General features: G+C 36.9%; 47 protein-coding genes, 1 tRNA gene and 1 pseudogene. 27 read left to right on the top strand and 22 right to left on the bottom strand.

Features of this window, described 5'->3' with window-relative positions; all coding sequences use genetic code 11:
- The first annotated feature begins 160 nt into the window (after window positions 1-160).
- Entirely contained in the window at window positions 161-310 is a 150-nt protein-coding gene (locus tag ACYPZI_RS08905; protein WP_459600726.1) for a hypothetical protein, read from the top strand.
- A 302-nt stretch (window positions 311-612) separates the two neighbouring features.
- Window positions 613-2196, top strand: coding sequence for a recombinase family protein (locus ACYPZI_RS08900; protein ID WP_459600728.1), 1584 nt, complete (start codon window positions 613-615; stop codon window positions 2194-2196).
- On the opposite strand, the gene ACYPZI_RS08895 is transcribed toward ACYPZI_RS08900, so the two are convergent.
- Together ACYPZI_RS08895 and ACYPZI_RS08890 are read right to left on the bottom strand one after the other, a co-directional pair.
- Window positions 2156-2227 (bottom strand) — tRNA-Met (locus tag ACYPZI_RS08895). The genes ACYPZI_RS08900 and ACYPZI_RS08895 overlap by 41 nt on opposite strands.
- A 116-nt stretch (window positions 2228-2343) precedes the next feature.
- Window positions 2344-3822 (bottom strand): DUF3078 domain-containing protein, encoded by a 1479-nt coding sequence (locus tag ACYPZI_RS08890; protein WP_459600724.1) that lies wholly within the window; start codon window positions 3820-3822, stop codon window positions 2344-2346.
- 223 nt (window positions 3823-4045) lie between these two features.
- On the opposite strand from ACYPZI_RS08890, the gene aroC reads away from it, so the two are divergent.
- From aroC to ACYPZI_RS08845, 9 genes are all read left to right on the top strand, one after another.
- Window positions 4046-5119, top strand: coding sequence for a chorismate synthase (gene aroC / locus ACYPZI_RS08885; RefSeq protein ID WP_459600722.1), 1074 nt, complete (start codon window positions 4046-4048; stop codon window positions 5117-5119).
- Between the two features lie 81 nt (window positions 5120-5200).
- Window positions 5201-5641: a YbaN family protein gene (locus ACYPZI_RS08880; protein ID WP_459600720.1), complete on the top strand. Its 441-nt coding sequence runs from the start codon at window positions 5201-5203 to the stop codon at window positions 5639-5641.
- A 110-nt stretch (window positions 5642-5751) separates the two neighbouring features.
- Window positions 5752-6069, top strand: a complete 318-nt coding sequence (locus tag ACYPZI_RS08875) for a DUF3467 domain-containing protein (RefSeq protein ID WP_459600718.1) — start codon at window positions 5752-5754, stop codon at window positions 6067-6069.
- 48 nt (window positions 6070-6117) lie between these two features.
- Entirely contained in the window at window positions 6118-7224 is a 1107-nt protein-coding gene (ald, locus tag ACYPZI_RS08870) for an alanine dehydrogenase (RefSeq protein ID WP_459600716.1), read from the top strand.
- Between the two features lie 333 nt (window positions 7225-7557).
- Entirely contained in the window at window positions 7558-9111 is a 1554-nt protein-coding gene (locus ACYPZI_RS08865; protein WP_459600714.1) for a cytochrome ubiquinol oxidase subunit I, read from the top strand.
- A gap of 72 nt (window positions 9112-9183) precedes the next feature.
- Entirely contained in the window at window positions 9184-10326 is a 1143-nt protein-coding gene (cydB, locus tag ACYPZI_RS08860) for a cytochrome d ubiquinol oxidase subunit II (RefSeq protein ID WP_459600712.1), read from the top strand.
- Between the two features lie 155 nt (window positions 10327-10481).
- Entirely contained in the window at window positions 10482-11129 is a 648-nt protein-coding gene (locus ACYPZI_RS08855; RefSeq protein WP_459600710.1) for a DUF2975 domain-containing protein, read from the top strand.
- Window positions 11130-11138: 9 nt separating this feature from the next.
- A complete protein-coding gene (locus ACYPZI_RS08850) occupies window positions 11139-11351 on the top strand; it encodes a hypothetical protein (RefSeq protein WP_459600708.1) in 213 nt (70 codons plus the stop codon).
- A gap of 8 nt (window positions 11352-11359) precedes the next feature.
- Window positions 11360-11566 carry a helix-turn-helix domain-containing protein gene (locus ACYPZI_RS08845; protein WP_459600706.1) on the top strand — a complete coding sequence of 69 codons (207 nt, stop codon included), beginning with the start codon at window positions 11360-11362 and terminating at the stop codon, window positions 11564-11566.
- Between the two features lie 58 nt (window positions 11567-11624).
- Here the strand turns inward: ACYPZI_RS08845 and ACYPZI_RS08840 are convergent, their stop codons facing one another.
- The 6 genes from ACYPZI_RS08840 to porT form a co-directional block, all read right to left on the bottom strand.
- Window positions 11625-13046 carry an efflux transporter outer membrane subunit gene (locus ACYPZI_RS08840; RefSeq protein ID WP_459600704.1) on the bottom strand — a complete coding sequence of 474 codons (1422 nt, stop codon included), beginning with the start codon at window positions 13044-13046 and terminating at the stop codon, window positions 11625-11627.
- A 5-nt stretch (window positions 13047-13051) separates the two neighbouring features.
- On the bottom strand, window positions 13052-16219 hold the full coding sequence (locus ACYPZI_RS08835) for an efflux RND transporter permease subunit (RefSeq protein WP_459600702.1): 3168 nt from the start codon (window positions 16217-16219) through the stop codon (window positions 13052-13054).
- 33 nt (window positions 16220-16252) lie between these two features.
- Window positions 16253-17362, bottom strand: coding sequence for an efflux RND transporter periplasmic adaptor subunit (locus ACYPZI_RS08830; RefSeq protein WP_459600700.1), 1110 nt, complete (start codon window positions 17360-17362; stop codon window positions 16253-16255).
- A gap of 15 nt (window positions 17363-17377) precedes the next feature.
- Window positions 17378-17845 (bottom strand): MarR family winged helix-turn-helix transcriptional regulator, encoded by a 468-nt coding sequence (locus ACYPZI_RS08825; RefSeq protein WP_459600698.1) that lies wholly within the window; start codon window positions 17843-17845, stop codon window positions 17378-17380.
- Between the two features lie 136 nt (window positions 17846-17981).
- Window positions 17982-18158, bottom strand: coding sequence for a nitrous oxide-stimulated promoter family protein (locus tag ACYPZI_RS08820; protein ID WP_459600696.1), 177 nt, complete (start codon window positions 18156-18158; stop codon window positions 17982-17984).
- A complete protein-coding gene (porT, locus tag ACYPZI_RS08815) occupies window positions 18151-18858 on the bottom strand; it encodes a type IX secretion/gliding motility protein PorT/SprT (protein ID WP_459600694.1) in 708 nt (235 codons plus the stop codon). The genes ACYPZI_RS08820 and porT overlap by 8 nt, the downstream gene beginning before the upstream one ends.
- Before the next feature lie 238 nt (window positions 18859-19096).
- Here porT and ACYPZI_RS08810 point away from each other — a divergent pair, with 238 nt between their 5' ends.
- The 8 genes from ACYPZI_RS08810 to trxA all read left to right on the top strand — a co-directional run bounded on the left by ACYPZI_RS08810 (window position 19097) and on the right by trxA (window position 29277).
- Window positions 19097-19264 carry a DUF362 domain-containing protein gene (locus tag ACYPZI_RS08810; RefSeq protein ID WP_459600692.1) on the top strand — a complete coding sequence of 56 codons (168 nt, stop codon included), beginning with the start codon at window positions 19097-19099 and terminating at the stop codon, window positions 19262-19264.
- Window positions 19265-19379: 115 nt separating this feature from the next.
- On the top strand, window positions 19380-20633 hold the full coding sequence (locus tag ACYPZI_RS08805; protein ID WP_459600690.1) for a type IX secretion system plug protein: 1254 nt from the start codon (window positions 19380-19382) through the stop codon (window positions 20631-20633).
- Window positions 20634-20717: 84 nt separating this feature from the next.
- Window positions 20718-21962, top strand: coding sequence for a carboxypeptidase-like regulatory domain-containing protein (locus ACYPZI_RS08800; protein WP_459600688.1), 1245 nt, complete (start codon window positions 20718-20720; stop codon window positions 21960-21962).
- A 56-nt stretch (window positions 21963-22018) separates the two neighbouring features.
- Window positions 22019-22579, top strand: coding sequence for an RNA polymerase sigma-70 factor (locus ACYPZI_RS08795; RefSeq protein ID WP_459600686.1), 561 nt, complete (start codon window positions 22019-22021; stop codon window positions 22577-22579).
- Window positions 22576-23430 carry a FecR family protein gene (locus ACYPZI_RS08790; protein ID WP_459600684.1) on the top strand — a complete coding sequence of 285 codons (855 nt, stop codon included), beginning with the start codon at window positions 22576-22578 and terminating at the stop codon, window positions 23428-23430. The genes ACYPZI_RS08795 and ACYPZI_RS08790 overlap by 4 nt, the downstream gene beginning before the upstream one ends.
- Before the next feature lie 6 nt (window positions 23431-23436).
- Entirely contained in the window at window positions 23437-25014 is a 1578-nt protein-coding gene (locus ACYPZI_RS08785) for a carboxypeptidase-like regulatory domain-containing protein (protein ID WP_459600682.1), read from the top strand.
- 107 nt (window positions 25015-25121) lie between these two features.
- On the top strand, window positions 25122-28865 hold the full coding sequence (gene dnaE / locus ACYPZI_RS08780; protein ID WP_459600680.1) for a DNA polymerase III subunit alpha: 3744 nt from the start codon (window positions 25122-25124) through the stop codon (window positions 28863-28865).
- 94 nt (window positions 28866-28959) lie between these two features.
- Window positions 28960-29277 carry a thioredoxin gene (gene trxA, locus ACYPZI_RS08775; RefSeq protein WP_459600678.1) on the top strand — a complete coding sequence of 106 codons (318 nt, stop codon included), beginning with the start codon at window positions 28960-28962 and terminating at the stop codon, window positions 29275-29277.
- A 137-nt stretch (window positions 29278-29414) separates the two neighbouring features.
- Here trxA and ACYPZI_RS08770 read toward each other — a convergent pair whose 3' ends face one another.
- The gene (locus ACYPZI_RS08770; RefSeq protein WP_459600676.1) at window positions 29415-29762 is read right to left on the bottom strand and encodes a hypothetical protein; all 348 of its coding nucleotides are present in this window, start codon (window positions 29760-29762) and stop codon (window positions 29415-29417) included.
- 177 nt (window positions 29763-29939) lie between these two features.
- Here ACYPZI_RS08770 and ACYPZI_RS08765 point away from each other — a divergent pair, with 177 nt between their 5' ends.
- From ACYPZI_RS08765 to prmA, 5 genes are all read left to right on the top strand, one after another.
- Window positions 29940-30329, top strand: coding sequence for a diacylglycerol kinase family protein (locus ACYPZI_RS08765; RefSeq protein ID WP_459600674.1), 390 nt, complete (start codon window positions 29940-29942; stop codon window positions 30327-30329).
- A 30-nt stretch (window positions 30330-30359) separates the two neighbouring features.
- On the top strand, window positions 30360-31211 hold the full coding sequence (locus ACYPZI_RS08760; RefSeq protein ID WP_459600672.1) for an endonuclease/exonuclease/phosphatase family protein: 852 nt from the start codon (window positions 30360-30362) through the stop codon (window positions 31209-31211).
- Window positions 31212-31231: 20 nt separating this feature from the next.
- Window positions 31232-34033, top strand: a complete 2802-nt coding sequence (locus ACYPZI_RS08755) for a M16 family metallopeptidase (RefSeq protein ID WP_459600670.1) — start codon at window positions 31232-31234, stop codon at window positions 34031-34033.
- 149 nt (window positions 34034-34182) lie between these two features.
- The gene (locus ACYPZI_RS08750) at window positions 34183-35208 is read left to right on the top strand and encodes a hypothetical protein (protein WP_459600668.1); all 1026 of its coding nucleotides are present in this window, start codon (window positions 34183-34185) and stop codon (window positions 35206-35208) included.
- A 189-nt stretch (window positions 35209-35397) separates the two neighbouring features.
- Window positions 35398-36237 carry a 50S ribosomal protein L11 methyltransferase gene (gene prmA, locus ACYPZI_RS08745; protein ID WP_459600666.1) on the top strand — a complete coding sequence of 280 codons (840 nt, stop codon included), beginning with the start codon at window positions 35398-35400 and terminating at the stop codon, window positions 36235-36237.
- A gap of 237 nt (window positions 36238-36474) precedes the next feature.
- On the opposite strand, the gene ACYPZI_RS08740 is transcribed toward prmA, so the two are convergent.
- A complete protein-coding gene (locus ACYPZI_RS08740; RefSeq protein WP_459600664.1) occupies window positions 36475-37101 on the bottom strand; it encodes a hypothetical protein in 627 nt (208 codons plus the stop codon).
- Between the two features lie 57 nt (window positions 37102-37158).
- Here ACYPZI_RS08740 and ACYPZI_RS08735 point away from each other — a divergent pair.
- Both ACYPZI_RS08735 and ACYPZI_RS08730 read left to right on the top strand, forming a co-directional pair.
- Window positions 37159-37806, top strand: a pseudogene (locus ACYPZI_RS08735) (ketol-acid reductoisomerase); the annotation flags it as partial.
- A gap of 130 nt (window positions 37807-37936) precedes the next feature.
- Window positions 37937-38998, top strand: a complete 1062-nt coding sequence (locus tag ACYPZI_RS08730) for a glycosyltransferase family 4 protein (RefSeq protein WP_459600662.1) — start codon at window positions 37937-37939, stop codon at window positions 38996-38998.
- Between the two features lie 3 nt (window positions 38999-39001).
- Here ACYPZI_RS08730 and ACYPZI_RS08725 read toward each other — a convergent pair whose 3' ends face one another.
- The 11 genes from ACYPZI_RS08725 to ACYPZI_RS08675 form a co-directional block, all read right to left on the bottom strand.
- Window positions 39002-40048: a glycosyltransferase family 9 protein gene (locus ACYPZI_RS08725; RefSeq protein ID WP_459600660.1), complete on the bottom strand. Its 1047-nt coding sequence runs from the start codon at window positions 40046-40048 to the stop codon at window positions 39002-39004.
- Window positions 40049-40137: 89 nt separating this feature from the next.
- A complete protein-coding gene (locus tag ACYPZI_RS08720) occupies window positions 40138-40905 on the bottom strand; it encodes a porin family protein (protein WP_459600658.1) in 768 nt (255 codons plus the stop codon).
- A 19-nt stretch (window positions 40906-40924) separates the two neighbouring features.
- Window positions 40925-42049, bottom strand: coding sequence for a PCMD domain-containing protein (locus ACYPZI_RS08715; RefSeq protein ID WP_459600656.1), 1125 nt, complete (start codon window positions 42047-42049; stop codon window positions 40925-40927).
- A gap of 132 nt (window positions 42050-42181) precedes the next feature.
- Complete coding sequence (locus ACYPZI_RS08710; protein WP_459600654.1) at window positions 42182-43231, bottom strand: winged helix DNA-binding domain-containing protein; 1050 nt, start codon at window positions 43229-43231, stop codon at window positions 42182-42184.
- Between the two features lie 16 nt (window positions 43232-43247).
- The gene (gene nadC / locus ACYPZI_RS08705) at window positions 43248-44114 is read right to left on the bottom strand and encodes a carboxylating nicotinate-nucleotide diphosphorylase (protein WP_459600652.1); all 867 of its coding nucleotides are present in this window, start codon (window positions 44112-44114) and stop codon (window positions 43248-43250) included.
- Window positions 44101-45684: an L-aspartate oxidase gene (gene nadB / locus ACYPZI_RS08700; protein WP_459600650.1), complete on the bottom strand. Its 1584-nt coding sequence runs from the start codon at window positions 45682-45684 to the stop codon at window positions 44101-44103. Before nadB ends, nadC begins: the two co-directional genes overlap by 14 nt.
- Before the next feature lie 9 nt (window positions 45685-45693).
- Window positions 45694-46698 (bottom strand): quinolinate synthase NadA, encoded by a 1005-nt coding sequence (gene nadA, locus ACYPZI_RS08695; protein WP_459600648.1) that lies wholly within the window; start codon window positions 46696-46698, stop codon window positions 45694-45696.
- 74 nt (window positions 46699-46772) lie between these two features.
- Window positions 46773-47399, bottom strand: coding sequence for a ribonuclease H1 domain-containing protein (locus ACYPZI_RS08690; RefSeq protein WP_459600646.1), 627 nt, complete (start codon window positions 47397-47399; stop codon window positions 46773-46775).
- 119 nt (window positions 47400-47518) lie between these two features.
- Window positions 47519-48433, bottom strand: coding sequence for a cation diffusion facilitator family transporter (locus ACYPZI_RS08685; protein WP_459600644.1), 915 nt, complete (start codon window positions 48431-48433; stop codon window positions 47519-47521).
- A gap of 92 nt (window positions 48434-48525) precedes the next feature.
- The gene (rho, locus tag ACYPZI_RS08680; protein WP_459600643.1) at window positions 48526-50364 is read right to left on the bottom strand and encodes a transcription termination factor Rho; all 1839 of its coding nucleotides are present in this window, start codon (window positions 50362-50364) and stop codon (window positions 48526-48528) included.
- 800 nt (window positions 50365-51164) lie between these two features.
- Window positions 51165-55037: a TIM-barrel domain-containing protein gene (locus ACYPZI_RS08675; protein WP_459600641.1), complete on the bottom strand. Its 3873-nt coding sequence runs from the start codon at window positions 55035-55037 to the stop codon at window positions 51165-51167.
- Between the two features lie 398 nt (window positions 55038-55435).
- Between ACYPZI_RS08675 and ACYPZI_RS08670 the strand changes: the two genes are divergently transcribed.
- Window positions 55436-55786 carry a cupin domain-containing protein gene (locus ACYPZI_RS08670; protein WP_459600639.1) on the top strand — a complete coding sequence of 117 codons (351 nt, stop codon included), beginning with the start codon at window positions 55436-55438 and terminating at the stop codon, window positions 55784-55786.
- 42 nt (window positions 55787-55828) lie between these two features.
- Here the strand turns inward: ACYPZI_RS08670 and dapA are convergent, their stop codons facing one another.
- Entirely contained in the window at window positions 55829-56722 is an 894-nt protein-coding gene (gene dapA, locus ACYPZI_RS08665; protein WP_459600638.1) for a 4-hydroxy-tetrahydrodipicolinate synthase, read from the bottom strand.
- Window positions 56723-57087: the final 365 nt, after the last annotated feature.

The following is a 57087-nucleotide window of genomic DNA, read 5'->3' as shown; positions in this document are numbered from 1 at the left end:
GTTATCCAAACCAAATGTACTTGCAACCTATTGACATTATGTGTACTGCTGCGATTTTCCATTAACGTTGTACTTATGTAAGAATTTTAAACATTTATAGAAGCTAAAGCCTTGTACTAAAGTACATGGTTTTAACTAGCGAACCTGAAAAATAAATATAATGAGCATTGAAGAATGTAAGAAGATTTTAAATAAAGGAAAAAGAAGATATACAGATGAAGAAGTAAAAATGATTAGAGAATATCTATATCAATTTGCTGAAATAGAATTAAAAATAAGAGAAGAAAATGATGTAAGTAAATTGAAATAATATATAAATGATTTATCCTTGAGTGTAGATCGTGCAAAAACGTACTTTGAGACATTGATCCATGATAAATCATAACGCCAGCTTATAGCGAATATAAGCAAACAATAAGGTAGTACATCTACCATTGCAAAATTTCTAAGTAATGTTCACAGATAAAGAATTATTAGAATATGACAAAGAATTTAATAAATTTAAAATAGAAGTAAGTCAAGAACAAAGAAAAGAAATACTTGACTTTATGTATTCAGTTAGCATTATCGCTTACGAATACTACAATAATAATAAGATAAATAATACGAGTTATGAGTAAAAAGAAAAAAAGTATAGTTGAATATGGGAACTTAAAAGAAAAGATAGCAGTAGTATGGACACGTGTTAGCACGAAAGAACAAGCTGAAAATAATTACAGTTTAGATGTCCAAAAGAAGGAATGCGAAGCATATGCCCAGAAGCATAATATTAAGATTGTAAAATATTATGGTGGAACTAATGAGAGTGCAAAGACTGAAGGTAAACTATATCGCCAGATGATTACCGAAGTTGCAAAAAGTAGAGACGTGAATATTATATTGGTATATAGTTTCGATCGTTTTTCACGGGCAGGGGATGAAGGTATATTGACGAAGCGATATTTAAAATCGAAAGGTATATATGTTGTTTCTGTTACACAACCAACCGATCCAGATTCAGCAGCAGGGGAATTTATGGAGAATATACTATTTCTATTCAATCAGTTTGAAAATAACCTTAGAAAAGGTAAATGTGAGGCAGGAATGAAAGAGTGTATTGAAAGAGGTGATTGGTATTCAAAACCACCTATGGGCTTTACTAAATCTAAAAAAGAAGGTAAACACATAATTGAAGTAAATGCAGTAGGGGAAATAATAAAAGAAGCTTTTATGTGGAAAGTTCAAGAAGAGCTACCAAACACAGAAATTGTAAAAAGGTTAAAGGCGAAAGGATTAAAAATATCTCCTCAAAAATTAAGCGAGATTTTTCACAATCCGTTTTATTGTGGAAAGATTAAACACGCATATCTTGATAGAGAAATAATATATGGAAATCAAGAAGTTTTAATTAGTGAAGATATATTCAATAAAGTAAATGGACTTAATAGGGATGTAGATTATACTCATACAGATGAAACACCAGAATGTCCATTAAAACGCCATGTATATTGTTCCAAATGTAACGGACTAATGACGGGCTATCCAAAGAAGAAAAAAACAGGTAAGATTTACTATTATTATAAATGTAATACTAAAGGATGTAAATGTAATGTTGGTGCTGAAACTATGCACCAACAATATATTGATCATTTATCATATTACACTATCCCTTCTGATCTAATACCAATATTAAAACCGATGTTGGCAAAAGCATTTAAAGAAAGGAACGAAGGTCAAGAACAATTACATAAAGAGCTTTCAAAGCAATTGACTGAATGTAATAATAAAATTAACGACATTAATGTAAAGTGTGGTTTAGGAGAAATCAATACAGAAGTATCTGACGCTACAATACAAGCTTTGAAAGATAAAAGAGCATCTATTGAATTGGGATTAGAAAAAGCAAAAGAAAATTTATCGAACCTTGATAAATTTACAGAAGATGTACTATCAACATGCTCTAAACTAAATGCTTGGTGGTGTAATGGTACATTTCAAATACGTCAGAAAATACAAGATTTGATCTTTCCAAAGGGTATAAATTACGACAAGGAAGATGGGATTTATCGAACTCCTGTTATCAATAATGTATTGTCTGTATTTGGTGGAATATCAGAAGATTACAAAAAATATATAAACAAAAAAGAATTGCAAAATAGCAATCCTTTCAGTTTAGTTGCGGAGACCGGATTCGAACCGATGACCTCCAGGTTATGAGCCTGGCGAGCTACCACTGCTCCACCCCGCGATATTGTGAGTGCAAAAGTATGCAATTTACCCCAACGCTCCAAATAAAAATAAACTTATTATACAAATATTTTCACCGGCAAACCCCTATCTGCTGCTAAATAGACACTTAACCGACTACCACGAATAACTAAGTCCAAATCCTACAGTCTCGTTATATTGGAAATATCCCCATTTTCCTTTCTTATCAGGGGATACGCCATCATCATATCGCAAATAAAAATAAACGGATGCAGATAAAAATCGATTCAAATTCATTGTAAATTTATTCTCCGCCTCGAAAATAGCTTTTTCATAATTGGTAAAATACATTATACGACTGGTAAATTTACTAAATCGATTAAAGCCATATGATATATTAGCATTTACAGTAGAACCAAAATCAAGCAACGCTTTCTTTCCTTTCTCCACACCATATCTAGTTTCATCTACAAGCGAGTCTGCAACCAATGTATAATTTATAGAAATAGGTGAAAGCTCTAATGATAGATCAAAGCGCTTATATTTGTCTTTTTTAGAGATTTTTTCAAGACTGTATTTCATACCTATACCAGAATTCACCTTTAACGGAGAGAATAAAGCTCTTACTCTGGATTCACTATTTACAGGATAACCATGAAATAAAGGCGTCTCAATTTTGAGATTTACATTATATGACCATTTTTTGAAAGCCGTCAGGCTAAATGTACTGCTATTACGCACGTAATCATCAATGATACTTAATTTATGAAACTCATCGGCAGGAGTACGCTGCACATTCAATTTCCACTCAAAAGTGTTTTCGAATATTATTTTATTTTTCTTATACTTTTGATATAACTTATGATAATTTATCACACTGAAATTACTATTACCTCCTTTGTGCCAATTGTCCGATATATCATTCTGATTTATTTGCAACGAATGCTCTCCATTCTTCAGCCAATACACAGGCTTTATCTGTATTTTTTCCACCTCCGGCTTAGAAATAGAAATAGCATCATCTGTAGTAAGCAGTTCTTTAAATACATTCTTTTTTTCTACCACAGCAGTCTCTTTTAACTTTTCGGAATCCACAAAATTAGAAGTGCTTATCCGAATCCGCTGAGGATTATTTGTTATATAATATTTCCTCATATCCCGTATATGCTGCATTCTATCTAATTCCAGAGCGAATGTACTTTCTCTTGGTATCAAACGAAACTCTTCTGTCGAATCTGATTTCTCAGATAGAAAGTCCAAATTATCCGGCAATATTTTGCCATCAAATATTACAGGAAGAAATACAGGATCCAGAATAACCGTATCCCTGAAAGTTACATTTTCTGCAAACGGTATCCAATTAGGTTCTAAAACAAGCAATCCATATTTATTTCTTTGAGGCAGGAAACTCTCATCATTCAATTGATTAGCATACACTGTATCTATCTTTAGCGGTGCAGAAAAGCCCTCTGAAATATTTTTGGAAGACGCGTCTTTAAGCCGTTTATTTAAATCTGTTATATTATTTAACAGACTATCTTTTTTCAGGTTCGTACTGCCCCTATTCTGGGCATTCGCAGAACCAAATACAAATAATAACATAATAAGACCAAGAAAGAACTTATTTACATTCATTACACTTATCTCTTTTAAGAAAAGTAATTATTACTTATTATTTATGCCGAGCTACAAATTTAATAATATAATCTTTAAATTAAATTTTAAATTTCATTAATAAGCTTAACTTAGTCCGAAAATGAACGAATAAAGAGCTATAATAAAATGTTTTGGTAAAATTTAAACAGGCTCTTAATATTTTCGTATAATTTTGTATTTCATTAAGATCAAAAAATAACCGATGAATACATTTGGAAATATTTTCAGGCTAACCTCATACGGAGAATCTCACGGGGCTGCTATAGGTGGTATCATAGATGGTTGTCCTGCCGGAATAACAATAGATATAGACTTTATACAAAGTGAATTAAATAGAAGAAAGCCGGGACAATCTAAAATAACGACCCCCCGCAAAGAAGCCGACGAAGTAGAGTTCCTATCGGGGATATATGAAGGAGAAACCACCGGAACGCCAATCGGATTTATCATCCGCAACAACAATCAGCATTCTTCGGATTACGATAATCTAAAGAACGTTTATCGTCCATCTCACGCTGATTATACATACTCTCAAAAATATGGCATACGAGATCATAGAGGAGGAGGCCGGTCGTCTGCACGCGAAACAATAGCCCGGTGCGTTGGCGGGGCAATAGCTAAACTAGCCCTTAAACAATTAGGCATAGAGATAACAGCATATACTTCGCAAGTCGGGCATATCAAATTAGAAAATGATTATACAGAATACGATTTATCATTGATTGAATCTACACCCGTACGTTGCCCCGATCTTGAAAAATCTGCTGAGATGATAAGCCTTATCGAAGAGGTCAAATCTAAAGGGGACACAATAGGCGGGGTTATCGCATGTGTAATTAAAAATACTCCGGTAGGACTGGGAGAACCGGTTTTCGGTAAATTACACGCAGCCTTAGGCAATGCCATGTTAGGTATAAACGCAGTAAAAGGATTCGAATACGGAGACGGCTTTGATGTCAACCATAGAGGCTCTGAGGTGAACGATGTATTCTATAATGATAATGGAACTACTAAAACCCGCACAAATCACTCGGGAGGAATACAAGGTGGCATCTCCAACGGACAAGATATTTATTTTCGTGTGGCATTTAAGCCTGTTGCGACAATCTTAATGCGCCAAGATACCGTCACCGACCATGGTGAACAAACAGACCTAAAAGCCCGTGGACGCCACGATGCCTGTGTATTGCCCCGTGCAGTGCCAATAGTAGAAGCAATGGCTGCAATGACAATACTGGATTATTATCTATTGAGCAGGATAAACAAAGCATTTTAGATTGTAAAAGAAGATTCTTCCGGTATTAGTACGTTGTCTCGCATTTTTTTTATTTCTTTGTTATAACGCAATAATAGAAAAATGATTAAATATTTATATATAGCCTTGGGGTTTATTACTTTAACCTTAGGATTGATAGGTATAGTTACACCTGGCCTGCCTACAACTCCATTTATTTTACTTACAGGTGTCTTATTTGCCAAAGGCTCACCCCGTCTCCATCAAAAATTGTTAGACAACAAACTAACAGGAAAATACATTCACCGTGTAAATGAAGGATTTAGCCTTAAAGGAATCGCCATATCTATTGGTATCATGTGGTGTCTGATATGCCTCACTACATTTATCGTGTTCAAAAACAATCCGACGATGCAATATGTAATGATCAGTCTGGGGGCAGTTGGTACCATTGCGCAAATTATAGTCTTACGCAAAAAGAAGAAAAAACAACGAGTAATGATAGTGGAAAATGCTTTAGTAGAAAAGGTTGACAAGAAATTAAAAATATCGCAACAATTATAAAAAAATATAGATTTGTGTTATAAAATATAGATATTATATTTTGTTATCTAGTTATATTTATTTTCCTTTGTGGATAAAGGTTAAGGAAATCAGAAAACAAAAAAACAGGTATGGAAAACAACAACGAACCGAATAATCAAATACAAATAGAACTACCGGAAGACGTTGCTCAAGGAATATACTCCAATCTAGCTATCATAGCTCATTCTTCATCAGAATTCGTCATCGATTTCGTACGTATATTACCCGGACTGCCAAAAGCAAAAGTTCAGTCCCGGATAATATTAACGCCCGAACACGCGAAACGTCTGTTATATGCCCTAAATGAAAACATTAACAGATTTGAATCGCAAAACGGGCCAATTAGTGCCGACAATTCATCCGGATTCTTCCCTCCTATAGGCGACGGACCTATCGGGGAAGCGTAATGCGCAGAAAAACTTAATTGTTTTAACATATTAAATTAAAGAAATATTATGAAAATTGGAATCCCTAAAGAACTCAAAGCTTTTGAAAACCGGGTGGCTGTAACACCTGCAGGCGTACTTGAATTAGTAGCTAACGGACATAATGTGTATGTGCAGACGACAGCCGGTGTAGGCAGCGGATTTGCCGATACGGACTACACGAATGCCGGGGCTAAAATATTGCCGACTATAGAAGATACATATGCTATCGCCGACATGATCGTAAAAGTAAAAGAGCCAATACAGCAGGAATACAACCTTATACGCGAAAATCAGATAATATTTACGTACTTTCATTTTGCATCCAGCCTGGAGCTTACAGAAGCCATGATAAAAAGCAAGGCGATTTGTATAGCTTACGAAACAGTAGAATTGCCAGACCGGTCTTTGCCTCTATTGGTACCAATGAGTGAAGTAGCCGGACGTATGGCAATACAAGAAGGTGCACGCTTTCTTGAAAAACCTCATCTGGGCAAAGGTGTCTTATTAGGTGGAGTCCCTGGTGTTAAACCGGCCCATGTAATAGTGATCGGTGGCGGTATAGTTGGAGCGCAATCTGCCAAAATAGCGGCCGGAATGGGAGCCAGAGTGACTATTCTGGATAAAAGCCTGGCCAGGTTACGTTATTTGAGCGACATTATGCCTGCAAATATAACAACAAGATATTCGGACACTTATACCGTAAAAGAATTATGTAAAGACGCAGACCTTATTGTGGGTGCTGTATTGATAGCCGGAGACAAAGCCCCTCAGGTAATTTCGAAAACCATGCTAAAAGATATGCAGGCCGGTACTGTAATGGTAGACGTAGCTATCGACCAAGGAGGATGTTTTGAAACTTCAAAACCAACAACGCATCTCGATCCCGTATTTGTGATAGATGATGTAGTACATTACTGCGTGGCTAATATTCCTGGCGCAGTGCCAATGACATCTACCTTGGCTCTGACAAACGCAACCCTGCCTTATGCTTTGAATATAGCCAATAAGGGTTGGAAAGAAGCATGCAAAGAACGCAATGATCTTCGCAAAGGACTAAATATTGTGAACGGTGATATCGTATATAAAGCCGTTGCACAAACCTTTGGATTAGAGTACAAAGAATTAAGCTTATAATATAAACAACACACAATATGGAAGAATGGATGCCAAAATTTAATTTCTTCGCAATGCTTAGAAATGAATTAGAGTCTGTTTAAATTTATATCATTCAAATTTTTAGAATTGTTTTCAGACTGATTTATTCTTTTACGAAGTGATAATAGCGGGCTATATGAACTGAGTAAAAGGATAAATCAGGCAAAAAGAGGCTAAAAATGAATGAAGAACCAGTTTCTTAATCTATATAAGAAAATATTCGTTAGAAATTTAAACAGGCTCTTAGTAAGGAGATCGATTCTTAGCAAACTAATATAGACCTCATATATTTATTAATTAAAATTATTATTTATGGAACTACTAAATGCATCGTTAATAGACTGGTCAAGAGCCCAGTTTGCAATGACGGCAATGTATCACTGGTTGTTTGTCCCTCTCACTTTGGGGTTAGGGATTATTATGGCAATCATGGAGACAATGTATGTACGTACAGGTAACGAACAGTGGAAAAAAACCGCTAAATTCTGGATGGTACTCTTCGGTATCAATTTTGCTATCGGAATTGCTACCGGACTTATTCTCGAATTCCAATTCGGAACCAACTGGTCTAATTACAGCTTGTTTGTTGGCGACATCTTCGGAGCGCCTTTGGCTATCGAAGCAATTGTCGCTTTCTTTATGGAAGCCACATTTATTTCTATCATGTTCTTCGGATGGAAACGTGTAAGTAAAAAAGCTCACTTGGCAGCTACATGGCTGACTATTACAGGCGCTACAATCTCCGCATTATGGATACTGGTTGCCAATGCCTGGATGCAATACCCTGTAGGAATGGAATTTAATCCTGATACATCTCGTAACGAAATGGTCGACTTCTGGGCTGTGGCACTATCTCCTGTAGCCATAAATAAATTTTTACACACAGTGATTTCGTCATGGATACTAGGCTCAGTATTTGTTGCCGGTATATCAGGATGGTATATGCTAAAAAAGAGAAATCTGGAATTAGCTAAACAAAGTATGAAGATCGCTGCTGTTTTTGGTTTGGTGGCTTCTTTGCTAACGCTGTATACAGGTCATGGTTCGGCACAGCAAATAGCGGAAAAACAACCTATGAAACTGGCCGTGATGGAAGGCTTGTACGAAGGTAAAGAAGGAGTAGATCTTATCGCTTTTGCCATTCCTAATCCGGCGAAGGAGTCTTACACTGACGATGTAGATCCTTATCTTATTAATTTTAGTATACCAAAAGGGTTGTCATGGTTAAGTTTCGGTGAATTGGATGCTTACGTTCCCGGCATTAAAGATATCATAAACGGTGGATACAAAGAGCCGGATGGAAATATAGCGTTGTCTTTTGCCGAGAAAAAGGCTAAGGGCGAAATCGCTCAACAAGCCTTGAATAATTATAGAAAAGCAAAAAAAGCAGGTGATGAAACAGCCGCTCTTCAACAGAAGGATGTATTGATGACTAACTATGCCTATTTTGGTTATGGATATTTAGATACACCTGAGCAATTGATTCCGAATATTCCTCTTACGTATTGGAGTTTTCACCTTATGATCTATTTAGGTGGTTATTTCATTTTATTATTTGCTGTTCTTTGCTTCCTTATTTATCGTAAAATAGATATTGAAAACAAAAAGTGGATTCTTTGGGCGTGTATTTTGACTATTCCGCTGCCGTATATCGCAGGTCAGGCCGGATGGATGGTAGCCGAATTTGGACGCCAGCCTTGGGCTATTCAGGATATACTGCCTCTCCAGGCTGCGGTCTCCGCTATCTCGGCTAAGTCTGTAATTATTTCATTCTCCCTGTTCTTTGCTTTATTTACTGCTCTTCTTATAGCAGAAATAAAAATCATGTTGAATCAAATCAAAAAAGGTCCGGAAGAATCTCATTAATTTAAGTTTCAAGATTTAATAATTTCAAGATTTCAAGATTTAAACTCAAGAAGTCTAAAAAACGATATAACTATGGATTATTCATTTTTACAACATTACTGGTGGTTCCTTATATGCCTTATCGGGGGGATATTTGCATTCCTTCTGTTTGTGCAGGGAGGTCAGTCGATGCTATTTTCATTGGCCAAAGACGAAAAGGAGCGCATGATACTTGTTAATGCATTAGGACGCAAGTGGGAATATACATTTACTACCCTTGTTACGTTTGGAGGAGCTTTTTTCGCATCATTCCCGTTATTCTATTCTACCAGTTTTGGTGGAGCATACTGGGTATGGATGGCTATTCTTTTGTGCTTTGTAATACAAGCTGTCTCTTACGAATTTCAATCAAAACCGGGTAATGTATACGGACGTAACACATACAGATGGTTTTTGTTTATCAATGGACTATTAGGAACATTCCTCGTTGGCGCTGCCCTTGCTACCTTCTTTACCGGTTCAGACTTTTATGTAAATAAAGAGAATCTGACAGATGTTCTTAATCCGACAATAAGCGGTTGGGGATCGGAATGGCATGGATTGGAGGCTTTAGCTGAGCCTCGATGCTGGTTGCTGGGACTTACTGTATTCTTCCTTGCCCGCACATTAGCCTGCTTATTCTTTGTTAATCGCCTAAAGGATGAAACGTTGGTTGCACGTTCACGTAAATTCCTACTATACAATGCTATTCCATTTGTAGTAGTATTTTTGGCATTTGTTATCTGGACGTTCCTCGACAAAGGTTATGCTGTAGACCCTGCGACGAAGGTTGTAGAATTAGTTCAATATAAGTATTTTATTAATCTAATAGAAATGCCTATTGTAGGCATTGTATTTCTTGCAGGAGTTTTGCTCGTATTATTCGGTATTGGAAAAACTCTGTTAAGCAAAGAATATAGCTGCGGTATTTGGTTTACGGGCGTAGGCACAGTGCTTACTGTATGTATGTTGTTACTCATAACAGGATATAACAATACTGCATATTATCCTTCAACAGATTTACAAAGTTCATTGACAATAGAAAATTCTTCATCCAGCGAGTTTACTTTGACTGTGATGAGTATAGTTTCTTTGTTGGTGCCATTTGTATTAGGATATATTATCTATGCATGGTATGCATTAGAAAAAAAGCGTTTAGACGTCAAAGATCTGAAAGACGACGGTCATGTATATTGATTATCTGAATAATTAGTAGAAAAGGCAGGAATAATATTATTCCTGCCTTTTTTATTAACACTAATTATAAATATTATTGTTTTTCGATAAAATATTTGCGTAATTCAGAAAATATTTATTGCTTTGTGAAAGAATAATTTTATATGCTTTTTACTATGAATCTGAAAATAAAAATTTACTGTATACTCTTGACCATCGTGTATATGGTTATCATTGCGAATAGCGCCTATCAAGGCAGTGCTGATTTCATGGAAGGCTTTAAAAAAGGAGCTGACAAGGATTTTAGTTATGAAGTTTATTATCTGAATCTCAAACCTAAAGAAGGAAAATACACTTTCCACGAACAACTAAAAAACGAAAAGGATAGCCAATATATTTCGGCTGAAGCAAACAGGTATCTTATAAAAACTAATTCTTCATATAACGCTATCCCCTCGGGGCTAAAGATAATAAAGCTTGTCTGTATAGTTTTTATTACAATTCTGGCTTTTAGCTTGTTATTTTCTCCTATACTATTTTTCAGCATCATATACTCTATAACGAAGAACAGGATTATAACATCGAGTCTTATTCTCCGAGCCAGAGTATTGGGATGGCTATTATTATTATTTTCCATTATAGAAATATTTTATACTGTAAATGAGGCTATGATACTACGAAGTATAATGGAAATCGAGAATTACCAAATTGTAATGGGACAACCGGATTACATGATGTTGGTATTGGGACTGGTAATTCTGATTCTGGCGGAAATACTCAAAATGTCCTTAAAAATAAAAGAAGAACAGGATTTAACCATATAATAAGAACTCATGATTCCAACAATAAAAATAGCCTGTGTAGCTATTATATATTATGCGATTGTATCGGTATGTAACTTTGATAAAATAACAGAAACCACCTGTGAATTAAGAGATCAAGTGAAAGAATATGTCATAGATACTTGTTCTACTATTGTTCCGGCATATGCTAAAGTGATATTTTTGTTAAATACAAACGTTAAAGACTATCTTCCATTAAAATAATAAAGATTATGGCAATAATAGTAAATCTGGATGTGATGATGGCTAAACGGAAAATATCATTAAATGAATTATCAGAAAAAATAGATATAACTCCTGCCAATTTATCTATTTTGAAAACAGGAAAGGCTAAAGCTATACGATTTAGTACATTGGAGGCTATATGTAAAGAGCTGAACTGCCAACCGGGAGACATATTAGAGTTCAGAGATAAATAAAAAAACAGGAAGCTATCCAAAATGGATAGCCCCCTACTCTTTTGTGTATTATCAGTTCTTATTCTACACCACCGCCCAAAGCTCTATAAAGATTTACTGTAGCTTGGAGTTGTTCCAGTTTATCACTTACTTGTCCTAATTGAGCCTGTAATAAACCTTGTTCGGCTTGCAATACCTCTGTATAATTTGCCTCACCACTTATCAATAATTTTTTTGTATCGTTAACCGCTGTATCCAGAGACTCTACTTGTTTCGTTCTATCCTCATTCTTTCGGAGAGAAGTATCGAAAGTATATAAAATATTAGATACCTCCTGGCTTGCGGACAATACTGTTTTTTCGAATGTCAGTAAAGCCTCTTGTTGTTGAGCTTTAGCAACTTTCAATTGCCCTCTTAACTGATTGCCGGCAAATAATGGTTGCGTAAGACCTCCAATTATGTTAGCTAATAAATTTTCAGGCTTGAAAAACTGAGATACCGTGTTGACAGTAGCAAAGCCTACCATTCCAGAGGTTAATGTTATTGAAGGATACAAAGACCTTTGCGCGGCATTTTTCATTTCAAATGCAGATCGGAATGCCATCTCAGCTTGCAATACATCAGGACGTTTGGCCAACATTTGCGCCGGAACACCAAACGCTAACTGTGAAGGTATAACTTGATTGCTTATAGATGTTCTTGCAATAGTACCCGGTTTACGTCCTAACATTAAAGATAAGGAATTCTCCAATTGATTTATCTGCATTTCCAAATTAGGCACACTCACCTTAGTACTGTAAAGTAAACCTTCACTTTGCTTTACCGCAGCCCGGTTCATACCCGTCATTCCGGCCTGCATCATAGCATCCATTGTTTTTGTACTTTCCTCCAATAATCCAATAGTTTCTTTGGTCACCTTCAGTTGTTCATCAAGAGCCAAGAGAGAATAATAGGAAGTAGCTATATTAGCGATCAAAGAAGTCTGCACCAAATTACGATAGGCGTGGGTACCAACATATTGTGCATATTGAGCCTTCGATTTACTATTTAGTTTACCCCATATATCGGCTTCCCATTGCACAACCACGCCTAAGCTATACTTAGTGCCGGCATCGTAACCAAGTATACGTTCTTTTCCATTAGACACGCTCGTTCTGGTATGATCTATCTGCCCGGCTAATGCTACTGTTGGAAAGTATGCCGACTTAGCGACATATAGGCTAGCCTCTGCCTGCTGTATTCGTGTAACAGCTATCCGCAGATCATAATTATTGTTTAACCCCTCATCTATTAAAGCTTGAAGAGCCGGGTCGGTAAAATATTCACGCCATGGAATATTCGCAATAGATGTTGTATCCGTAGGATCTTCTCCTCTGAATAAATATTGAGTATCTACCTCAGGAGATTTATATTTATTCGTATTAAAAACCCCGCAGGAGGTGAATCCCGTTGAAAGTATCACTCCCAATAGAATAGCACCTTTTGTATATTTTCTTATCATGATCCTCATTTTTTATTAATTAACTCATCATTAGAGTTTATCATTCCCGATTTACTGAATTTATCCTGAATAGCTTGGAATATAATATACAAAGACGGAATAACCAATATTCCAATCATAGTACCTACAAACATACCTCCAATCGCACTAATACCAATAGACCTGTTACCAATCGCACCTGCTCCTGTAGCAATAAACAAAGGAAATAGCCCGGCGATAAACGCAAAAGATGTCATCAAAATCGGGCGAAGGCGTGCGACTGCGCCATTCACGGCAGCCTCGATAATACTCATACCTTGTTGACGACGCTGCAACGCATATTCTACAATCAAGATGGCATTTTTCGCCAGCAAACCTATCAACATGATCATTGATATTTGCACATAGATATTATTTACAATACCCCGCGACAGACCAAATATCATCAGGAAGATAAACACCCCTGCCAATCCAACAGGCAGAGAGAAAATAACAGCCAGAGGAATAATATAACTTTCATATAACGCGCAAAGCAATAAATATACAAAGATCAAACATATACCGAATATCAATATTGTTTGACTACCACTATTGGCTTCCTCGCGTGTCATACCGCCATATTCATAGCTATAACCGTCAGGAAAGATTGTTTTATCCTGAGACATTTCCTGTACCAATTGTAACACATCCCCTGTACTTTTTCCGGCATAAAAATTAGGCACAATTGTAACATCTATAGAAGAATACATATTGAAACGGCTTAATGTAGGAGGTGCATCTATATCTTTTACGTGAATAAACTCTGTAACAGGAGCCATCTCTCCCGACGCGGTCTTCACATATAAGCCATTTAAGTCTTCCAGTTTTCGCCTGTATTCCGGAGAAGCCTGCATTACCACCCTGAACTGTTTACCATACAGATTAAAGGTCGATGCATACGAACTACCAACATAAGCCTGTAATGATCCCATTACATCGTTAAGTGTAAGTCCTGCCGCTTTTATTTTAGCCAGATCCGCCGATATTTCTTTTTGTGGGAAAGACGGATTAAAGTTAGACATAACCATCATTACGTCGTCACTTCTATCTCTTAGTTTTTGTATTAAATTTTGAGCGACATCATTAAATTTAAGGATATCGCCTCCGGTACGGTCTTGTAATTGCATATCAACACCGGCGCCTAAACCAAATCCCTGAAGTGTAGGAGTAGCAACAAAGAAAAATGTCGCGTCTTTTATATGACTCGTTTTTTCTTTCAATATAGCAGACACTTCATTTGTGGATAGTTTACGATCATTCCATGTCTTCATTTTTACAATGACTGTACCGTAAGAACTATTCATACCGGCCATAAAGTTTACTCCGGTGATATTTGTCACACTCTTAACTCCATCTATTTTTTGCGCTTCCTCAACGAGCTGACTTACGATAGAATCTGTTCTTTCTAATGATGATCCGGGAGGCAATGTTACAAATCCAATAACGCCACCACTATCCTCATTAGGAACAAAACCTGTAGGTATCATTTTCATTAGCCCAAATAGGACGACTGATGAAACAAGTATTATAGCTACGGTAATCCAACGATGTCCTCTTCTTCCTAAAAATTGCAGGCTATTTTTATATTTACGAGTAGCACTATTAAACATCATATTGAAATAGTAGTAAAAACGTTGAATAAGCCCTTTTTTCTTGTGTTCCTCATCGTGAGGTTTCAGGAATAACGCGCAAAGAGCAGGACTCAGTGTCAACGCATTGACTGCCGAAATAAGAATCGCGATAGCAAGCGTCAGACCAAACTGTTTAAAGAATATCCCTGTAGTACCACCAATAAAGCTGACCGGAATAAACACAGCCGACATGACCAACGTAATAGATACAATGGCCGGAGCGATTTCCTTCATAGCTGTCATTGTAGCCACTTTGGGATCTTTCTCTCCTGCATCTAACTGAGCATGGACGGCCTCGACGACGACTATAGCATCATCGACCACAATACCGATAGCGAGTACCAACGCGAACAATGTCAACAGATTGATGGAAAATCCAAATACCTGCAAGAAGAAAAAGGTACCTATAATAGCAACCGGCACAGCTATAGCAGGAATAAGAGTAGATCTAAAATCCTGTAAGAATACGAATACGACAATAAATACAAGTACGAAAGCCTCAAGAAGAGTATGGATAACTTTTTCAATGGATGCATCCAAAAACTCGCTGGAATCCATCATATAGTTGAACTTAACTCCTGACGGCAATGATTTTTCCGCATCATTTAGTACGCCCTTAACATTTTTGATTACTTCCTGAGCATTCGATCCGGCGGTCTGATTGATCATTATAAATACCGATTCATTTCTATCGGTCTGAGATACAACGCCATAGTACAACGAACCTAGTTCAACTTTAGCAACGTCTTTTAATCTTAGTATTTGACCATCCTGAGAACGCAATATAATATTACCGAAGTCCTCCTCTGATTTAAGTTTCCCCGTATATCTCATCGTATACTGAAACGACTGGTCACTGTTTTGACCCAATTCACCAGGGGCTGCTTCAATATTCTGATCGGCCAGGGCAGCCGAAACTTCCTTAATCGAAATTTTATAGGCAGACATCACATCCGGTTTCAGCCAAATACGCATCGAATAGTCTCTTGCCCCAAACACATTTGCATTACCAACCCCAAATACACGCTTTATCTGAGGTAAGATATTAATATTTGCATAGTTTTGAAGAAATTCCCCGTCGTAGTCGGGGTTATCTGTACTGATGGTTAACCCCAGCAATGTACTATTCTGCTGTTTTGATACGATCACACCTAACTGAGTAACCTCTTGAGGGAGTAATGGTGTAGCGCGCGCCGCCAGATTTTGTACGTTTACTGCTGCAATATCCGGATTGATACCTTGCTTAAAAAACACCCTGATTGTAGCTTGTCCGTTACTTGCTGACGATGTCATATATGTCATCCCTTCCACACCATTGATCTGCTCTTCGAGGGGAATAACCACGCTGTTCATTACCACCTCGGCATTTGCTCCGGGGTAATTTGCCTGAACCTGTACTGTCGGAGGTGCAATATCGGGATATTGTTCTATAGGCAAGGTAGCCAGACCAATAATCCCTAACACTACAATAATGACAGAAATAACAGTAGAAAGTACAGGTCTTTCTATAAATGTTTTTAACATTGTTTTTTATGTTTATTGTTTGTATGCAATAATTTATTTCTTCACTTTGATTTTTTTACCATCAGCCATCGTAATCAAACCTTCCGATACGATACGGTCTCCGGCTTTCAATCCGCTTGTGATCACATAGCTCTTACCATCAGGCGTAGGTATCACGGAGACCAGTGTTTGTACAGCCATTGTATCTCCCTGAACTTTAAATGCCAGATATTTATTTTGCTGCATCTTAGTTGCATCTTGAGGTATTACAATTGCATTATCGATATGTCTGGGAATAATAACGTTTCCACTGAATCCGCTTCTCAGAATACCGTCCGGGTTAGGAAAATCGGCTCTAAGATTTACTGTACCGGTAGTTACATTTACTTGTCCGGTAATCGTTTTAATCTTACCTTTTTCCGGATAAATAGTTCCATCAGCCATTTTCAGTGTTACTTCCGGCAGATTGTTTATTTTCTCCACCTGGGTTTTACCTTCAAGTCCATCCAGCAACGAAACCAGTTCTTTTTCGTTGATAGAGAAATAAACAAAAACATTTTTTGTACTCGATACTGTTGTTAATGCATTAGATGAGTTTACTAAACTGCCCTGACGGTATGGAATAGAACCCATGACTCCATCAACGGGACTGGTTACATTTGTCCAGCTCTTCATGTCTGTAGCGTTTTTTAGTTGAGCATTAGCCTGCTTTAATGTAGCTTTTGCCGACTCAAGAGCATTTTCATAGGTCTTTAATTGAGTCACACTAACAATACCCTCCTTTGCCAAAGGTGCGATACGATCAACGTTCAGTTGAGCTGTTTTCACCTGAGCATCGGCACTGCTTACTGCCGCTAAAGCAGTTGTATAAGCTTGATCCGATTGTGGAGAGTTAATTTTAAATAAGCTTTGGCCTTTTCTTACTACAGAACCTTCATCCACGTAAATAGCATCGATAAATCCATCTACACGTGGTCTGATTTCAATATCTTCTTGCCCCTTGATAGTTGCAGGATAAACGGTTTCCAACTGCACATTCTGCTCACTTAAGACAGTCGTCCCCAATTCTTGCGGAGCCTCTTCCTTTTTATCCGCAGGTTTACTGCAAGACAGTGTTATAACCATAAGAGCTACTGCTCCAAAAACAATCTTCTTTAAATCCATAACCTAATATTTATTTTAACTGTTCGATTTATTTAAGCGATCCATCTCTCTCAACAATAACCGGAGATGTGTTACCAAACCTTGTTTATCAATATTTTTAAATAATTCCTCCTGGCTTTCTTCTATCTTAGTTTTCGCCCTAAAAAAAAGAGCGACACCTTCATCTGTCACTTCCACTATTCGAGCTCTTGTATCGGTTGTGCTCTCACGTCTGCTGACAAGTCCTTTCTTTTGTAAATTGCGCAAGATAGTAGAAGTAGTCATCGGATCAATCTCTGTCTCTTGAGACAAAATAATCTGAGTTGCCTCCATTTTATATTCCGACATATAACATATAGCGCCAAGAAGTTCCATTTGAGAGCCGGTAATCCCAAACTCGTCTAATAATCTTTGTTTACCTCTCTGCCAATACTTCATGATTCTCCATATCAGGAAGCTTATATCATTATTCGGATCTGTCGACTTACTACAATTCCCATTCATTGAATATTTTTTTAATAAATTGAGTGCAAAGATAGTAAGCGCACTTATAATAAGTCGGTTTTACTTTTAAAAAAATCAAAAGATTTAACTTTTTTTACATGAAATAGGATGTCTTTATTATTCTTTCCACAAAATATTATTTTCCTGACCACCCATTTAATTCACTAACCAAGTGGGCGATAGCTAAAAACGGATTATGACGAAACATTCTTGGGCCGGAATAGCGCATAACCTCCTTTATTTTTATTTTCATTGCAGGAGTATAACAATGAACAGGGCATTTTTTTTCTCTTTGGCATTCATTTTTACTCAAAATTGAAAATCAATGAAATCATCCTGGTTTTGCCCGACGATATGGCTTGTGTATATTTCTGCATATCTTTATCAGTAAGGTCTGAACGATCTTTGTCAACAATGTCAACAAGGCCAAACGAAAATCTTAGCTCCGGACAAAGTTTAAATAATGGGAGGTAGATATTACAACCGACTCCAAACTCAAGACCATAATCCATAGATTTAAAGCGCAAAACATCATCCTTCTTTTGAGCTAAATTAAAGGCTCCATATCCTCCTGCCAGAAAGTAGGGTCTCGCGTTTTTGATACGTGGAGCGCTAAATTTCAAGTGCAATGGAACTGTCAGATAATTGCTTCTCAAAGCAGACTCTACTTCTTTTCCCGAAGTTTGTTCTTTAAATATAAATCTACGTTCTCCGAAATGTAATGCCGGACTTAGACGCAAATTCATATATTCGTTGAGATACCTGTCTCCTATGATACCGACACTGAAACCGACCGAATAGGACGGAATCTCTGCAAACCAGGCTTCACCATTCGAACCAACATAACCAGTATGCGACATTATCAAATCCTGCGCCTGAAAACCAATCATAAACCCAAGATGATGCAATTTCTGGTCTGCAAAAGGTTGATTATCGGACTTTCTCACTTGCGAATGCAATGTCACCGAAAAAAACAGTAAAAGTAAAAAAATATATGATTTATTTGATTTCACAATATACATTTTATTATAAAACGTCATTCCACATCCATTATTATTCAAAATAAAAACATCGACCGCCCACCGTTCATAACAAACTAAAAAATAGCCAATTAAATACGCAAAGTCGTTTTTTTTATAAATATAACACTATAAATATATGCAATATCTAATGATATCTATTTTGGTCTAATAAAAAAACTAATTATATTTGCCGAATCAAAGTTAGTAATAATATTAAAAAACAAAAGTCATGGCTTACGTAATTAGTGAAGACTGTATTGCTTGTGGTACTTGTATCGACGAGTGTCCGGTGAGTGCAATTTCAGAAGGAGATATCTATAAAATCGATCCTGATACTTGTACTGACTGTGGTACTTGTGCAGATGCATGTCCGACTGAAGCAATTCATCCTGCATAAGATTGCTGGATTATAAAATATAAAGGAAGCTATATGCTTCCTTTTTTATTTTGTACCGATTAGTATCAGTAAATATTTTCATGTACATTTGTATCAATCACATTGATAATAAACTATGAAATATTTACTCTTACCAATAGTCTGCATTTTCAGCCTGATTTCTTCTGCTCAGGTATACCATACACAAGCTATATCTCCCGAAATATACACTATACAAGTCAACAAAGATGGGGACTGGGGACAAATGCCTGTCATAAAGTTAAAAGAAAACAGCCGGATAAATATCAGTTTCGACCGGATATCGGAAGACTCTTTCAATAGATTAAGATATAGAATTATTCATTGCGATGCTTTCTGGAAACTTAGCCAGGAATTGTCGGAAGCTGATTATATCGATGGTTTTAATAACAATTTGATAGAAGACTATGCTGCTTCACGTAACACAACGGTCGAGTATACCCATTTCGAGATTGAAATACCAAATCGGGATGTAAAGCTTCGGCTGTCAGGAAATTACGCAGTAGAAGTTTATGAGGACGGATGGCCTGACAATATTTTACTTACAGCATGTTTTTCCGTACTGGATTCGCAATTAAGTATCGGCGCAACCGTTTCCTCCAACACTGACATCGATACAAACCGTGCGCATCAACAACTGTCTTTTACACTACTGCATCAAAACGTAAGTATTCGGGATCCTCACAGAGACCTTAAAGTATTTGCCTGGCAAAACAACCGGCTGGACACAGAAAGATCCGATTTAAAGCCAACGTATATAAGCCCGGGGAAATTGATATACGAGCATAACCGGAATCTCATATTTGAAGCCGGCAACGAATACCGTAGGTTTGAACTATCGAGTTACAGATATAACGGTTTGAATGTGGAACATATAGAATACAACCGGCCTACTTATTCTATGTATATAGTACCTGATAAAATACGCGCGGGACATTCTTACAGTTACGATCAGGATCAGAACGGAAAGTTTGTAATTAGAAGCAATGAAAGCGATAAGAGCGAAACGGAAGCCGACTATTTCAACACCACCTTTACTTTACCCATGGATACTCCTATGGCGGAAGATATCTTTATTAACGGAAATTTTACAGATAATAATTTTACAGATAAATACCGTATGATATATGACGCAGAAAATAAGGAATACCGTTTGTCTTTATTATTGAAACAGGGATTATACAATTATTTGTACCTTACCAAATCGGGTAATAATTATTCTACAGCTAAAATAGAAGGGAATTATTACGAAACAGAAAACGAATATTTGATATTTGTTTATCATCGACCTCCGGGACAACGTTACGACAGCCTGATCGGTGTTCAAAGTATACAATCGAGAAAAAAATAAAAAGTTTATTTTTCCATAGGGTTTTTGTTTCGTGAACAATCATATTAGTAGAAGGTTTTAATTAATAATCTAAATATATTAGTCATGAAAACAAAATATATTAAAACAGCACACTTCCTCATTGTTATATCTTTGATGTTAGCTACGCTATCTGTAGCTGCGCAAGATTATATTACTGTCACAGGAGTTGTAAAGGACAAACGCTCTAACAAGAAGCTCGAATATGTAAACATTTCTGTTCATGGTACAAGCATTGGCACTGTAACAAATGCTGACGGGGGATTTTCTATAAAAATAAAGGATAGCATTCAAGTGAAGACATTGGAAATATCTCATATCGGATATTTCAACCAGCAATTTCCGGTTAAGTCAGATGCATTAAATAATATAACCATACTGCTGACACCGAACGACCGAACCCTGAAAGAGGTAATTGTTCATCCGACAGATCCGTTGGAGCTAGTAGAAAAAGCAATTGAAAAAATAGCAGTGAACAACAGTCACAATAAAAATATGCTTACGGGATTTTACCGCGAAACTGTAAGAAAAAGACGCAATTATATTAATATTTCAGAAGCAATAATCAATATATATAAAACTCCGTACACAGAAGGAACCGATCGCGACAGGGTACAGATATACAAAGGACGTAAACTTCTTAGCCCTAAACCCGGCGATACACTGATTGTAAAATTTGAGGGTGGCCCTACCCTGTCTACCTATCTGGATGTTGTTAAAAATAAAGATGTCCTGCTGGATAAAGAAACCCTTCACTATTACAAGTTCAAGATGGAGAACCCTGTCATGATAGATGAGCATCTGCATTATGTAGTTAGTTTTCAGCCACAAGTAGTACTCCCTTATGCATTATTCTACGGGAAACTATATATAGACAACGAAACCTTGACTTTTTCGAGAGCTGAATTCAGCCTGAGCATGGATGACCGGAATAAAGCTACACAAGCAATCCTCAAAAAGAAACCCTTTGGCATGCATTTCAAGCCCGAAGATGTATCATATCTGGTAACATATAAAACCATTGATGGAATAAGCTATTTAAATTATGTCCGGAATGAGGTTCGCTTTAAATGTGATTGGAAACGCAAACTATTTTCTACAGGATATACTATTGTTTCCGAAATGGTTGTAACAGATAAAAGGGAAGACAATGTAAGCAGTATTTCTCACAAGGATTCATTCAACAAAAATCAAGTATTGTCGGACAAAGTAAGGAGTTTCTACGATTCAAATTTCTGGGAAGATTACAACATTATAGAGCCGACAGAATCATTGGACGCGGCTGTCAGCAAATTAAAGAAACAACAATAAAGATATAAAGGGTTTTTATTAGGTAGGGTGATCATCTTTTTTAGTCCTGATTGGTTATGTTGAATGATTTGATAATATTGAGAAAAATAAAAGAAGGGAATATCAAGGCTTTTGAAAGTCTGTTTAAGCAATATTATTCTTCTCTCTATTTGTACGCTCTCGGCATAACCGGTCGCAAGGACGTTTCAGAAGAAATAGTACAAGAATTATTCTACATCCTATGGAAAGAAAGAGAGAGCATACAAATATACCGCTCCTTAAAAAGCTATTTATACAAAGCTGTGCGAAATGAATCCCTGCAATATCACGAACGCATAAACGTTGAAAGCCGCCATCGGGAAACAGTATTGAGCAACAAGACTGAATTGGAAGATAGTACACCTTCTACCCCTCAAGAAGAAATAGAGTATAAAGAATTGGAAGACGTAGTCAACAAAACCTTACGAAAACTACCGGAAAGACGCCTTAAGATATTCAAAATGCATCGAATGGAAGGGAAAAAATATAAAGAAATAGCAGAATTATTATCTGTATCCATCAAAACAGTCGAAGCTGAGATGTCTAAAACATACAGTCAACTAAGGCACGAAATTGAAAAATATAAACAAGTATTATGACTTTAAAAGAAAACAATAATAGGATTACAGATCAAGCGTGGAATAAACTATACAGCCGGCTAGAGGAGGATGGTTTGTTGTCTGATGCTGACAATAAACCAAAACAAAGCATATTTCATATGACACCCTTAAAATGGGCAGCCGCGATAGCTGTTATAAGTATTTGCCTTGCATTTGCATTCATCGGCAGACAGTCAAAAGAAAGTTATACAATTGATATGCTGACTTTGAACAATGATAAAGATGCCTCTACTTTGGTATCTACCCTAGAGGATGGCTCTATGATATATCTATCCGGGTCGGCATCATTAGAGTACCCTACCCGCTTTGCCGATGACAAAAGAGAAGTAACATTATCAGGCGATGCCTATTTTGACATTAGTAAAGACCGTAAAAAACCGTTTGTAATAAATACAGAAAAAGCGACAATACAAGTTTTGGGAACAGCCTTCAATATACAGGATAAAGAGCCTTTTTCAATATCAGTTAAGCATGGTGAAGTAAAAGTAACTGAAAAGGAAAACGGGAAATTTGTTTTTGTAAAAGCAGGAGAAACAGCCATGTTGCAAGCAGGTAATTTATATACGATGCAGACATCGGATATAGAACAATTCTCAAAATACTTTAACAGCATACATTTTAAAGATCAACGGCTGGAAGACATCGCCAGGGTTCTCAATACATATTCGGATTCCATCCATATAGAAGTAGCGCCCCAGGTTAAAGACAGGTTGATAACAATGTCTTTCTCCGATGAAACTAAGTCAGATATAGTTAAATATATATGTATAGCTCTAAATATTGAATTTATTCAACAACAAAATACTATTTTTATTACCAATACAAAATAAATATATATGAAAATAGCGGTTGAAAATACTTTCCATCGTATTGCCGCCTGCCTGTTGTTGATCTCCATTCCAATAATATTGCAGGCAGATGATGGAAATATACTAAACCGCAAAGTAAAAATAACCAAAAGTAAAGAAACCGTTTATCAACTATTAAAGCAAATATCCGATCAAACGGGTTATCTTTTTATATATGACAGCCAACAGATAAACAATGACAAAGTCGTAAAAATCCGTAAAGGCGAATATACCATACGGGAAGCGATCCACACCATAATTGGAAATAACAAGCTTGAAATTACGGTCATAAGAAATCATATATTATTAAAAATACCAAGTGATATATCTTCTAATATAACTGTAGCTACCAAAGACACCATTGCTTCAACAAATAATCTCATTACTTTAGGAGGTGTCGTCTACGACAAAATAAACAACGAACCGATTGCTTATTGTGCTATCGGAGTCAATAATTCCACCATCGGTACTATCACCAATCAGAATGGAGAATTCAGATTAACACTCGCCGATTCGTTAGCCAAAAGTACGATCAAACTATCCCATATAGGCTACCTGAATGAAGAAATAGAAATTTCGCTATTAGCCGGACAAACGGTACGCATTTCTTTAGAACCAAAAGTTGTCCCATTACAAGAGATCATCGTTAGGGCTGTTAATCCTTTGGAGGTTCTGAGAAATATGATGGCCAACAGAAAAGAAAACTACCCGTCTTTACCTGCATACATTACTACATTCTATCGCGAAGGCGTAGAACATAAGAAAAAGGTTATAAGCCTGACTGAAGCAATATTAAAGATATATAAAACAGGCTATCAAAACGATGCAGGCGCCGATCAGGTAAAGCTTGTAAAGATGAGAAATATTATAAATAAGCAGGAGAGTGATACTATATTTACGAAAATGAAATCAGGCATAAATGCTTGTTTACTTCTCGATGTAATGAAAGTATTACCCGATTTCCTTATCGAACAAAGCAAAGAAGAGTCTCCATACATATATACCCATACAGACATAAGTGTCGTCGATAACCTACGGGTTAATGTCATTTCTTTCGAACAAAAAAAAGGGATTGAACTGCCTTTGTATAGGGGTGACTTATTTATTGACGCAGAAAACCAGGCGCTTTTAGAAGCCCGTTTTGAAATAAATCCCGGATACGTTGCAAAAGCAACTCCTCAATATGTCGAGCGAAAAGCAAAAAATATCAACCTAACCCTCCAAAAAGCACAGTACACAGTCTCGTATAAACCATCTATAGACGGAATTTATTATGTAAACCATATTCGTGGAGATATCGAATTTAAAGTCAAAAGAAAGAGACGCCTATTTGCAACAACCTTACATTTATGGTTCGAAATGGTGAGTTGTGAAATAAGTACTGAAAATGTAAAAAGTTTTGCCCGTAGCGAACGGCTCTCACCACACAATATATTTTCCGATACAAATTACAACTACGATCCTGATTTTTGGAAGAATTTCAATATAATCCTACCCGAAGATAAACTTGAAGATATGATCATAAACAGTATCAATAGAGTCGTCGAATCCCAGATAAAAAACTAAAAGAGGCTGTCCCAAAATATAGTTGTTGAAAACTGACTCTTGTTTTTCTGGTTTATAGCTTCTATTTGTTGTAACTTTACCCATTGTGAAAAAGCAATTATGCAGATATGAATAATTTTGTACACCTACACGTCCACTCCCAATATTCTTTACTTGATGGACAAGCCAGCATCCAAAATCTGGTAGACAAAGCAGTAGCCGACGATATGAAAGCCATTGCCCTGACAGACCATGGAGCTATGTTCGGAATAAAAGAGTTTTTTAATTATGTAAAGAAGAAAAATTCCGAATTCGATAACGCGATCAAAGAACTGGAATCCGAAATAAAAAAATTAGAAGAAACTCCGGAAAATACAGACCTTATAGGAGAATTAAAATCAAAAATAAAAGAAGAAGAATCGAAAAAATTCAAACCTATTATTGGCTGTGAATGCTATGTTGCCCGCCGCGGAAGGCATTTAAAAGAAGGTAAGCCCGATATGAGCGGTTGGCACTTGGTAGTACTGGCTAAAAATAAGAAAGGCTATCAAAATTTGATAAAGATGGTTTCTCGTAGCTGGACAGAAGGTTTCTACATGCGCCCTCGTATTGATAAAGAATTACTTGAAAAGTATCATGAAGGGCTTATTGTATCCACAGCATGTCTCGGTGGCGAGATCCCCAAAAAGATACAAGCCGGAAATATGGAAGAAGCCGAAAAATCCGTACAATGGTTTAAGGATCTTTTTGGCGGAGATTTTTATCTCGAACTTCAGCGTCATAAAACAAATCGTCCGGATGCTAATATCGAAGCATACCCTTTACAAGAAAAAGTAAATAAAGAATTATTACGCATCGGTGAAAAGATGGGTGTAAAAGTCATTTGCACCAACGATGTACATTTTGTAGATGAAGAAGATGCCGATGCTCACGACCGTCTTATATGTTTGAGTACGGGTAAGGATTTCGATGATCCCAACCGTATGCGCTATACGAAACAGGAATGGCTAAAGACTAAATCTGAAATGACCCGGATATTTGGTGATTTGCCTCAGGTTATGGAAAATACACTGGAGATAGCCAATAAAGTTGAGTTTTATTCAATCGACTCCGATGCCTTAATGCCTTTTTTTACTATTGATGCATCTTTTGGAACGAAGGAAGGTTATAAGCTATTGTATAATGAAGACGATCTGATCAAAGAATTCGGAGAAAAAGAATATCTACGTTTAGGGGGCTACGACAATGTAATTCGTATCAAGCTAGAATCTGACTATCTGAAACACCTCACTATGATAGGTGCAGAGAAGCGCTATGGGAAAAATTTAGAGACTGAAATATCTGAGCGTATAGAGTTTGAACTGGATACAATGAAAACGATGGGATTCCCCGGATATTTTCTTATCGTGCAAGACTTTATTGCTGCCGCCCGTCAGATGGGAGTTGCTGTAGGTCCGGGACGGGGTTCTGCCGCAGGTTCAGCCGTAGCTTACTGTCTGGGTATAACAGACATCGACCCTATAAAATATGATTTGCTGTTCGAGCGTTTTCTTAATCCCGATCGTATCTCTATGCCCGATATTGATATCGATTTCGATGATGACGGCCGCGGAAAAGTATTGAAATGGGTTACTGACAAGTATGGACAAGAACGTGTTGCCCACATTATCACATATGGTACAATGGCAACCAAATCGGCAATAAAAGACGTTGCCCGTGTTCAGAAATTGCCACTATCGGAGTCCAATCGCTTAGCTAAATTTGTTCCGGATCGTATTCCTGACAAAAAGAAAGTCACATTAAAGGACGCTATAGCATATGTACCCGAACTGAAAGAAGCAGCCAACAGTAATGATCCGGTAATGCGCGACACACTCAAATATGCTCAGATGCTGGAAGGCAATGTGCGCAACGTGGGAGTTCATGCATGTGGTATTATCATTGGCCAACAGGATATATCGGATATAGTGCCGGTCAGTATCGCCGAAGATAAAGAAACCGGCGAGAATATCTTAGTTACACAATATGAAGGTACGGTAATTGAAGAAACCGGACTTATCAAAATGGACTTCCTGGGATTGAAAACTCTTTCAATCATCAAAGATGCTCTCGAAAATATCAAGCACACGACAGGTGAAAATATAAATATTGACACGATATCGCTCGATGACCCAAAAACTTATGAGCTTTATAGTCAAGGAAAAACAACCGGAACATTCCAGTTCGAGTCCGCAGGCATGCAAAAATATCTGAAAGGGCTACAGCCATCTAAATTTGAAGACCTGATAGCGATGAATGCCCTTTATCGTCCTGGACCAATGGATTATATACCATCTTTTATTGCACGTAAACATGGACATGAAGATATAGCATATGATATTCCGGAAATGGAAAAATATCTGAACGACACCTATGGTATTACGGTCTATCAGGAACAGGTCATGTTATTGTCAAGACAGTTAGCCGATTTTACCCGGGGTCAGTCGGACGAGTTGCGTAAAGCAATGGGTAAAAAACTTATCGACAAAATGAATGCCCTAAAGGAAAAATTCCTTGCCGGTGGAACGAAAAACGGACATGGAAAGAAAACCCTGGAAAAGATATGGGCGGATTGGGAAAAATTTGCCTCCTATGCATTCAATAAGTCCCACGCAACATGCTATTCGTGGATAGCATATCAAACGGCGTGGTTGAAGGCAAATTACCCATCGGAATACATGGCAGCCGTACTCTCCCGTAACTTATCAAATATTACGGAGATCACCAAATTTATGGATGAATGTAAGGCTATGAGCATGAATGTACTCGGCCCCGACGTGAACGAATCGTATCTCAAATTCTCAGTAAACAAAGCAGGTGATATACGCTTTGGCCTTGCCGCAGTAAAAGGAGTAGGTGAAGGTGCCGTAATGAATATTATAGAGGAGCGCCGGCGTAATGGTACTTTCAGTAATATTTTCGATTTTGTGGAACGCGTAAACCTCAGCTCATGCAACAAGAAGAATATAGAATCTTTGGCTTTAGCCGGAGCCTTTGATGCCTTTAGTGAAATAAGCAGAGAACAATTTTTTGGTGTTAATACCAAAGGAGAAACCTTTATAGATCAACTTATACGTTACGGAAACAAATATCAGGTAGATAAAAATCAAGCAGCTAATTCACTATTTGGCGACGATACATCGTTTGATATTGCGCACCCTGAAATACCTAAGGTAGAGAAATGGTCTGATTTAGAGCGCTTAAATAAAGAACGCGAGTTGATCGGCATATACTTGTCAGCCCACCCGCTAGATGAATATAAAATAGTACTGAACTATGCCTGCAATGTAGGTATGTCCGAAATAGAAGACAAAGATGCTCTTAAAAATAAAGAAATTTCTTTCGGTGGATTGGTTAGTAACGTACGTGAGGGAATTACTAAAAACGGAAAGCCTTTTATGATAATCCGGATTGAGGATTTTACAGGCAGTGGAGAAATCCCTTTGTTTGGTGATGATTATATTAACTTTGGAAAATACGGTCGTCCGGGACTCTATGTTTTTATTAAAGGGCGTGTGCAAGGACGAAGATTCGATGCCAACCAGATAGAATTGAAAATTCAATCGATCCAACTTTTGCCTGATATTAAGGACAATTTGATAGAAAAGCTGACCATAACTTTACCGTTGCATGATATGAATACCCAAATGATTGAAGAACTGTCTACATTAACTAAAAACAATCCTGGAAATTCTTTGTTATATTTTGAAGTCGTGGATGGAGAAAAAAACATGAAAGTAGAACTTTTTTCGAGAAACTTCAAGATAAGCGTAAAACAGGAACTAATTGATTATCTGACAGAAAACGAAAGTTTTATATTTAAAGTAAATTGATTCTTTCATATTTTAAATAGATTAGTTACCTTTGCAGAGACATAAAAGTAGATAAATAATATATATATAATAAACAAACAAATAGATAACAGTTATGGCTTTAGAAATTACAGATGCCGGCTTTGAAGATCTTTTGAAATCCGACAAACCATTGGTTATAGATTTTTGGGCAGAATGGTGCGGTCCATGTCGTATGGTAGGTCCAATTGTTGAAGAATTAGCCGCTGAATATGCAGGCAAAGTTACAATTGGTAAAGTAGATGTTGATAACAATGATGAAATCACATCAAAATATGGGATTCGTAATATACCGACTATTTTATTCATCAAGAATGGAGAAGTAGTAGACAAGCAGGTTGGCGCCGCGCAAAAATCAGTATTGACGGAAAAAGTTGAAAACCTATTGAAATAAACATAAATTATTTCCAAATAAATAAAACCGATTATCAGTTGATAACCGGTTTTTTTATTTTATTTACCATATTTTGCATGTACAATTCATTGTTCAGTAACATCTAGTCCTGAAAGAAAATCCTGTGCCCATCATTCTCAATTTGCGTATATATTGTCCATTCTAAAGAAAACTTTTTGACTGTTAAAGTAACAATTTATAGTATCATTCATATTAAATATCCGATAACTATTCTGATAAGACCAATGTCCCTGAATGAATACCCTACATCTGTATACATCGTCCGAATACTCCCTGTTTCCTTCAGGTATTTTTTCATACGAGATAGCTCTCAGATTGTCTATTTTAGTAATAGTGCCATTTTCCACATCATTATTCCGGATATGCTGTTTTACAGCAGCACTCATCTTATCCAAATCATACTGGGAATTACTGCACGAGAATAGCCCCGTAATTAACAAAATATAGAATATTGACTTTTTCATTGTATATATAATTTATATTTAACTACAACCCAAATTTACGGAATCTTAGTTCTTTAAGCAAATCAGCATTGATATTATGTGAATTTAAGGGCCAAAAAGTTTAAAAAACTTATTGATATTTCTTAATAATGTTACTAAATTAGCATTTCATATGATCACGTAATAAAATTTTCAACAATGGGAAAAAAGGGATCAAAAAAAATCTCATTTCGGGATCGCGTCAAATCGGCAATATACGCCCTTAACGGATTAAAAATTTTACTTAAAGAAGAGCATAATTCAAGAATACACACTGCTATTACAATTACTGTAATCATTGCAGGATTTTTACTGAATATATCAAATATAGAGTGGTTAATCATATGTATACTCATAGCAATGGTTTTCAGCCTCGAGATTATGAATTCGGCAATAGAAAACTTGTGCGATCATGTTACTCCCCAATGGAATGAAACCATAAAAAAGATAAAAGACTTGGCAGCGGCAGCTGTTTTTGTAGCATCTGTAATATCTGTTATTTGCGGAGCAATAATTTTCCTACCTAAACTATGTGATTTATTTCTATAAATAAAGACTAATATAAGAATATCAACAACAATGAAAAAAACGTTATTTACATTACTTATTCTATCCTTATTCCTTTCGTGCAATAAACCAATGTACTTAAATGTAATGACATTCAATGTACGCCTCGACTATGCAGGAGATGGCCCCAATAATTGGCAATACAGGAAAGATGCTGCTGCAAAAGTTGTAAATATATATGATATTGATATTATGGGAGGACAAGAAGTTTTAAACAATCAACTTAATGATTTTTTAGAGCGACTACCTGGATACGGCGCAATAGGGGTAGGACGTGATGACGGCATAGATAAAGGAGAGTTCTCTCCTCTATTATATAAAAAAGATAGATTTACGGCAGAAAAGTCAGGCACTTTTTGGATAAGCCAAACTCCTGATATATCGGGCAGTATGGGTTGGGATGCAGCATGTAATCGAGTTGCCAGTTGGGCTATCTTGAAAGATAAGAAATCAGGCAAACTCATATTTGCTATAAACACTCATTTAGACCACATGGGACTTACAGCACGCAGAGAAGGGGCTAATCTATTAATTGCTAAAATAAATGAACTCGCTAACGGGCTGCCCGTTGTATTAACAGGAGACTTTAATGATCTACCTGTATCCGATGCCGTAAAAAATATTACAGATATTACAAAAAAAGGATATCTGGTCGATAGTAAATCAGTAGCATCTAAAGTTTCCGGTTCCGACTGGACCTTCCATGACTTTGGAAGGCTCCCTATGGATAAGCGGGAACGAATAGATTATATTTTTGTTAGCAAACAAGTGAATGTATTGGATTATGAAGTTTTACAAGACACGTTAAACAGCGTATTTGTATCTGATCACAAACCTGTATACACAAAATTATCAATAAAATAATACACCTTTAAATGATTAATATGAGAAAAATTTTTATTTTAATTGCTTTTATAACCGTAACCGGTCTAATGGAAGCACAAGGACCAAAATTACCAATCGATCCGGATGTAAGATACGGCAAGTTGGATAATGGGCTTACCTACTACATCAGACACAATGCTTATCCTGAGAAAAGAGCGGATTTTTATATAGCTCAGAAAGTAGGTTCGATGCAAGAAGAAGATAATCAGGCCGGACTCGCTCATTTTCTTGAGCATATGGCCTTTAATGGTACCAAAAACTATCCCGGCAAAAAAACAATGCTCAACTATCTGGAAAGTATCGGTGTTAAGTTTGGTGCAAATGTAAATGCCTATACATCTTTCGACGAAACAGTATACAACTTGTCAGATGTACCGGTTATACGCGAAGCTATCGTCGATTCCTGCTTACTTGTTCTGCATGACTGGTCTGGTTATATCGCACTCAAAGAAGAGCAAATAGATGAAGAACGTAAAGTAATTAAAGAAGAATGGCGTACTCGCAGCGGTGCACAATCCCGCATTTGGGATAAACAACTTCCTGTAATTTATCAAGGAAGTAAATATGCCGATCGTATGCCGATCGGTAAAATGGAAATCGTAGAAAATTTTCCATATCAGGTACTTAGGGATTATTACCATGAATGGTACAGGCCAGACCTGCAAGGGATCATCATAGTAGGGGATATCGATGTAGAAGCTGTAGAAGCAAAGATAAAGACTATGTTTGCCGATATACCTAAACCTGTAGATCCGGAAGAAAGGATATACTTCCCTGTACCAGATAACGAAACGCCTATTGTTTCTATCATAACTGATCCGGAAGCTGTGAGAACACAAGTTACACTTTATATAAAACATGATATTATTCCTGCTGAGGTAAAAGAAACCCAAGGAGGACTAGTTGCCTCATTCATAAAAAACCTGGCATCAAACATGTTATCCGACCGGTTAAGCGAAATTTCACAAAAAGCCGACGCCCCTTTTGCCGCATCATACGCGTATGACGGGGAATTTTTTGTATCTAAAACCAAAGATGCCTGGACTACAATTGCTTTAAGCAAAGAAGGTCAGATCGATGAAACTTTGGCAAGCCTCGTACGCGAGAATGAACGTATCCGTAAATTCGGATTTACTGAAGCTGAAGTGGAAAGAGCAAAGGCTGCTATACTAAAGAACTACGAAAATTCATACAATAACCGTAATAAACAGTTAAACAATGTATATGTAAATGAATATGTTCGCAGCTTCTCTGATGGTGAAGGCATACCGGGAATAGAATACGAATATAATTTTGCAAAGCAATTTGCACCTATGATTACAGCTCAAATGGTTAATCAGATAGTTCAACAATTGATCGACAATAAAAATATCGTAATAACTGTTACCGGCCCTGAAAAGGAAGGTTTGAAATACCCAACAGAAGCTGAATTGTTAGACGTATATAATAAAGTTGAAGCTGAGGAAATTACGCCTTATGCCGAAACTCTTTCAAATGAACCTTTGATTACAACTATGCCAAAAGCAGGAAAAGTAGTTAAAGAAACAACAGATGCTAAGTTTGGAACAACAGTATGGACACTTTCAAACGGAATGAAAGTCGTTCTTAAGAAAACAGATTTCAAAGACGACCAAATACTAATGTCAGCTACTGCATATGGCGGTACCTCGATATTCCCCGATGCAGATATATTTAACGCCAGTTTAGCCGGCATGGTTCCTGCTTTAGGTGGGGTTGGCAATTTCAGCGCTACAGACCTGAGAAAAGTATTGGCAGGAAAAACAGCCGGTGCAAACGCATCTGTTTCACGTTGGACACAAGGTATGAGCGGATCATCGTCTATCAAAGATGCTGAAACTATGCTACAATTAGTTTACCTTAACTTTACATCTCCTCGCAAAGATGAAGGCGCGTATACCACACGCATGGATATGATCAAAAATCAATTGAAAAACCTAAGCGCTGAACCATCCAGTATATTCAACGATTCCATCACATCTTCGATGTACGGCAACAACCCTCGCATGAAAAATCTGAAACTGGAAGACGCCGAGAAATTAAACTATGACCGTATTATTGAGATTTACAAAGAAGCTTTCTCAAATCCCGGCTCATTTACATTTACATTTGTAGGGACCGTAGACGAAGCGACAATAAAACCTCTGGTTGAACAATATCTGGCTTCGCTTCCGTCCGGTAATAAAAATGCTAATTACAAGCCATATGACGCTTCTATAAAGAAAGGTCAAATCCAAAATATATTCGATCAGGAAATGAAAACTCCTAAGACGAGTGTATTCGATATTTATAGTGCAACGTTGAAGAGAGATCTAAAAACTGAAATTTCTCTATCTGCTCTGAAACAGATACTGGATATTGTATACGTGCGCACAGTAAGAGAGGAAGCAGGAGGTACATACGGTGTAGGTGTAGGTGCCAACATAAGTAGAATACCCGACGGACAAACAATCCTTCAGATGTCTTTCGACACAGATCCTGAGAGAGTAGCTACAATATCCCCTATCATTGATCGCGAAGTAAAAAAGATTGCTGAAAATGGGCCTGATGACGCTGACTTCCAAAAGGTAAAAGAATATATGCTTAAGAAGTTCCAGGAAGATGAAAAAACCAATAATTACTGGAATAACATCCTAAGCAACTATTATTTCTATAACGACGACAAGCATTCTACTTATCAGTCGATAGTTAGTGCTCTTACAAAAGAGGATATTAAAGCTGTGACAAAACAACTTGTATCACAGAATAACTTTATAGAAGTGATAATGAATCCTAAGAAATAAACGATACAGTCTTCTTATAAAAGCCGTTTGAAATTTCAAGCGGCTTTTTTTGTTACCATATTGTCACCTTATCTTAACCAAACCTTAATCAGATAACGTATATGTTTCTAAATCTTTAATCTTTTCTTTGTATCATAATTAAAAGTTCAATGAAAAAGACATCTCTTATTATTTTCTTAACAGCATTAGTGAGCATAAACGCTTCTTTTGCTCAAGATTCTCTTGCATTTAAGCCTTCAGGAAAAGTTATAGCCCGTAGTTTTTTTGAATATAGTACCGGTTTGAGGAAGGTGAACGAAGAAACAGGATTCGATATTACAAGAGCATTTCTTGGTTATAGCTACAAATTTACGCCCACACTACAAGGGCAAGTCATCATCGACGGTGCAGCAGGAAAGACATCAACTGATGGACTCGAGGTATATCTGCGAAATGCATTCATTAACTGGAATGATAAGGGTTTTAATATCAATGTTGGACAAATAGGACTGATGCAGTTTAGTATCCAGGAAAAATATTGGATACATCGCTATGTTATGAAATCCTTTCAGGATCTGAACAAGATGGCGCCAAGCGTAGATCTTGGTATCACTGCAGAATATGAATTCAACCCGTACATCTCTGCCGATTTGAGTCTTACAAACGGAGAAGGCTATAAAAAAGTTAAGAAAAACAATAGTACACGTTATGCCGCAGGACTTAGTTTACATCCTACAAAAAATACTATTTTAAGAATATATACCGATATCTACAACGAAAGTGAAGATATGAGGGACGCTTTGCCTGGTGGTGTTACAGGGATAGACTATAAAAACCAATATACACTATCCCTATTTGCCGGGTATCAGGATAAAATTATTTCGGGAGGAATTGAATATAACCGTGTATACAACAAAGGTTTTATTGAGAAAAAAGATTATTACGGCTATTCTGCCTATGCTTCCGGAAAATTATCTAATAAATGGAGAGGTTTTGCCCGTTATGACTTGATGGATTCTAATAATCCGTCGACATTTACAAGCCCATGGAATAGCCTCGATGGACAATTGATGATGATCGGTCTGGAATTTCAGCCTCTAAAACAACTAAAAATAGCGCCTAACTTTAGGAATATAAACGCGGACAGAGCTAAAGCCGAGCAATATCTGTTCATCAATGTAGAGTTCAATCTGTAATTATAATAGCACTCCGGAATAAAAAGCTCTGTATGATAAAATGCAGGGCTTTTTTATTTATTCACATTCAAACACAATGAAAGATAAAAACGGCAACCAGTTGTGTTAAAATTTTTATCGCATAGTTATATTAAATATTAAAATTGAATGCCGGAATAAAAAATGTATTTTTGCACAAAATAATTTATCATGACATATATTGAAGTTAAATTTAAGTGTACTCCAAATAATGAGATAGTTAACAGCATACTATCCGCAACGATCGGAGAAATAGGATTCGAAAGCTTTGTAGAAGACGAACAGGGTACTACAGCCTATATTCAAAGCGATATATTCGACGAAGAGAAATTGCAAGAAGTTCTTACCAACCTGCCTGTTGAAGCCGAAATCATTTATACTTTTAAGAGTATTGAAGAGCAAAACTGGAACGAAGAATGGGAGAAAAACTATTTCCAACCATTAATTATAGATGATAAATGTATTATTCAGAGTACATTCCATAACGTTCCGCCTACATATGACTACAACATATATATAGATCCTAAAATGGCGTTCGGAACAGGTCATCATCAGACTACAGAGTTAATAATACGCGAAATACTGAAAGATAACTTCAAAGGGAAATCAGTACTTGATATGGGAACCGGAACTGCTATTCTGGCTATTCTGGCATCGATGAGAGGCGCGAATCCAATTACAGCCATCGATATAGACCAATGGGCATATGATAATGCAATTGAAAACCTAAATTTAAATCACATAGAAAATGTAGATGTGCAGATTGGAGGCGCTGAATTACTTGGCAATAAAACATTCGACATAATCCTGGCCAATATAAACCGTAACATCCTACTGAACGATATCCATTCATACTCATCTGTATTGAACCGGGGAGGCTATCTCTATATGAGTGGGTTCTATGTAGAGGATATTCCTTCTATTACAGAAGAATGCAACAAGAACGGGCTCACATTCTGTTATAATACGACCAAGGAAAACTGGACTGCCGTTAAATTTGCAAAGGCCTAAAAAGACACCAGAGGAGGCTTCTGAACTGAAACCTCCTCTGATGTGTGAGTTAATTAGGTACTAGGCTTTAAGGCAAATAAAGATTGTTTGGTTATCGATACAAAGAAACGACTTTTAAGATACCTTACCAAATTAAAAAATATATTATAAAACATATTTTTTATAAATAATGCTAATGTTTCCCTATTGTTTTTAACAAAAAAAATCATTATTCACTTTCAGATTAAAAGCCTTTGGTTATTTCCTGATTGTCAAAATCTCTTTCACTAAATCTACTGTTATATTATGACATTCTCCTAATTTCCAGCCCCTTTCGGCTAGACGTCCGGAAACTTTAGCGATAGCTTCATCACCTAAATTATAATCCGAGAGATGTGTTTTTACTCCCATTTTTTCAAAAAAGTTTTCGACAGCCTTAATTGTACCATCAATACCGGTCGTTCCAAAAACTTCTTTACCCAAACGGATGATCTTCTTTCCTTTTTGCTCTTTTAATACAGTCATTACACCCGGAAGTACAATAGCCAGTGTTTGTGCATGATCGAGGCCATAAAAAGCTGTGATTTCGTGTCCGATCATATGAGTAGCCCAATCCTCAGGAACACCCTGCGATATCCAGCCGTTAAGAGCCCATGTAGAAGCCCACATCAGATTTGCCCGTACATCATAATCTGTTGGAGTAACCAATGCCTTAGGCCCTTCAATAACCAGAGTTTTCACTATTGCCTCAGCCATATGATCCTGCAACAAAGTATTACTCTCATTATAAGTAAGATATTGCTCCATCACATGCACAAAAGCATCTACCACTCCATTTCCTATCTGACGAGGAGGTAATGTATATGTCACAGTAGGATCAAGCATCGAAAATTTAGGATAAGTATAAGCTGATCCGAATGACAGTTTCTCTTGTGTTTCGGCACGGGTATTATCCCTCCGGCTGATGTAGACGTTATTCTTGTGGCTCCTAAAGGTTCGGGAACCAGCCTTCGTCGTATGTTCCTTGAAGGACGCGGCTTGAATTCGAGCTATGCTATTTTCCAAAATGCAACAGGGCGTGCGTTCGAAAGAACTGTATCATTGGGTATTGGAGTCGGCTCAGGCTATTTGTTCGAAACAGACTTTAAACGCGAAGTATATTCTGACCTTACAGGCGAACGTGGTACACTTATGGGGGCTATTCAAGGAATCCTTCTTGCTCAGTACGAAGTATTACGTGAAAATGGCCACTCTCCGTCGGAAGCATTTAACGAAACAGTAGAAGAGCTTACTCAGTCTTTGATGCCATTGTTTGCAGAAAAAGGAATGGACTGGATGTATGCCAACTGTTCTACAACAGCTCAGCGCGGGGCTCTTGATTGGATGACTCCTTTCCATGATGCAACCAAACCGGTATTTGCTAAACTATATTCGGAAGTGGCTAACGGAAACGAGGCTCAGCGTTCTATCGATACAAATTCAAAACCTGATTACCGTGAAAAACTAGAGGAAGAGTTGAAAGCTCTTCGCGAAAGTGAAATGTGGCGTACAGGTGCAGTTGTTAGAGAGCTCAGACCGGAAAATAACTAATCGTACAGAAAATTGTTATATAAAGAGATTTATCCCACAAGATAAATCTCTTTTCTTTTAATTGGACTACGATTTAATATAAAAAATATATCTTTGCAGAACTTGTTTAAAAAGGAAATAATTGAATAGCATGGAGAAAAAAAAAGTTCTTATTGATTTAACAAATCTCGATAATCCAATGTGTGGATTTGGACAAATCGCCATAAACTATGCCGATTTTTTTTCGAAGATGAAATCGGGTAAACTTCATTTTGTTTTCTTGGTCCCACCTGAATACAAAGGCTTTTATGGTGATGCAGTTAGTTATTCTATAAAAACATTTTGGACGAAGAAATTTCCGTTTTTATTACCGAAAGTCGACCTGTGGCATTCTGTAAACCAACAAAATAAGTTGCTTCGATTATCTCTGAATACGAAATATTTGCTTACAATTCATGATGCCAACTTTTTAATAGAGAAGAAGCCTAAAAAAGCTGCAAGATATAAGCACCGATTGCAAAATAAGATCAACAGGGCAAATGCCGTTACCGCCATATCTCAATATACTGCTGATTATATTAAAAAGAATTTTAATTTGGAAGATAAAAAAATACAGGTTATTCTCAATGGTGTAGAATATATTGCCGAAAAGGAAACTGTAAAGCCTGAGTTTGTGCTGGGTGACCGTCCGTTTTTCTTCACAATAGGACAAGCTAGAAGAAAAAAGAATTTTAATAAACTGGTAGATTTTATGGATGCCTTTCCCGAATACGATTTGTATATATGCGGCGATACACACTATGAGTATGCCGATGAAATAAGGGAAAATATTGCAACCAAAAGGCTTTCCAATGTTTTTATGCCGGGAACTATTTCTGAAGAAGAAAAAAATTGGTTATATCAAAATTGTAAAGCGTTCTTTTTACCAAGTCAGGGTGAAGGTTTTGGCTTACCTGTCATTGAAGCCATGCAGTATGGTAAGGCTGTCTTTGTTTCAAATTTTACAAGTTTACCTGAAATTAGTGGAGGACATGCTTTCGTTTGGCAGAACCTCGAACGAGATTCTATGATAAAAGTTATTAAGGATAATCTTGAGAATTTTTATGCAAATGAACAGAATATAGAGAATATAAAGCAATATGCAAATACATTCAGTTACGATAGACACATAAAATCGTATCTGGAGTTGTACGAAAAACTCTTATTCCAATAATAACTAAACTTTTAGATATTTTTCAAGCATTGGTGCCAACTCTTTCCATACAGCATCAACAGTGATCAGATCGTATCGTTGTTGATAAGTAAGATTTTTTTGCTCCGAAGTTAAACATATATCATTCACACCCAACCCTTTAGCCTCTATGCTATTTTGTGGCAACCACAATTCTTTTTCTACATTTGGTGACACAATGCAAAATGAGGGCACACCCATAGCATGGGCAATATGACGGTTTCCACTCTCATTTCCGAAAAAGAATGTACAGAACGAACTCATAGCCGCTAGTTCACGCAACGAATTAGCTTGCACGTCGATAAATATATGGGGATTTTGGTTCAGATCCTCATAAAGGGTACGGGCGATTTGTTCTTCATGACCAGGAATATAATTCAATATAATTTGTACGTCATATGCATCCAGTATGCGTTGTATAACTTCTGCCATACGATTGATATCCCACATTTTATGCGATAGTTTGGATGCTACTACCGCCAGTATTATAGGACGAGAAAAGTCAATACCGTTTTCTGCGAGATATTGCTTCATTGTGTCTAGTTCATGTTCCGAAATAGAGAGCTGGAAATCTCTATTATCGTTTCTCCGATATTCTTTTTTTAAAGGGGACAATAATAACAAATTACGACCTATCATATCCAAATCGTTATATTTTGTCTCATGGTCAATTCTCTGTTTATGGAAGAATGAGGTATACCATTTTTTACGACCTATCCTGTATGGAGATTGGAGTGAAAACAATGAAAATAGACTTGTCTTGAGGGTCGAACGCATATCAATGATTATGTCGTACTGGTTTTCATGCACTGTTTTCCAAACTTTTTTTACATATGAGAAATTTGAATTTTCTTTTTTATCAAACGTGATAATTTTATCAATACTTGGGTGGTTCTCAAACAGCGGGGCTATTGACCTATTTAGCACCAAATGTATTTCGGCATCACCAAAGCTATTACGAAGCGAACTACACAGTGAAAGAGTCAGAACGGTATCTCCTATTTGCCTAAATCTTATTATCAGAATCTTCATATAAAAAGCATATACGTGCACGGCAAAATTACTAAAATTTTTTAGATTTTATGAAATGATATTGCTAATCTAAGAACTGGTTTAAGTTTTTAATTTAATATCTTATAACTCATACCTACAGTTATATATATATTTCTCATTTTCATATCTATTCCGGTAAAATTTTTGGGAAAGACAGGTGTGAGGCCATAGGTTGCTTCTGTATAGAGACCGAATTTTCTATTAAAGCTATGTTCGAATCCCATAGAGAGACCGAAATCAAAGGATTTCAAGTCTTTTCCAAAATCGAAAATAGCAATATCTTTTTCCCCAATGTTTATCAATTCACTATTAATAATGTCTTTATCCTCTGTTTTTCTCAAATAACCGTCCCAAACAGTCCCTGAAAATTCAGAGCTGTAGCGATATGACGCATAAGCACCAAGTTTCAGGCTCCAGGTGTCATTTAAGTGATAAGAAAGACGTATTGGAATGGTTGCATATGTAATTTTTACTTCAGTTTCGTTACGTCCGGTAAAATAACCTTTAATATTGTTCCCTTCCATATTCACGTCGGTATACATATACTTAACTTTGTCCCGTACTCCCATACCTTTAAGATCTAATGCGATACCGCTCTCTACCGACCACCTTTCTGTAAAACGATACGAAACATTATATCCTAATTGAGGTGTAAACTGAGGCCAATAAGCATCGATGGAGCGTACCTCCCTGGGTAAGTTGTTTGGTAATGTGGCTCCAATGTTGTATCCTGCTATTATCTTGTGCGAAAAAGATCCTATATCGGTTTGGGCTTTTATTCCTGTTGTAGAGATACATAGAACAACGCTCCATAGTATTTTTTTATATAATTGCATAATCTGTCTGTATTACTTTTTAGTTAATGGGCTCGGTGACTATTTCTATTTCGTCAACAACAAGAAGGCTTCCTATAGCCCCTTCATAAAATGCTCCCCGTTTGCTGGAGGATAGGACGATCGCTAATTTATAATCGAACCGGGAATAATCTATTTCTTCGGTATAAATAAACGGTATATCAAATCTTGTCCAATCATTCTTTTCTGTTTTGTCTGATATTATAGCAGTTGCAACCAACCTGTTAGAACTCAATACATCATTTGCTGTAAGATATACATTTTTGCCCTCATTCCCCTGAGGCACTTTGAACATTACAGCATATATATCTAATTCATCTTTTTTCCCGGGAATCGTATCCACTATATTATATTTTGGCGTATCATTAACAGTACAGGTTTGGTAATACTCTCCCGGTTTATATTTGTACCATCCGGTAAACCGGATCGGTTTACCGGCGCTTTTTGAATGAATTTGCCCGAATTTAACAGATGTTACAGGATTAGACATATTGGTTTCAAAAACGCCTCTAAATGCAGATCCTGCATATAAAGGAATATCCAGCATATGAAGGATTGTGTTCCTATTCCCAAAAACCGTTTCTAGTAGTATACCATATTCTCCATTATGGCTATCGGTTGTCCGTCTTGTCGGGAAAGGAGTATTATCGCGATAAATCATAGCTACTCCTTTATTCGCATTGCACCATAATTCGTCAGAAAGCATATCGTAAATTCTGGTGCCCGTAGTATTAGATACTTGATACCAATTTTCGAAATTATATTTAAGAGGTCTGTCTTTTTCCAGAATAATGGTATATGATTTTTTATTACCATCCCCGGCTGTTACAATATACGAAGTCTGATAATTTTGTAATTGAACTTCCACACCCGATGCGGGTTCTATTTTTGCTCCGGGAGATAGTTTTATGTCAGGTGTAATTTTTGCGTTCTTCATGCCCGTAGTATCGTCGACTGTTATAATAACCCTATTGTTGTCTTTCTGGTTTACAATAGTGGAAGTCAGCATTATATCGGAAGATATAGTAAAACTTTCAATATCAGCCTCTCTATATACACCTTCATCTTTAATGCAAGACGATAAGGAGAATACGAAAAAGGTAATGGCAATTAGTATTAATCTCATAAAATGATTGGATTAGAATTTGCAAAGTTAGAGATAATTTAGCAAGTAAAAAAGGTGGGCTATTAAAATGATTTCTTTTTGTTAATATCTCTTTATTATCAGGCCTTAAATTTATGAATAGAGTTCAATAATTTAGCTAATAAAGAATAATAATTTATTTACTTCTTTATCCGTACTTTTTTGTATTGTTTCAGTAGGAGTGTCAAAATAGTTAGTATTTATTTTGTAGCCGTTTTTAGCCGGAACTTTCTTCCATACACCTACTATTTCTCCTTTATGCATAATGAAAGGTTGAAATATTCCATTGCTTGTAATAACTTTTTTGTGATGATCAGGATGTAATACCTCTTTCCGGTCTCTATAGCTAACCAGATATTCATCGAATGCAGGTAGTAGATGGACATCTTTGTAAAAAATACTATCCGGCGTATCATTATAATATATATATTGTTGAGAACCTATATATTCAAACAAAAAGTCGTCCTTGATCAAATCTAAAGAATATTTTGCTTCTGACGTGGATAGCCCCGACCACCATATAAAATCATATATAGTTGCAGGGCCATGACTCCTGAAATATTTATAAGCTAATTTATATAACGATTCATTTTTATCGAACCTGCCGAAAGAAACCAATTCTTCCAATAATCTGTACGTCTGCTTTTTTCCCTTGATTTTACCACTGCAAACGATCCCATCAAGTTCCGCATGATACATTATATGATTTAAGCGTCTGTTATCATCATTAATCCCGGATGTTTTCAAGCTATCGCCTAATTCCTGACGAGTTAAATGAGCGCCTTTATTTAATTCTTTTCTTATTATAGAGTTTGTTTTAGCTAAAGTAACATCATCTAAGCCTAGTTCCTTATCACTGGAGCGCAGTATATTTTTCACTCTCGGAGCACTTAAAGGAAGCATCCAGCCAATATCATTTTTAGATACCAGATGCCATGTAGGCCGTAATATATGTGTACGAATTATTTCCCCTTTGTTTAATAATTCATTTATTTGGCTGTCGGTTATTCCGTTTATACGGTTGCCAATCCCCCATTTGGCCATATTGTAGTCCTGTGCCTGCATAGCGCCCATCCATGAGATAATTTCTTGTGGAGTCTGTATGTTCGTTCCAGCTAGTAAATGGTTTCTAAGCCTCAGGGATCTTATATCTGATGCGTTCATCTTTAGTATCAGGTAGTTAAAAAGCTTTCAGGCTAAGGTCGATATTAGGCGCTGAATAGATAATCGCTCCTGATGAAATATAATCTACACCTGTTTCGGCTACACTGTGTACTGTTTCTTTAGTTATCCCTCCCGAAGCTTCCACTTCGACTGCTCCATTAATAAGTTGAACGGCAACAGTCATTTCAGATAAAGACATATTATCGAGCATGATAACATCTACTGCTTTCGTAGCCAATGCCTCTTTTACTTCATCCAGATTACGGGTTTCAACTTCTATTTGTAGATCTTTTCCTTTTTCTTTCAGGTATTTTACTGTAGATTCTACCGCCTTAGTTATTCCTCCTGCATAATCATTATGATTGTCTTTTAGCATAACCATATCGAAAAGTCCATAACGATGATTTTTACCGCCCCCAATATATACCGCCCACTTTTCGCACATACGGAATATAGGAGAGGTTTTGCGGGTATCTAATATTCTGGTATTGGTATCTTTAAGCAAATCGACCATTTCGTGCGTATAGGTGGCTATACCGCTCATCCGTTGCATACAGTTGAGCACCAGCCGCTCCATTGTAAGAATAGAACGGGCTGACCCGGACACAACAAAAGCTATATCTCCTTCCTCAACCTTATCCCCATCATTTTTAAACACTTCTATATTCAAGTCTTTATCATAATAATGGAATATTTCCTGAGCAAGGTCTACTCCGGCCAAGATACAATCATGTTTTACCAGCAAGCGTGCCTTATGCCGCAAGCCGGCAGAAACACTAGCCAGGGTTGAATGATCACCATCTCCAATATCTTCCTTTATAGCTTCATCTATAAAATGATACAGTCTTTCGTCCGTAACATATGCAGGTCTATTCTTTTTCATCTAAATCCTTATTATAAAAAGTGCCTTTATTTTCATTTTGCTCTAAACTCTGAGTAATGATAAGAAATGCAACACTTACTAAATTTCTTAATTCTGATAATTGCGGTGATAAAATAGAGAAATTGTATATTTCTTTTACCGATTTATATATCTCTTCTTCTTTCTGCTTTGCTAACTTTAAACGGGCATTACTACGAACTATACCCACGAGGTCGCTCATTAAGGCTTGCAGTTCTTTGCGTAAATAGCTTAAAAGAACCATCTCCTCGTTCATCTTCATCCCTTCTTGGTTCCATTCGGGTATTTTATGCAGCTGGTCGTAATTGAAATTATCTTCGTTTAATCGTTCCAGCGTTTTCAATGCCGCCCGATGAGCAAAAACCAGAGCTTCCAACAGTGAGTTCGAAGCAAGGCGGTTAGCTCCATGCAAACCCGTATTGGAACATTCTCCCACAGCAAACATATTCTTTATTGTACTTTGTCCAAAAAGATCAACATCGATACCGCCACATAGATAATGACTGGCAGGCACTACCGGTATCAGATCGTGGAACATATCCAAGCCGGCATCTTTACATTGCCTATATATATTAGGAAAGTGCTCTAAGAATTTGCGGTGGTCGAGGTGGCGGCAATCAAGGCAAACATAGTCGTTTCCTCTTAATTTCATTTCACTATCTATGGCTCTTGCCACAATATCGCGGGAGGCCAGTTCTTCCCTTTCATCATACTTATGCATGAACGGTTCTCCCGATTTGGTGCGCAACTTAGCTCCAAAACCCCTTACAGCTTCCGATATCAAAGGTAATTGTCCTGTAATCGGACTATAAAAAGCTGTAGGATGGAATTGTATAAATTGCATATTGCTGATTTTAGCCTTTGCCCGATGAGCCAGGCCAATTCCGTCTCCGGTAGCAATAATAGGATTTGTTGTGTTTTTATAAACGTGCCCGCAGCCACCGGTAGCCATTAATGTTATTTTGGCCGACATTTTTTTTATGCGATGGCTCTTTATATCCATTATATAAGCACCATAGCAATTCAGGTTGTATTTGTCGAAAGATTCTCCCGGAACATGATGTTCTGTGATTAAGTCAATTACATAATGGTGATTAAAAAGCTCAATGTTATCAAGATGCTTTATCGCGCTCAGTAACGCCCTTTCTATTTCGGCGCCTGTAATATCTTTGTAGTGTACGACTCTATTTTCAGTATGCCCTCCTTCGCGCCCGAGATCATATGAGTGGTACTCGTTTTTATCAAAATTAGCCCCCCACTCTGCTATTTCCCTTATACGCTCAGGACCTTCTTTTACAACGACTTCTACGGCTTCTCGCTTACACATGCCATCGCCTGCACGTAAAGTATCCTCAATATGCTTGTCAAAGCTGTCTTTGGTGAAATCCGTCACAACGGCTACACCTCCTTGAGCATATTTTGTATTAGACTCTTCGTCGTCCGATTTTGTAACAATAGTAATCTTAGTATCAGGCCTTTGCTGTGCTATTTTTAGAGCATAAGAAAGTCCCGAAATACCGGAACCGATAACTAAAACATCTGTATATATCATTGGTATCTATTATTTTATTGCTTTTGACAATTCCAGCATTTTATTGATCGGACGCAATGCCTTTAACCGGACTTCTTCATCCATCAATATTTCCGGAAGTTCATATTTCATACATAAATAAAGCTTTTCCATTGTGTTAAGCTTCATAAAGCGGCACTCGCTGCAATTGCATTTTTCATCGATTGTAAGAGCAGGAATAAGAGTCTTACCCGGTGCGCGTTTGCGCATTTCATGTAATATGCCTTCCTCCGTAGCCACAATAAATTCCCGGCTGTCATTATCGACTACATAATTAAGCAAATTTGCCGTAGAGCCAATATAGTCTGCTACTTGTAAAACAGGCTTTTGGGCTTCCGGATGAGCTATCAGCTTTGCCTTAGGGTATTTCAGCATTTGTTCTGCGATTCGCTCTAAAGAGAAAGCCTCATGCACGATACAGGCTCCATTCCACAATATCATATTGCGTCCTGTTACCTGATTAATATAACGTCCTAAGTTCCTATCGGGAGCGAAGATAATTTCCTGTTTTTCCGGTAGCGAATTTATAATGTGCCCGGCATTTGAAGACGTAACTATTATATCACTTTCAGCTTTTACGCCGGAATCACAATTTATATAGCTTACCACAATTGCATTTGGATGCTGTTTCTTCAGATCACGCAAACCTTCTCCTGAACAGGAATCTGCCAAAGAACATCCGGCTAATAAGTCAGGTAAAACTACTTTCTTTGTAGGGTTTAATATTTTAGCTGTCTCGGCCATGAAGTGCACACCACAAAATACAATCATATCAGCATCCGTCTTTTCGGCAGCACGGGCTAATTGTAAACTGTCGCCAAGAAAATCGGATATATCCTGAATATCGCCTGTCTGATAGTAATGAGCCAGAATAATCGCGTTTTTCTCTTTACGCATGCGGTTTATTTCATCGACAAGATTTAGTCCTTTTGGAATATCCATATTTAGATAACCTTTGGTTGGTAATAAGGCTATAGCTTTTTCAAGAGTTGTCATGACTATTTGTTCTAGTTAATCTGAAACAAAATTACTGATAAAAACTTTCATAAATGAGTTTTATCAATAAAACCTCATTTACGGCCAAAATCAGCAGGTATTTCCCCCCACTCGTCCGTTTTCCATTTTATGATCTGTGTTGTATAAGTATTTTCCTTTAGCCACTTTTCAGCTCGTTCTATCATATAAAAGAGAGATTTATTTTCAGGAACTTGCTCTAGCTTTGTTTTGCACTTTTTTCCTTTTACCCATTTTATAGCATTTACACTATCAGAATATATGGGAATCGAATAATTTTTCTGTTTCAACAAAGCCAAACCGTGTACCAATGCAAGAAACTCACCTATATTATTCGTTCCTTGCTCAAATGGCCCTTGTTTAAAAACCTCTTCACCTGTTTTTACATACACTCCGCGATATTCCAATAAGCCCGGATTTCCGCTACAGGCTGCATCTACGGATAAGCTGTCTTTTATAATTTCCGGAATGTTGTGAATAGATGCTTTTTTCTTTTTCTCAGCTTGCTTGCCGACATATAACCACGGACTGTCATTGAACGCTTTTCCGGCTTCCTCCCGTGTCGGGAAAGATTTATATATTGCCCCTTCGTACCCTTCTACCTGAGCTTTACACTCATTCCAGGTGGAATATACTCCGGGAGTTACACCATTCCATACTACATAGAAGTTTTTCTTTGCCATTGCTGTAACAATAATTTGACATGCAAAGATAGTATTTATGAATAAAAACATGTCTAAAAACATATTTATAATCGTTTACTCATGATACCTTCATTTTATTTCTTTACATATAGTTCAAATCAATTACAGGTTTCTTCATACGGGCATAATTCACGTCCTTCAATCTGAATGGTAACGTGTTTTATCCCGTATTTTTCTTGCATAATATGTTTTGCCTGCTCTAATATCAGGTCTCTGTCGGCATTTTCCTTTACATGTAAATGTACAGTCATAGATGTGAATTCCGAAGTTATCATCCATATATGTAAATCATGTATATCTTCTACCCCGTCTATCGACTTCAACAACTCCGTAACCCTTTCGGAGTTTATATTTGCAGGTTTGGCTTCCATCAGGATATTTATTGATTCTTTAAGCACATTCCATCCACTGTATAAGACTAATACAGATACTATTATGCTGGCTATAGGGTCTGCTATATACCAGCCGAACAGCATAATAAGTACAGCTGCAATAATTGCCCCTACCGAGCCTAATAAATCGCCGATAACATGTAAAAATGCACTTCGGACATTGAGGTTCTCTTTTGTAGATCCTTGCGAATGGAGAATCCACGCTACCATGATATTTATCAATAATCCGACTATAGATATAATCATCATACCTTTGCCAATCACATGAGGTGGTGCCGAAAGGCGTTCGATTGCTTCTTTGCAGATAAAAACAGCTAATGAAACAAGCACAATACCATTTAATAGAGCTGCCAATATTTCAAAACGTTTATATCCATAGGTTTTGGAGGGTGTCGCGGCTTTAGCTCCGAATATAAGGGCGCTGAGGCTGAGCCCCAAAGCAACGGCATCGCTTAACATATGACCCGCATCCGAAATCAAGGCTAGGCTATTAGTCAGATATCCTCCTACAAATTCAACGAACATGAATCCGGCTATAAGGATAAAGCTGATAGTCAAAGCTTTCTTGTTGGCATTATGATTATGTGAATGTGAATGTTCATGGTTATGATTATTTCCCATATTTGCTTATTTAGAATAATTAAATATAAAAAGCAGTGGTAAAGTTAAATCTTTTCCCACTGCTTTTCAATATATTCTCAAATTTATTCGCTTTAATCGTTCATAGATATAAGGAATTCTTCGTTATTAACGGTTTTTCTTAATCTACTTTCTAAGAATTGCATTGCTTCTACCGAGTTCATATCAGATAAGAAGTTGCGAAGAACCCACATCCGGCTCAAAGTGTCATTGTCGAGCAACAGATCATCGCGCCGTGTACTGGACGCAATAATATCCACAGCCGGGAAGATACGCTTGTTAGATAATTTACGGTCGAGTTGTAATTCCATATTACCCGTGCCTTTAAATTCCTCAAAGATAACATCATCCATTTTAGATCCGGTTTCGGTAAGTGCTGTAGCTATTATCGTAAGCGAACCTCCGTTCTCTATATTACGGGCTGCACCGAAGAAACGTTTTGGTTTGTGTAACGCATTGGCATCTACACCTCCGGTAAGTACTTTTCCTGATGCCGGTTGTACAGTGTTATATGCACGTGCCAGGCGTGTAATAGAATCTAGTAAGATGACTACATCGTGCCCGCATTCAACCATGCGTTTTGCTTTATTCAAAACTATTTCAGCTATTTTGACATGGCGGTCGGCCGGTTCGTCGAATGTAGAAGCAATAACTTCAGCATTTACACTCCGTTCCATATCTGTAACCTCTTCCGGACGTTCATCTATAAGAAGAACGATCATATAGACCTCCGGATGATTGCTTGCAATTGCATTTGCAATATCTTTTAGTAAAGTTGTCTTACCTGTTTTAGGTTGCGCTACAATCAGACCACGTTGTCCTTTACCGATTGGAGAAAACAGATCAACCACACGGCACGATAAGTTATCATTTCTGCTTTTTGTCAATCTAAACTTTTCATTAGGAAACAGTGGTTTCAAGTGATCGAACGGAACACGGTCACGTACCTCATCCGGTGTATGACCATTGATTCTATCTACTTTTACCAAAGGGAAGAACTTTTCTGATTCTTTAGGAGGACGAATAGGACCTTCAACTATATCTCCCGTTTTTAATCCGAACAAGCGGATCTGAGACTGTGAAATATATACATCGTCGGGTGACGACATATAGTTATAGTCTGACGAACGAAGGAAACCATATCCTTCCTGCATAATTTCCAAAACCCCTGTAGCCGCTAATATTCCTTCAAAGTCGAACGATTTATCCTGTGGCTGGTTATTTTGTTTCTGATTATTATTATTCTGCTTTGGTGTCTGTTGAGGCTTGTTTTTAACCGGAACTTCCGCTATTTCTACGGGCGCGACTTCCGCGTCTATTTCCAGTGGAGAAAGTAAGGGTAAGCCGGGAACAGTTTCTTCTACTTCTGGCTCACGAACTTTATTTGAACGAAAAACAAGCTGAGTTGGTTTTACTAGAGGTGTTTTTATTTCTTTCTCAGAGTTTTCCTTAGCTTCAGTATTATTTAATTTCTTTATTTCTTTTTGCGGAGTTTTTTCTGCAATGTTTTTTTCTGTTACGGTTGCAACCTCTTCTTTTGCTTTTACCGGCTGAACTGGAACTGAAGTTTGAGCTTTCGGTTGTGGTTCGGGTTTTGCCTTTATTTCTACTCTAGGTTGTTCTATAGCCTCAGAAGCTTTTTCTTTTGCGGGAGTTTGCTTTTTTTGAGGTTTTTCCTTTTCTTGTCTGTTTTTTGCCGGATAAGATTTTTTCTGTTGCTCTATTCTGTCTTCACTCTGATAGCTTTCGGAGTTTTTATTTTTAGCCTCCAAAATAGCTTGCTCGTCAAGAATTTTATAAATTAACTCATCTTTCTTATATGCATCAGGGCGTCTTATGCCAAGTTCTTTTGCGATAGTTCTTAGCTCTATAGTGAGCTTTTCATTTAGCTCAAGGATGTTGTATATACGCATGTATATCTATAATTAAATTATGTTGGTTTATGAATTTCACATGAATAAGTCAAATTCCTATCATATCAATAAGTTTAGACTTTCTAAATTGGAGATAATAATACCTCTTATCATCTAAGGCTATATTATTTAATAGTTTGTTTATTATTTGAGTCACTTAGTTTTAAGTATACTCTTCTCTCATTTGGTTAGAATTTTTTCTTACTGGTTATTTTCCACTTTTAAAAGCTCATTTATATCACCCGTAATTTTGTGCCTTTTGGCAGTATATTATTAAAACAACGAAAAGATTACGGATTATTAATACCTACACTAAGAAGTATTCGAGTGCGTTAAAAGCATTGCAAAGATATATATTTTGTTCTTAATAACAAGGTTTTTTGAAAAAAACTGAATTAAATTTGGTCAATCATTTTTTTTTGCCGCGATTAGTATAATCGAGTACCTTTGACCAAATTTAAAAATTCAATGCCATTGAGAACTCATTATATTACTTTCACAAGCTATAAAATGAAGATAGAAGAGACAAACAGTTACTTCTGAGGTTCTCAAAGCATTGAGCTTATGCATAGTATAATAAGATTGATTCTGGAAAAATATCCAGGTTAACTGTACAAACTTTTTCCCCTATGAGTTTTATATATAGATATTATTATAAGGTAATATTCGCAAGTTCAGTGGGTTAGTAAGAGTTAAAATTGGTTAATACACAAAGCGTCGACAGCTGAGTTATGTATTTTTCACTAAATAGAAAGAGACTCTGAAAAATCAGAGCCTCTTTTCAATCATAGGGTATTATGTTAGAACACAATGAAATTCAGGTTTTTATCAACTAAAAATCCATCAATAGCCTTCAACTCAAATTTCACATTTCGTTTAGCCTTCAGCTTAATGATAAATAGATCGGAATCTCCTTCAATAGCTTCTTTATTCCCTGTATTCACAAATGTAGGATATAAAGCCTTAACACCGTTTGTATGCAATCTGTCATTTGTCAGATTTTCCATTTGTTTCATGTTTAATGGTTGTATCCCGACAAATTCATAATCCTGAGGATTATATGGAAGAGCAAAGCTTAATGCATTAACAGAGCGAAGGTTGGCGCCTTTGACCTTGATCTCAACAATCTCGTCTTTATTGTATGCTCGTTTTGATGTGCTGATTTCAATTTTTCCGTCTACTTTTTCTATTCGCCTACGATCTATTCCACCGTTGAGTTGCGTTGCTACGACAGAAATATCATATGCATCTATCAGATCATTTTTATTGAGGTCTCCATTGCTTATATATCCTTCAAAATCAGCGTCACCTTTCCTTAAACCTGTGTAATTGATATACGAAGTCAAATCATTTTCATCAATCAATTTATCGTTATTAATATCTCCGGGAAGATAACTTTCTGTACCCGGTACTTTGAAAACATATAACTCCCTACCCGATCCATATCCACCTACGGCATTTGTTATGGCTAACTTGATATACCGGGCAGTAGGGTGATTTCGGAATGTAAATATCTTTGTTTCTGCATTTTGAGTCCATTCAAAAGTTCCGGATTCATTCCAGTTCTCCTTGTCCATGCTATAATAAACCGAACCTTTTAATAGAGTTCCGTTTCCTGCATTATCACGAGGTACATAATGGAATTTATCAAGCTGATTGATAGATTTTAGATCCATGATAAGATCGAAAGGCAAAGCATTTACATTATATTTTGTATGCCATAACTCTCCTTCTGCAAAATCGAATAATTTATTTAATGAGCGGCCTTGATTTTCGGCACTTGTTTCACCAACAATACCTTGTATAGCAAACTCCAGAGGATTTTCTTTTGTTGTAATACTAAATGTGGTCCAATCGGAATACCCGTCCTTATTTACAGCCCGCAACTTAAATGAATATGTTGTTTCAGCATCCAATCCATCGAAGAGTAATTCTGTATCTTTAATTGTGGTATAAAGTATATCGTTGAACTCAATTTCGTAAAAATCGGCATTATCGACCTTATCCCATGTCGGTTTTACTTTATATGCTTCTGTATTTTCATCTGCAATCCGGGCATTTGCCGGCGCGACTAATGTTCCCGTGGCAATCTTGTGCTTATCTATCGGATTGAATACAAAACCTTCAATATTAAGAATGGTTTGATTGGCTGTAATGTCTGATGATTCCAACTTAACCAGAAGTTGAGGATTTTTGGTAATAACTTCTTTTTCAAACTCGCTGCCTTGGGTTGCAAATCTGTTCAGATTTGGTGTAGCATCGTAGAAATAAACGTTTTCTTTTCTATTAAATTCGTCCAATGATTTTACTTCGGTCAAAGAAATATTTCTTAAATTCTTCATCCCTATACGTGCTGATACTTTCTTCGGTTTTTGAGTAACATTTATCCTTAGTTCCGTTGCTTTATCTTTAACAAATCCGGTAAAGTCTCCTTCCGTAGCATGAATCACTATATCCAATCTCTCTTTTGCTCCTGCACTAGATTCTATCAGTGTAGTCGTACCTTTTCCCTGACGGTATTCTTCTGTCGTTCCATCATCATCATATTCTGTAAATGAGCTGTTCCCAGATGGATATAACTCGTATATCCGCAAATTTTTATTTATTTCGGAAACATTATTGTTCGGATTTGCCATTGGAATTATAGCTCCATTTTTGATAAATACAGGAAGTTTCCAAAGGGGTGATGCATAATTGTTTATAATACAGTTACCCTGATACTTATCTCCGGAGAAATAGTCGATCCATTCTCCTTCCGGCAGATATATGCCATTACGAATATCATTGCCTTTCTCATCTGATTTTGTAGCCTGGTAAATAGGCGCTATCAAAAAGTATGGACCATACAAGAATTGGTATTGAGTAGCTTTCCCCAGTGTATATGGATTTGCATATTCCAAGAACATAGCCCTTATCATAGGTAATCCGTCAACAGATTCTTTTGCAATACTATATGCATACGGTATCAGTGCTGATTTCATTTTCAGATACCAGCGATTTATCGAAGTAACAGGCTCTCCTAATGCATGGGGATATTTTTCGTTAGCACCCCACCCGTCCATATTTAACTGTGTTGGAGTAAATGTCTTCCACTGGAAATCTCTGGTATTGACCACAGGATTTTTGCCTCCGAAAATTCCATCCATATCAGAACTAATATTTGGATTACCGGAAAGTCCCGAACCTATATAAGTAGGTATATGGAACCGTATATATTCCCATACACCCCCGGTTTGGTCACCCGACCAGATTCCTGCATAACGTTGTGTACCGGCCCATCCATCGAGAGAAATGATAAACGGCCTGCTATTGTCGCCATAATATGTCATAATCTGTGACACATCGGCAATACCGTTCAATCCGAAAGAATATCCTGCACCGACCCATGCCACATCTGTTTTCAATACGCGTACTCCGGCGTCTCTCGCCTCTTTTACTATATCCCTTTGGAGTAGAGCGTTGATCTCTGGTTTCGGGTGAAGATCCGATTGTGTCCATAAACCTATTTCAACGCCATTCTTATGGGCATAATCAGCCAGATTTTTCAGATTTTGTATGTTTCCGTCTAAAGTTTCTGTTTGTCCATACCCGGCTCCATAACCATCGTTAGGCAATAACCAGCCCAATGGCATATCGTGATTCTTATAACGGTCTATTACTGCGCGAGCCGAAAATTGATAATTGTTCTTTTCACCATTAAGGGATTCTTTCACGCCTCCATTATCTTTTTGGCTTTCTTTATAACGTTTTCCATCTTCGAATAGAATTCCGGTTTCGTCTTCTTTCCAGTAGTCCCTGTTATAGGCATTCAGATGCCCTTGGTAGAATCCGAATTTGGGGAGCAATACAGGATTGCCCGTTAGTTGATAAAAATTATTTAATAAAGGTACAGCCCCGTCATTGATCATATAGAAAATATCCAGATAATCAGTTTCGTGATATAACTTTACAACACCTTTCTCTTTTGCCCCAAAGTCATATTTCCCTCTTTTGAAGGTGTACCACATTATTCCATAACCATTTGTAGACCAATAGTATGGATTGGGAGAAGCCACTCCGCCATCAGTCCAACTATTCTGGTTCTCTATGGCGATTATTTTTCCTTTATGAGAAAAACGTCCATTCTGAACACCTCCGCCGTAAAAATATTCTTGTGGGTTTTCTTTCAGGGTCACTGTAACCTTATTCTTTTCAAAAAGGACAGGTTCTGTTTCTTCTAAAGCAACAGTGTTGGTTTTCAGGTTGATGACTTTCAACAATGCAGTGTTCTTATCCAGCTGAATTTTAATTTTTTCAGTAATAATAGAAATAGAACTACCATCGTCGCTCACCTTCACTTCTGATAAGTGTTTTCTAGGATTATCAACCAAGATCCGGGCTTCCGGTTTCGCTTCAGGATTTCTTATTATTCCACCCGAATTGTCTTGAAATACTCTAAATACATTTTCTCCATAGAAGTCAAATGTCATTCTTTGATTTTCTGACAATAAAACTTCAACAGTGGTCGGATTAATCTTTTTTGCGCTAATGATTTTAAGCTTTTGCTGAATTGTTTTGTTGATGGTTCCTGTTCCTGGTGCTCCATGCACAGACAAAAACGAAAACATCATCGGTAGAACTAGTGCAAGCAAAATAGCCTTCCATTGCTTGGAATTACCAATTTGGTTTTTCATGATTTTTTTATTAAACAGTTTAAAATAAATTCCCCGGCGAAACTTATAAACAAGAAGTTGCGCAATGCAAATTTAGTTATTCTATTCTGTTTATACTAAAGATTGGTTAAGTAAAAGTTTCGTTTTGCATTTAGAAACTGTTTAAATTTTATAGCAAAGCTTTTTTATAGCTAATTTCGGTCTTTGGTTTCCAATTCCGTATATTTGCACAGATTAATTAATGATGTCAATCAGTAGTTAAAGTAGTCAAGTCGTTATCAGTTGCTTAGCAACTTGGAAGTTAAAAAGAAAATCAGACTTCGTTTATATAACTACTTGACTACTAATGAGTGAAACGAGTGATAACTTCTCTGACTACTGATTCGTATTAGTAAATCTAAAATATAAATATCAAAATTATGGAAAAAGTACAAAGTAAACCATTCTTTATAGCCGATCAGGAGAAAATATACACTGCCGGTGAAGGAATTACCCGTCAATTCATAGGATACGACAACAATATAATGATGGTCAAGGTAATGTTTCAAAAAGGAGCGATAGGTTATAAGCATCAACATGCGCATGTACAAACTACTTACGTGGTATCCGGAAAATTTGAAATGACTATCGGGGACGAAACTAAAATATTGCAAGCCGGAGACGGATTTTATACAGAACCGGATATTTTACATGGATGTGTTTGTATCGAAGAAGGAGTTTTAATAGATGTATTCAGTCCTATAAGAGAAGATTTCTACGAAACAATATAGTTAAAAAGTAATACACCCGCTTATGAAAATTAAAGGATTGCGTCAGCACGTAATGTTCAGTTCTACCAAAACGTTTCTAATCTGCTCATAAGTGGTAATTCGCGTAGGCACCAAAGGTAGGCGAAGTTTGTTTTCTATATAGCCCATCATGTTCAGCATACATTTAACGCCTGCCGGATTTCCATCCACAAACAAAAGGTTGAATAATTCATTGAAACTGTGATGGATAGTGAGCGCGCTGGCGTAATCTCCCTCTAAAGCTAAACGTGTCATACGGCTAAACTCTTTAGGGAAAGCATTTCCAATAACCGATATAACACCTATGGCCCCTAATGTAATTAATGGAAAGGTGACACCATCATCTCCCGATATAACCTCAAAATGTTCGGGTTTTCGCTTGATAATCTCATCCATCTGAGTCATATTGCCTGAAGCTTCCTTTACTGCAACAATATTAGTGAAATCATTTGCTATACGCAGTGTCGTATCCGGAGCCATATTCACACCTGTGCGCCCCGGTACATTATAAGATATAACAGGTAATGAAGAAGCTTCCGATATTGCTTTATAATGTTGATATATACCTTCTTGGGATGGTTTATTGTAATATGGAACAACGGAAAGTATTCCGTCGATTCCGGCATAATCATTTTTTTTCAGTTTGTCTACAATTGCCCGTGTATTATTGCCTCCCTCTCCTATTATGATCGGAATCCGCCCATTCACTCTGCTGACTACCAATTCTACAATCTTTTTCTTTTCATATTCGGTCAGAGTTGGAGTTTCAGCTGTAGTACCCAACACAACCAAATAATCAGTCCCATTTTGCAGTTGATAATCAACAAGTCTGAGCAAAGCATCATAATCGACACTTTCATCATTTTTGAAAGGAGTTATAAGAGCAACTCCCATTCCTCTTAGATTTATTCTAGACATAAGAAAAAGTTCAAGCTTTCAGAAAGATATTTGTGCAAATGTACGAAAAGTTTCCGTACAATCCCCTAAAAAACACAATTTTACCCCAAAGGAAAGTTTGAATGGGTAACGATATAGAAATGAACGAACTACTTTTATTTGCTGCGTTTTCCCACTGTTTCAAATAACTCATTTCGCCTGCAAAAATAGTAAAATATCTGAAAACAAACAAAACTTACAACTTCAATTTTCCCTATGTATTTCCAATCCATAGGTTTGATTGCGAATAAAATTCGCGTGAGTGTCGACTATAAGTCGATTGAAAAGCGATAACTAAAGTTCTTTGAAATTTTCATTCAAGTATAAAATCCTCATCACTATTGGGT

The sequence above is a fragment of the Dysgonomonas reticulitermitis genome, from assembly GCF_054601275.1.
The sequence above is the reverse complement of the archived record's forward strand: the minus strand, read 5'-3'. Positions and strand labels throughout refer to the sequence as shown.

Coding starts and splice junctions, on each gene's coding strand:
- ACYPZI_RS08830 (WP_459600700.1), bottom strand. CDS start 17,362: ATGGATTTAAAGAAGATTGTTTTTGGAGCAGTAGCTCTTATGGTTATA.
- ACYPZI_RS08710 (WP_459600654.1), bottom strand. CDS start 43,231: ATGAACGCATCAGATATAAGATCCCTGAGGCTTAGAAACCATTTACTA.
- ACYPZI_RS08690 (WP_459600646.1), bottom strand. CDS start 47,399: ATGGCAAAGAAAAACTTCTATGTAGTATGGAATGGTGTAACTCCCGGA.
- ACYPZI_RS08880 (WP_459600720.1), top strand. CDS start 5,201: ATGATTAAATATTTATATATAGCCTTGGGGTTTATTACTTTAACCTTA.
- ACYPZI_RS08675 (WP_459600641.1), bottom strand. CDS start 55,037: ATGAAAAACCAAATTGGTAATTCCAAGCAATGGAAGGCTATTTTGCTT.
- ACYPZI_RS08750 (WP_459600668.1), top strand. CDS start 34,183: ATGAAAAAGACATCTCTTATTATTTTCTTAACAGCATTAGTGAGCATA.
- ACYPZI_RS08855 (WP_459600710.1), top strand. CDS start 10,482: ATGAATCTGAAAATAAAAATTTACTGTATACTCTTGACCATCGTGTAT.
- ACYPZI_RS08790 (WP_459600684.1), top strand. CDS start 22,576: ATGACTTTAAAAGAAAACAATAATAGGATTACAGATCAAGCGTGGAAT.
- dapA (WP_459600638.1), bottom strand. CDS start 56,722: ATGTCTAGAATAAATCTAAGAGGAATGGGAGTTGCTCTTATAACTCCT.
- ACYPZI_RS08715 (WP_459600656.1), bottom strand. CDS start 42,049: ATGAGATTAATACTAATTGCCATTACCTTTTTCGTATTCTCCTTATCG.
- ACYPZI_RS08765 (WP_459600674.1), top strand. CDS start 29,940: ATGGGAAAAAAGGGATCAAAAAAAATCTCATTTCGGGATCGCGTCAAA.
- ACYPZI_RS08835 (WP_459600702.1), bottom strand. CDS start 16,219: ATGTTAAAAACATTTATAGAAAGACCTGTACTTTCTACTGTTATTTCT.
- ACYPZI_RS08805 (WP_459600690.1), top strand. CDS start 19,380: ATGAAATATTTACTCTTACCAATAGTCTGCATTTTCAGCCTGATTTCT.
- ACYPZI_RS08685 (WP_459600644.1), bottom strand. CDS start 48,433: ATGGGAAATAATCATAACCATGAACATTCACATTCACATAATCATAAT.
- nadC (WP_459600652.1), bottom strand. CDS start 44,114: ATGAAAAAGAATAGACCTGCATATGTTACGGACGAAAGACTGTATCAT.
- nadB (WP_459600650.1), bottom strand. CDS start 45,684: ATGATATATACAGATGTTTTAGTTATCGGTTCCGGTATTTCGGGACTT.
- ACYPZI_RS08740 (WP_459600664.1), bottom strand. CDS start 37,101: ATGCTTGATCCTACTGTGACATATACATTACCTCCTCGTCAGATAGGA.
- ACYPZI_RS08720 (WP_459600658.1), bottom strand. CDS start 40,905: ATGCAATTATATAAAAAAATACTATGGAGCGTTGTTCTATGTATCTCT.
- ACYPZI_RS08905 (WP_459600726.1), top strand. CDS start 161: ATGAGCATTGAAGAATGTAAGAAGATTTTAAATAAAGGAAAAAGAAGA.
- ACYPZI_RS08755 (WP_459600670.1), top strand. CDS start 31,232: ATGAGAAAAATTTTTATTTTAATTGCTTTTATAACCGTAACCGGTCTA.
- ACYPZI_RS08825 (WP_459600698.1), bottom strand. CDS start 17,845: ATGAATGGGAATTGTAGTAAGTCGACAGATCCGAATAATGATATAAGC.
- ACYPZI_RS08800 (WP_459600688.1), top strand. CDS start 20,718: ATGAAAACAAAATATATTAAAACAGCACACTTCCTCATTGTTATATCT.
- ACYPZI_RS08760 (WP_459600672.1), top strand. CDS start 30,360: ATGAAAAAAACGTTATTTACATTACTTATTCTATCCTTATTCCTTTCG.
- dnaE (WP_459600680.1), top strand. CDS start 25,122: ATGAATAATTTTGTACACCTACACGTCCACTCCCAATATTCTTTACTT.
- ACYPZI_RS08875 (WP_459600718.1), top strand. CDS start 5,752: ATGGAAAACAACAACGAACCGAATAATCAAATACAAATAGAACTACCG.
- ACYPZI_RS08850 (WP_459600708.1), top strand. CDS start 11,139: ATGATTCCAACAATAAAAATAGCCTGTGTAGCTATTATATATTATGCG.
- ACYPZI_RS08770 (WP_459600676.1), bottom strand. CDS start 29,762: ATGAAAAAGTCAATATTCTATATTTTGTTAATTACGGGGCTATTCTCG.
- ACYPZI_RS08810 (WP_459600692.1), top strand. CDS start 19,097: ATGGCTTACGTAATTAGTGAAGACTGTATTGCTTGTGGTACTTGTATC.
- aroC (WP_459600722.1), top strand. CDS start 4,046: ATGAATACATTTGGAAATATTTTCAGGCTAACCTCATACGGAGAATCT.
- rho (WP_459600643.1), bottom strand. CDS start 50,364: ATGCGTATATACAACATCCTTGAGCTAAATGAAAAGCTCACTATAGAG.
- ACYPZI_RS08890 (WP_459600724.1), bottom strand. CDS start 3,822: ATGAATGTAAATAAGTTCTTTCTTGGTCTTATTATGTTATTATTTGTA.
- ACYPZI_RS08840 (WP_459600704.1), bottom strand. CDS start 13,046: ATGATAAGAAAATATACAAAAGGTGCTATTCTATTGGGAGTGATACTT.
- nadA (WP_459600648.1), bottom strand. CDS start 46,698: ATGACAACTCTTGAAAAAGCTATAGCCTTATTACCAACCAAAGGTTAT.
- trxA (WP_459600678.1), top strand. CDS start 28,960: ATGGCTTTAGAAATTACAGATGCCGGCTTTGAAGATCTTTTGAAATCC.
- ACYPZI_RS08730 (WP_459600662.1), top strand. CDS start 37,937: ATGGAGAAAAAAAAAGTTCTTATTGATTTAACAAATCTCGATAATCCA.
- ACYPZI_RS08795 (WP_459600686.1), top strand. CDS start 22,019: ATGTTGAATGATTTGATAATATTGAGAAAAATAAAAGAAGGGAATATC.
- cydB (WP_459600712.1), top strand. CDS start 9,184: ATGGATTATTCATTTTTACAACATTACTGGTGGTTCCTTATATGCCTT.
- ACYPZI_RS08845 (WP_459600706.1), top strand. CDS start 11,360: ATGGCAATAATAGTAAATCTGGATGTGATGATGGCTAAACGGAAAATA.
- ald (WP_459600716.1), top strand. CDS start 6,118: ATGAAAATTGGAATCCCTAAAGAACTCAAAGCTTTTGAAAACCGGGTG.
- ACYPZI_RS08670 (WP_459600639.1), top strand. CDS start 55,436: ATGGAAAAAGTACAAAGTAAACCATTCTTTATAGCCGATCAGGAGAAA.
- prmA (WP_459600666.1), top strand. CDS start 35,398: ATGACATATATTGAAGTTAAATTTAAGTGTACTCCAAATAATGAGATA.
- ACYPZI_RS08725 (WP_459600660.1), bottom strand. CDS start 40,048: ATGAAGATTCTGATAATAAGATTTAGGCAAATAGGAGATACCGTTCTG.
- ACYPZI_RS08865 (WP_459600714.1), top strand. CDS start 7,558: ATGGAACTACTAAATGCATCGTTAATAGACTGGTCAAGAGCCCAGTTT.
- ACYPZI_RS08900 (WP_459600728.1), top strand. CDS start 613: ATGAGTAAAAAGAAAAAAAGTATAGTTGAATATGGGAACTTAAAAGAA.
- ACYPZI_RS08785 (WP_459600682.1), top strand. CDS start 23,437: ATGAAAATAGCGGTTGAAAATACTTTCCATCGTATTGCCGCCTGCCTG.